The 57,671-nt window shown below is 55.9% G+C and carries 46 protein-coding genes (1 of these 46 cut by a window edge); 15 read left to right on the forward strand and 31 right to left on the reverse strand.

All coding sequences use genetic code 11. From position 1 onward, the window contains the following. The 7 genes from P1X16_RS23615 to P1X16_RS23645 form a co-directional block, all read right to left on the reverse strand. A protein-coding gene (locus P1X16_RS23615; RefSeq protein WP_277234425.1) for a TldD/PmbA family protein crosses the window boundary here: on the reverse strand, nt 1-1,569 show its 5' portion. 87 nt of this gene lie to the left of the window's left edge; only the first 1,569 of its 1,656 coding nucleotides appear in the window; its start codon is at nt 1,567-1,569; its stop codon lies off the left edge, out of view. Between the two features lie 66 nt (nt 1,570-1,635). Beyond that, on the reverse strand, nt 1,636-2,970 hold the full coding sequence (locus P1X16_RS23620; RefSeq protein ID WP_277234427.1) for a TldD/PmbA family protein: 1,335 nt from the start codon (nt 2,968-2,970) through the stop codon (nt 1,636-1,638). A gap of 162 nt (nt 2,971-3,132) precedes the next feature. Then, a complete protein-coding gene (locus P1X16_RS23625) occupies nt 3,133-4,782 on the reverse strand; it encodes a TldD/PmbA family protein (RefSeq protein ID WP_277234429.1) in 1,650 nt (549 codons plus the stop codon). Nucleotides 4,783-5,036: 254 nt separating this feature from the next. Then, the gene (locus tag P1X16_RS23630) at nt 5,037-6,575 is read right to left on the reverse strand and encodes a RagB/SusD family nutrient uptake outer membrane protein (RefSeq protein WP_277234430.1); all 1,539 of its coding nucleotides are present in this window, start codon (nt 6,573-6,575) and stop codon (nt 5,037-5,039) included. Nucleotides 6,576-6,588: 13 nt separating this feature from the next. After that, nucleotides 6,589-9,801: a TonB-dependent receptor gene (locus P1X16_RS23635; protein ID WP_277234431.1), complete on the reverse strand. Its 3,213-nt coding sequence runs from the start codon at nt 9,799-9,801 to the stop codon at nt 6,589-6,591. A gap of 324 nt (nt 9,802-10,125) precedes the next feature. Further along, entirely contained in the window at nt 10,126-11,157 is a 1,032-nt protein-coding gene (locus tag P1X16_RS23640; protein WP_277234433.1) for a hypothetical protein, read from the reverse strand. A 33-nt stretch (nt 11,158-11,190) separates the two neighbouring features. Further along, nucleotides 11,191-12,528, reverse strand: coding sequence for an AAA family ATPase (locus tag P1X16_RS23645; protein WP_277234435.1), 1,338 nt, complete (start codon nt 12,526-12,528; stop codon nt 11,191-11,193). A 418-nt stretch (nt 12,529-12,946) separates the two neighbouring features. On the opposite strand from P1X16_RS23645, the gene P1X16_RS23650 reads away from it, so the two are divergent. Next, on the forward strand, nt 12,947-14,344 hold the full coding sequence (locus P1X16_RS23650; RefSeq protein ID WP_277234437.1) for a hypothetical protein: 1,398 nt from the start codon (nt 12,947-12,949) through the stop codon (nt 14,342-14,344). A 9-nt stretch (nt 14,345-14,353) separates the two neighbouring features. Here the strand turns inward: P1X16_RS23650 and P1X16_RS23655 are convergent, their stop codons facing one another. After that, nucleotides 14,354-16,435 (reverse strand): sigma 54-interacting transcriptional regulator, encoded by a 2,082-nt coding sequence (locus P1X16_RS23655; protein WP_277234439.1) that lies wholly within the window; start codon nt 16,433-16,435, stop codon nt 14,354-14,356. A 314-nt stretch (nt 16,436-16,749) separates the two neighbouring features. Between P1X16_RS23655 and P1X16_RS23660 the strand changes: the two genes are divergently transcribed. From P1X16_RS23660 to P1X16_RS23670, 3 genes are all read left to right on the forward strand, one after another. After that, nucleotides 16,750-17,988, forward strand: coding sequence for a TolC family protein (locus P1X16_RS23660; protein WP_277234441.1), 1,239 nt, complete (start codon nt 16,750-16,752; stop codon nt 17,986-17,988). Between the two features lie 46 nt (nt 17,989-18,034). Next, on the forward strand, nt 18,035-18,469 hold the full coding sequence (locus tag P1X16_RS23665) for a universal stress protein (protein ID WP_277234442.1): 435 nt from the start codon (nt 18,035-18,037) through the stop codon (nt 18,467-18,469). A 102-nt stretch (nt 18,470-18,571) separates the two neighbouring features. Next, entirely contained in the window at nt 18,572-19,681 is a 1,110-nt protein-coding gene (locus P1X16_RS23670; RefSeq protein ID WP_277234443.1) for an HlyD family secretion protein, read from the forward strand. A 62-nt stretch (nt 19,682-19,743) separates the two neighbouring features. Here the strand turns inward: P1X16_RS23670 and P1X16_RS23675 are convergent, their stop codons facing one another. After that, nucleotides 19,744-20,148 carry a four helix bundle protein gene (locus tag P1X16_RS23675; protein WP_277234444.1) on the reverse strand — a complete coding sequence of 135 codons (405 nt, stop codon included), beginning with the start codon at nt 20,146-20,148 and terminating at the stop codon, nt 19,744-19,746. A gap of 87 nt (nt 20,149-20,235) precedes the next feature. Between P1X16_RS23675 and P1X16_RS23680 the strand changes: the two genes are divergently transcribed. Continuing rightward, nucleotides 20,236-21,807 (forward strand): DHA2 family efflux MFS transporter permease subunit, encoded by a 1,572-nt coding sequence (locus P1X16_RS23680; protein WP_277234446.1) that lies wholly within the window; start codon nt 20,236-20,238, stop codon nt 21,805-21,807. A 77-nt stretch (nt 21,808-21,884) separates the two neighbouring features. Here the strand turns inward: P1X16_RS23680 and P1X16_RS23685 are convergent, their stop codons facing one another. From P1X16_RS23685 to P1X16_RS23705, 5 genes are all read right to left on the reverse strand, one after another. Continuing rightward, nucleotides 21,885-22,907, reverse strand: coding sequence for a hypothetical protein (locus P1X16_RS23685; protein ID WP_277234448.1), 1,023 nt, complete (start codon nt 22,905-22,907; stop codon nt 21,885-21,887). 264 nt (nt 22,908-23,171) lie between these two features. Continuing rightward, nucleotides 23,172-24,155, reverse strand: coding sequence for a hypothetical protein (locus P1X16_RS23690; protein WP_277234450.1), 984 nt, complete (start codon nt 24,153-24,155; stop codon nt 23,172-23,174). Nucleotides 24,156-24,520: 365 nt separating this feature from the next. Further along, the gene (locus P1X16_RS23695; protein ID WP_277234452.1) at nt 24,521-25,345 is read right to left on the reverse strand and encodes an energy transducer TonB; all 825 of its coding nucleotides are present in this window, start codon (nt 25,343-25,345) and stop codon (nt 24,521-24,523) included. A 216-nt stretch (nt 25,346-25,561) separates the two neighbouring features. Further along, nucleotides 25,562-26,950, reverse strand: coding sequence for a M56 family metallopeptidase (locus tag P1X16_RS23700; RefSeq protein WP_277234454.1), 1,389 nt, complete (start codon nt 26,948-26,950; stop codon nt 25,562-25,564). Beyond that, the gene (locus P1X16_RS23705) at nt 26,889-27,299 is read right to left on the reverse strand and encodes a BlaI/MecI/CopY family transcriptional regulator (protein ID WP_277234456.1); all 411 of its coding nucleotides are present in this window, start codon (nt 27,297-27,299) and stop codon (nt 26,889-26,891) included. Before P1X16_RS23705 ends, P1X16_RS23700 begins: the two co-directional genes overlap by 62 nt. A gap of 238 nt (nt 27,300-27,537) precedes the next feature. Between P1X16_RS23705 and P1X16_RS23710 the strand changes: the two genes are divergently transcribed. Beyond that, nucleotides 27,538-28,746, forward strand: a complete 1,209-nt coding sequence (locus tag P1X16_RS23710) for an alpha/beta fold hydrolase (RefSeq protein WP_277234458.1) — start codon at nt 27,538-27,540, stop codon at nt 28,744-28,746. Nucleotides 28,747-28,971: 225 nt separating this feature from the next. On the opposite strand, the gene P1X16_RS23715 is transcribed toward P1X16_RS23710, so the two are convergent. The 4 genes from P1X16_RS23715 to P1X16_RS23730 all read right to left on the reverse strand — a co-directional run bounded on the left by P1X16_RS23715 (nt 28,972) and on the right by P1X16_RS23730 (nt 33,391). Next, nucleotides 28,972-29,334 carry a hypothetical protein gene (locus P1X16_RS23715; RefSeq protein WP_277234460.1) on the reverse strand — a complete coding sequence of 121 codons (363 nt, stop codon included), beginning with the start codon at nt 29,332-29,334 and terminating at the stop codon, nt 28,972-28,974. Between the two features lie 16 nt (nt 29,335-29,350). Beyond that, nucleotides 29,351-31,816, reverse strand: a complete 2,466-nt coding sequence (locus P1X16_RS23720) for a penicillin acylase family protein (protein ID WP_277234462.1) — start codon at nt 31,814-31,816, stop codon at nt 29,351-29,353. Nucleotides 31,817-31,920: 104 nt separating this feature from the next. Continuing rightward, nucleotides 31,921-32,529: an outer membrane beta-barrel protein gene (locus P1X16_RS23725; protein WP_277234464.1), complete on the reverse strand. Its 609-nt coding sequence runs from the start codon at nt 32,527-32,529 to the stop codon at nt 31,921-31,923. A gap of 124 nt (nt 32,530-32,653) precedes the next feature. Beyond that, nucleotides 32,654-33,391, reverse strand: a complete 738-nt coding sequence (locus P1X16_RS23730) for a septal ring lytic transglycosylase RlpA family protein (RefSeq protein ID WP_277234466.1) — start codon at nt 33,389-33,391, stop codon at nt 32,654-32,656. 603 nt (nt 33,392-33,994) lie between these two features. Here P1X16_RS23730 and P1X16_RS23735 point away from each other — a divergent pair. Then, nucleotides 33,995-34,906, forward strand: a complete 912-nt coding sequence (locus P1X16_RS23735; protein WP_277234468.1) for a DUF72 domain-containing protein — start codon at nt 33,995-33,997, stop codon at nt 34,904-34,906. Between the two features lie 378 nt (nt 34,907-35,284). On the opposite strand, the gene P1X16_RS23740 is transcribed toward P1X16_RS23735, so the two are convergent. Genes P1X16_RS23740 through P1X16_RS23755 form a run of 4 tightly spaced genes read right to left on the reverse strand, consistent with a single transcriptional unit; the run spans nt 35,285 to nt 38,234 of the window. Then, a complete protein-coding gene (locus P1X16_RS23740; protein ID WP_277234470.1) occupies nt 35,285-36,028 on the reverse strand; it encodes a hypothetical protein in 744 nt (247 codons plus the stop codon). A gap of 21 nt (nt 36,029-36,049) precedes the next feature. Further along, the gene (locus P1X16_RS23745) at nt 36,050-36,991 is read right to left on the reverse strand and encodes a hypothetical protein (RefSeq protein WP_277234472.1); all 942 of its coding nucleotides are present in this window, start codon (nt 36,989-36,991) and stop codon (nt 36,050-36,052) included. Further along, nucleotides 36,988-37,689 (reverse strand): hypothetical protein, encoded by a 702-nt coding sequence (locus P1X16_RS23750; RefSeq protein WP_277234474.1) that lies wholly within the window; start codon nt 37,687-37,689, stop codon nt 36,988-36,990. The genes P1X16_RS23745 and P1X16_RS23750 overlap by 4 nt, the downstream gene beginning before the upstream one ends. After that, nucleotides 37,686-38,234 carry a sigma-70 family RNA polymerase sigma factor gene (locus P1X16_RS23755; protein ID WP_277234476.1) on the reverse strand — a complete coding sequence of 183 codons (549 nt, stop codon included), beginning with the start codon at nt 38,232-38,234 and terminating at the stop codon, nt 37,686-37,688. The genes P1X16_RS23750 and P1X16_RS23755 overlap by 4 nt, the downstream gene beginning before the upstream one ends. 231 nt (nt 38,235-38,465) lie before the next feature. On the opposite strand from P1X16_RS23755, the gene P1X16_RS23760 reads away from it, so the two are divergent. Next, nucleotides 38,466-40,577 (forward strand): IPT/TIG domain-containing protein, encoded by a 2,112-nt coding sequence (locus P1X16_RS23760; protein ID WP_277234478.1) that lies wholly within the window; start codon nt 38,466-38,468, stop codon nt 40,575-40,577. Between the two features lie 49 nt (nt 40,578-40,626). Here P1X16_RS23760 and P1X16_RS23765 read toward each other — a convergent pair whose 3' ends face one another. Together P1X16_RS23765 and P1X16_RS23770 are read right to left on the reverse strand one after the other, a co-directional pair. After that, nucleotides 40,627-41,232, reverse strand: a complete 606-nt coding sequence (locus tag P1X16_RS23765) for a hypothetical protein (RefSeq protein WP_277234480.1) — start codon at nt 41,230-41,232, stop codon at nt 40,627-40,629. 95 nt (nt 41,233-41,327) lie between these two features. After that, nucleotides 41,328-42,272 (reverse strand): ketoacyl-ACP synthase III, encoded by a 945-nt coding sequence (locus P1X16_RS23770; RefSeq protein WP_277234897.1) that lies wholly within the window; start codon nt 42,270-42,272, stop codon nt 41,328-41,330. A 159-nt stretch (nt 42,273-42,431) separates the two neighbouring features. Between P1X16_RS23770 and P1X16_RS23775 the strand changes: the two genes are divergently transcribed. Together P1X16_RS23775 and P1X16_RS23780 are read left to right on the forward strand one after the other, a co-directional pair. Beyond that, complete coding sequence (locus P1X16_RS23775; RefSeq protein ID WP_277234482.1) at nt 42,432-43,004, forward strand: hypothetical protein; 573 nt, start codon at nt 42,432-42,434, stop codon at nt 43,002-43,004. Between the two features lie 383 nt (nt 43,005-43,387). Then, nucleotides 43,388-45,067, forward strand: a complete 1,680-nt coding sequence (locus P1X16_RS23780; protein WP_277234483.1) for a PA14 domain-containing protein — start codon at nt 43,388-43,390, stop codon at nt 45,065-45,067. Between the two features lie 100 nt (nt 45,068-45,167). Here P1X16_RS23780 and P1X16_RS23785 read toward each other — a convergent pair whose 3' ends face one another. Further along, the gene (locus P1X16_RS23785; RefSeq protein ID WP_277234485.1) at nt 45,168-45,884 is read right to left on the reverse strand and encodes a head GIN domain-containing protein; all 717 of its coding nucleotides are present in this window, start codon (nt 45,882-45,884) and stop codon (nt 45,168-45,170) included. 315 nt (nt 45,885-46,199) lie between these two features. Here P1X16_RS23785 and P1X16_RS23790 point away from each other — a divergent pair, with 315 nt between their 5' ends. Beyond that, the gene (locus P1X16_RS23790) at nt 46,200-46,682 is read left to right on the forward strand and encodes a nuclear transport factor 2 family protein (protein ID WP_277234486.1); all 483 of its coding nucleotides are present in this window, start codon (nt 46,200-46,202) and stop codon (nt 46,680-46,682) included. Nucleotides 46,683-46,699: 17 nt separating this feature from the next. Here P1X16_RS23790 and P1X16_RS23795 read toward each other — a convergent pair whose 3' ends face one another. From P1X16_RS23795 to P1X16_RS23810, 4 genes are all read right to left on the reverse strand, one after another. After that, entirely contained in the window at nt 46,700-48,040 is a 1,341-nt protein-coding gene (locus P1X16_RS23795) for a phosphatase PAP2 family protein (RefSeq protein ID WP_277234488.1), read from the reverse strand. 99 nt (nt 48,041-48,139) lie between these two features. Further along, nucleotides 48,140-49,906, reverse strand: a complete 1,767-nt coding sequence (locus tag P1X16_RS23800) for a hypothetical protein (RefSeq protein ID WP_277234490.1) — start codon at nt 49,904-49,906, stop codon at nt 48,140-48,142. A 171-nt stretch (nt 49,907-50,077) separates the two neighbouring features. Next, nucleotides 50,078-50,476, reverse strand: a complete 399-nt coding sequence (locus P1X16_RS23805) for an ACT domain-containing protein (protein ID WP_277234492.1) — start codon at nt 50,474-50,476, stop codon at nt 50,078-50,080. A gap of 4 nt (nt 50,477-50,480) precedes the next feature. Continuing rightward, the gene (locus tag P1X16_RS23810) at nt 50,481-52,535 is read right to left on the reverse strand and encodes a M13 family metallopeptidase (RefSeq protein WP_277234494.1); all 2,055 of its coding nucleotides are present in this window, start codon (nt 52,533-52,535) and stop codon (nt 50,481-50,483) included. 164 nt (nt 52,536-52,699) lie between these two features. Between P1X16_RS23810 and P1X16_RS23815 the strand changes: the two genes are divergently transcribed. The 3 genes from P1X16_RS23815 to arfB all read left to right on the forward strand — a co-directional run bounded on the left by P1X16_RS23815 (nt 52,700) and on the right by arfB (nt 54,647). Then, entirely contained in the window at nt 52,700-53,131 is a 432-nt protein-coding gene (locus P1X16_RS23815; protein ID WP_277234496.1) for a hypothetical protein, read from the forward strand. Nucleotides 53,132-53,205: 74 nt separating this feature from the next. Further along, nucleotides 53,206-53,946: a PA2169 family four-helix-bundle protein gene (locus P1X16_RS23820; RefSeq protein ID WP_277234498.1), complete on the forward strand. Its 741-nt coding sequence runs from the start codon at nt 53,206-53,208 to the stop codon at nt 53,944-53,946. 293 nt (nt 53,947-54,239) lie between these two features. Next, nucleotides 54,240-54,647, forward strand: a complete 408-nt coding sequence (gene arfB / locus P1X16_RS23825; RefSeq protein ID WP_277234500.1) for an alternative ribosome rescue aminoacyl-tRNA hydrolase ArfB — start codon at nt 54,240-54,242, stop codon at nt 54,645-54,647. A gap of 329 nt (nt 54,648-54,976) precedes the next feature. Here arfB and P1X16_RS23830 read toward each other — a convergent pair whose 3' ends face one another. Further along, nucleotides 54,977-55,717, reverse strand: coding sequence for a hypothetical protein (locus P1X16_RS23830; protein ID WP_277234502.1), 741 nt, complete (start codon nt 55,715-55,717; stop codon nt 54,977-54,979). 20 nt (nt 55,718-55,737) lie between these two features. Beyond that, nucleotides 55,738-56,655: a CorA family divalent cation transporter gene (locus P1X16_RS23835; RefSeq protein ID WP_277234504.1), complete on the reverse strand. Its 918-nt coding sequence runs from the start codon at nt 56,653-56,655 to the stop codon at nt 55,738-55,740. A 367-nt stretch (nt 56,656-57,022) separates the two neighbouring features. Between P1X16_RS23835 and P1X16_RS23840 the strand changes: the two genes are divergently transcribed. Continuing rightward, entirely contained in the window at nt 57,023-57,628 is a 606-nt protein-coding gene (locus P1X16_RS23840) for a DUF4142 domain-containing protein (RefSeq protein ID WP_277234506.1), read from the forward strand. Nucleotides 57,629-57,671: the final 43 nt, after the last annotated feature.

Below are 57,671 nucleotides of genomic sequence, written 5' to 3' on the forward strand. Positions count from 1 at the left end.
GGGCTGACCTTTGCCGTCGTTGAAGAAGCCCGCGAGGCGGTAGTCGGACTGGTCGCAGGAGCCGGCGCAGGAGTTCCAGAACTCCTGTGTGTTGGCCTGATAGGCCACGTCTTCTAGCATGCCGGTAATCTTGCCTTTCTCGATGGCGTAGAACACCTGACCACCGAACTGGAAGTTGTAGCGCTGCTGGTCGATGGAGAACGAGCCATTGCCGGCGATGTAGATGCCCTTATCCACGTTCTTCACCAGTTCATCTACGCTCAATTTGGCGGTGCCGGGGCGTAGGCTTACGTTGGGCATGCGCTGGAATTGCACATCCTGCCACGACTGTGAGTAGCAGCACCCATCCGATTCTTTCTGACCCACCATAGCGGCCTGGTCCCGAATCTTCTGGTAGTCGATCAGCTTCCCTTCTTTGATGAGGTCCCATTCTTTGGTTTTCACGCCTTCGTCGTCGTACCCCACCGCGCCCAACGAGTTCGGCTGGAGTTTATCGGCCACAATGTTGACTTGCTTGGAGCCATACGGAATGTTCTTGGCTTTCCACTCCAGCGTAGCGAAGCTCGTGCCGGCGTAGTTGGCCTCGTAGCCGAGCACCCGGTCCAGCTCCGTCGGGTGGCCTACTGATTCGTGGATGGTCAAACCCAAGTGGTGCGGGTCGAGCACTAGGTCGTACTTGCCCGGTACCACGCTCTTAGCCGTCAGCTTTTCCTTCACCTGCTTGGCGGCAGCGGCGGCATCTTCCAAAATGTCGTAGCTGTTTTTGTAGCCAATCACGTTGGAGCCAGCCGGTCCGGCAACCTTGTCGGCCGCCTTGGGCGTCAGGTATTCGTAGCCCATGCCCATGGGAGAACTCAACGACTGCCGGGAGCGAAACTTGCCCGACGCCCGGTCGATAGCCGTAACCCCGAAGGTCGGCCAGATGCGGTGAATGTCCTGGTCGATGTAGGAGCCGTCGGTGCTGGCAAAGTACTTTTGCTCGTTCACCTGAAACAGCACGGAGTTGACAAACGAGGCGCCATTTTCGAGGGCCTTGGCATTGGCAGCCAGCAGGATATCAACTTTGTCCTTGATGGGTACCTCGAAGGCATTCTGCTGAATTGGGGCTTTCCAGCTTACTTCGCCGTAGCCTTTTTGGGGCGCAAGCTGCACCTGAGCCTTCTGCACTTTCGAGTTGGCCTTGGCAATCTGCACGGCCAGCTGCGCGGCTTTGGCCAAGCCCGCTTCCGTTACCTGGTTGGTAGCGGCAAAGCCCCAAGTTCCGTTGGCAATAACCCGGATGCCCGCGCCGTAGCTTTCGGTGCTCAGGATGTTCTGCACCTGCTTTTCGCGGGTGAAAACGCCTTGGTTGAGGTAGCGCCCAATCCGCACGTCGGTGTACGTGGCGCCGGCTGCCTTAGCAGCATTGAGGGCCGCATCGGCTAGCTTTTTCTTAACGGCCGGGTCCACGGCGGCATCTAGCAGGCGCAGGGGGTCTACCTCGATGCCACTGCCAAAACCGGGAATGCTGGGTATAAACAGAGCTCCGGTAGCCAAGCCGGTAAGCCCTACAAAGTCACGTCTTTTCAAAACAGTAATGAATAGAGAAGTAGAAAGAGAGGATACGCAGCCCGAAGCCACGCTTCGGGCTACTGCTTACACAGCGTCCGAGAGGCTGGTGAACGTGAAGTCCCGAATTTTGAGCGGCGGCACGAGGTTGCCATTCACGCGCACGGGCTTGCCAATGGCTTCCAGGTTGTTGAGCATGATAATGGGCGACTCGTTGAAGCGGAAGTTCTTCACTGGGTGCTTGATCTTGCCGTTCTCGATATAGAAGGTTCCGTCGCGGGTGAGGCCCGTGTACAGCAGCGTCTGCGGATCAACAGGACGGATGTACCACAGGCGCGTTACGAGGATACCTTTGGCGGTACCCTTGATCATGTCTTGCACGCTCTGGGTGCCACCTTCCATAATCCAGCCACCAGGCCGTGGAATATCTGGAATACCCGCTTTCTGGGCCCAAAACCGCGACGTGTAGAGGTTTTTCACTACGCCCTTCTCAATCCAAGTCATCTTCTTCTGCGGACGACCGTCGCCGGCAAACGTGAGGCTGGCAATTTCGGCATTGGTGGGGTCCGAGTAGATGGTTACCCGCTCGTCGAACAGCTTTTCGCCTTTGCGGTTGCCGCCGCCTTTTTTGCTGAGGAAGCTGCGGCCTTCGTCGGCGTTGCGGGCATCCAGCGCGTTCATCAAAGCCGCCAGCAACGAGGCGTCGGTATTGGCTACCAAGGCGGCGGGCTCCAGAATAACGGTGTACTTGCCGGGCTCAATGGCCTTGGCATTGCGCGACATAGCCGCCTTGTCGGCCGCTACTTGGGTCAGGGCGCCAGCGTCGAATCCGGCGGCATCGTTGTAATCACCAGTGGCGTAGCCGGAGCCGGTTCCATCGGGGGTACGTACCGTGATGCTGAATGACAAGTTGGTGTACTGCTGATAGGCTTCCAGGCCTTTGTTGTTGCGCTTGGCCACAAAGCCGGCTTCGTCGTTGAGGAAAGCAGCTGAAGTGACTTTCTTCTCGTCGCAGATCTTCATGGTTTTGCCGATCTGCGTTGCGCGGAAGTCCGGCGTGATGCCGGCCGTAGACGCTGCAAACGACTTGGGAGCAGCGATATACGTCTGAGCTCCGAGCAGGGGCATGTACTCTGGGCTCTCGGGGGCCAGCTTGGCAATTTCTTCGGCCCGTTGCACGCAGCGGCGCAGCGTGGCATCGTCGAACTCGTTGCACGTGGCTACACCCGAGCGTTTGCCGAACCGCGCTTCCACCGCTAAGCTCACGTCATCAGCAGCACCGCTGGTACTGATGGCGTTGCGGGCCGAGCGGACGTTACCACCGTTGCTGCCGCTGAGTGTGGCCTCACACTCGTCGGCGGTACTGAAACTAAGGACCTTCTTCAGGATGGCCTGGGATTCGTCTTGGGAAAGAATTGCCATTAGGTAATTGTTGAGTTATTGCTTGCTGATTGTTGGTTGATTGGCTGATGTAAAGCAAACCGCTTCGTCTGTCATCCCGACGCAGGAGGAATCTGAGTGAAGTCGTTAGAACACCTAACTCAGATGCCTCGCTTCACTCGGAATGACAGTTCAGGTGCCTAACTAGCCAATTTTCCGTGCTGTATTGATGACGTTGACGCCGTTGAAGCGCGTAGTAGCCGAGCCGTGGCTTACCGCCGATACCTGGCTCGGCTGACCTTTGCCATCGAAGAACGATCCGAACAGACGATAGTCAGACTGGTCGCAGGAGCCGGCGCAGGAGTTCCAGAACTCCTGTGTGTTGGCCTGATACGCCACGTCTTCGAGCATGCCCGTAATCTTGCCCTTGTCGATGGCATAGAACACTTGGCCGCCGAACTGGAAGTTGTAGCGCTGCTGGTCAATCGAGTAGGAGCCGCGGCCAGCAATGAAGATGCCTTTATCTACCTTGCTCACCATGTCATCCACGCTCATTTTCTCTTTGCCGGGCTGCAAGCTCACATTGGGCATGCGCTGAAACTGCACCGAGCTCCACGAGTCCGCGTAGCAGCACCCATCCGATTCTTTCTGACCAACGATATGCGCCTGGTCGCGAATTTTCTGGTAGTCGACGAGCTTGCCTTCTTTGATAAGGTCCCACTGCTTGGTTTTCACGCCTTCGTCATCATAACCGACTGCGCCCAAAGAACCAGGCTGCAGCTTATCAGCCACAATATTCACTTGCTTCGAGCCGAACGGAATATTCTTGGCCTTCCATTCCTGAGTGGCGAAAGAAGTACCGGCGTAGTTGGCCTCGTAGCCGAGCACCCGATCCAGCTCGGTAGGGTGGCCCACCGACTCGTGAATGGTTAGGCCGAGGTGGTTGGGGTCGAGTACCAGGTCGTACTTGCCGGGCACCACGCTCTTGGCCGTTAGTTTGGTGCGGGCATGTTTGGCCGCAGCGGCGGCATCTTCCAGGATGTCGTAGCTGTTTTTGTAGCCAATAATATCGGAGCCGGCCGGTCCCGGAATCTTGTCGGCAGCTTTCGGGCTGAGATACTCATAGCCCAAGCCCATCGGGGCCGACATAGCATCCCGGGAGCGGAACTTGCCCGAGGCCTTGTCGATAGCTGTCACGCTGAAGGTTGGCCAGATGCGGTGCACGTCTTGGTCGATGTAAGAACCGTCGGTGCTGGCAAAGTACTTCTGCTCGTTGATTTGGAACAGCGAGGAGTTGACGAAAGAGGCCCCATTCTCCAACGCCTTGGCGTTGGCGGCCAACAATAGCTCTACTTTCTGCTTAACGGGTACCTCAAAGGCATTTTGCTGAATTGGTGTTTTCCAGCTTACCGTACCGTAGCCCTGCTGCGGGGCCAGCTTCACTTGCTCTTTTTGCACCTTGGAGTTGGCCTTGGCAATCTGCACTGCCAGTTGGGCGGCTTTCGCTAGGCCCGCTTCCGTCACGGTGTTGGTAGCGGCAAATCCCCAGGTACCGTTGGCAATAACCCGAACGCCCGCACCGAAGCTTTCGCCGCTGGCTATGTTCTGGACTTGCTTTTCGCGGGTGAAGATGCTTTGGTTGAGGTAGCGGCCAATTCGCACATCGGTATAAGTAGCGCCTGCCGCTTTGGCCGCATTCAGGGCTGCGTCGGCTAAGCGTTTGTTCACGGCCGGGTCCACTGCCTCCAGCAGCCGGGCCGGGTCGACGGGGTTGCCACCCAAGCCTGGAATCGTGGGCAGAAAAAGTGCCCCGGTAGCCAAGCCAGTGAGGCCCACAAAATCACGTCTTTTCAAATCAAGGAAAGGTTTGGTTGGAAAGGAAGGAGAATAAGCAGCAGTTTAGGACGAAGCCTTATTATATGCAACTGAAGGACGCTGACAGTAAAAGGAAGCTGCATGGTTTGGTGCAGTCCGGAACCGTTCTTCCTTGAGCAATTTACCTGTACTTACTGCCGTCAGCGAAGAAGTTCGTGCTATAGTGCTAGCTGTAAGTGGCACATAAAAAAAGCCTCTCAAACCAAGGAGAGGCTTTCTTATGTTTAGTTGTACTACTCGTTGCGCGTCATCAAGCGGTTGGTTGCCAGTTCCGTGCTTGGAATAGGCCAAATGTAATTGCGCGAAGCCGGATCGGTAGCTGAAACCGCACTAACGGTGCCTTTGGCTGGAATCGGCAGTAAATTCCGCATGAGGTCGATGTTGCGGATACCTTCTCCCAGAAACTCGATGCGACGTTCCAGCAACACAGCATCAACAGCTTGCGCCGTGGAAGTGAATACCGGATAGGCGACAGGAGGAGTTGGTGGATTTGTTGCAGGAGTTGGATTGGAGCGCAGAAGCACTGCATTCAATAATGCTACTGCCTGCGGGTCGGTGGGGCCAGCCGTGCGGAAGCGGGCTTCGGCCAAGCTCAACAGGACTTCTGCATAGCGAATAACTGGCGCCTTGTCCGTGTAAGGTGTGCCGTTCGGGTATTTGTTCAGGTAGTAAGTGGTGCCGGTAGTGCTGACCAACGGCGTGATTAGGCTAGTGCGGCGCACATCGGTCTGCCGGAAACCTGTGTTGGTCAGGATGCCACCAGTACCATTATTGAGGAAGTATTCCCCATTGCCTACTGGGGCAGGGCGGTAGTAGAACGCCAACTGATTCTGTGTGCCCGGTGCATTCTGAGCCGTAAATGGGAAGCTCAAGATACTTTCAGTGGTTTCCTGTGGAGCCGTGAATACCGCTACTATGGATGGATTTAGTTCGTGTTTGACGCCAGTAGGCGCAACAAAAGGAGCAGTAGCCGACACTATCTTGTTTGCCTCCCTGATTACGTCGGCATAGCGGCCCATGCTCAAATACACGCGTGTTTTTAAAGCAATAGCCGTGTTGCGGTGAGCCCGGGTCACGGCCGTTCCAACAGCCGGAATAAGCGGAAGCTTTGCCTCAGCCGAATCGAGGTCAGCGAGAATCTGAGTGTATACTTCTCCCACGGTGCTGCGAGCCAAGTCGTTGTTGGTGCCGTCTGTTTCGGCCTGTAGGCGCAGGGGAAGTCCTGGCTTTGTGCCGTTGGCATCGGTATAGGGCCGAGCATACAACTGCAGCAGCGAGTAGTAGCTCAGAGCGCGCAGCAGGCGCGCCTCCGCCCGGTATTGCACAACCGTGCTGTTGTAGTTAGCCGGAAAAGGAGTGGCTGCAAACTTGGCTTGGTTAGCATCAAGACCCGCTAAAAACAAGTTGATCTGATTGATAGCCGCGTAGCCAGCCGTCCACAGGTTCCACACGTCATTTTGCGAGTTCTCATTAAGGGTGTGATTCCATACCCCGAGAGCCGTTACGCCGTTGTTGGTGCGGTTGATAAAATCATTGGCCCGCACATCACTATATACCTGGTAGCGTCCGCCTAGGAAGTTGCCCACTTTCACGTAAGAATACAAGCTATTGACTTGCAGCAGCACGCGCGCTGGGGTGTCGAATACCACTTCCTGTGGGAACAGAGTGGTTGGTACGGGGTCCAGTAAATCGGACTGACAAGAGAACAAGCTGAGCGCCAGCGCAGAGGTACAAGCTCCGGCGGTAATTATTTTTTTAAATGATGACTTCATCAGACTGCCGTGTTTAGAAACCAATGTTGAAACCCACCGTGTATGTCCGGGCCTGACCAACCGAGTTGCGGTCGACGCCGGCGCCGGTATTGGCGTTGGAGCCCGAGGTGGCGTTGGTGGAAATTTCAGGGTCGATGCCTGAGTAATTGGTAATCAAGCCCGCATTCTGCACCTGCGCATACACCCGCACGCTGGCAATATTAAACCGGGTCAGGGCCGAAGGCTTCACGTTATAGCCTAGCGACACGTTGCGCAGACGCGCAAAGTCGCCTTTCTCGATGTTCGACGACATCACCAAGGCCGAGCCATTCGATACGTTGTCGCCATATACCACGCGTGGCCATTCAGCATTGGTGTTGGTTTCGGTCCAGCGGTTAAGAATGTCTACGTCGTTGTTCCAGAAGCGCTGGTCATGTAGGCCCGACTTTGTGCCGTTGTATAGGTAGTTGCCGCCAGAGAACTGAATGAACACTCCCAAGTCGAAATTCCGGTATTGGAAGGTGTTATCGAAGCCCCCGTACCACTTAGGCAGCGTTGGGCCATAGTATCGGCCGTCTACTAGTTGGTTGGGAGCTGCTGTAGCTAAGCCAGTTGCTACATCCGTCCAGCCTAGGCCCAGGTGGTTGTACTGTGCAACTACACCATTGGCTTTCTGAATCATCCGCTGGCCATTTGCTGGATTTACACCCAACGAAGGCACGGCCAATAACTCTCCAACTGAACGGCCCACTTCCGTATAGTTTACCGTTTCCAGCGAGGTAGGTGTACCAATGCGCTGGCCTTCGGTGGCCAAACTCAATACTCGGTTTTTGAGGGTGGTATAGTTGCCGCTCACCGTCCAGGTGAAGTTGGCTGTCTGAACCGCAATAGCTCTCAGGTTCAGTTCAATACCGGTGTTGCGCATCGAGCCTACGTTGGCCAGATACGTGTTGTTGTTGATGTTGGCCACATCGCCGGGCGCGGCGCCAGGAATACCTTTAGACGGGGCTTGTGGCACACGCAGAATCAGGCCATCCACGAGGTTGCGGTAGTAGGTAACGTCGCCAGTGAGCCGGTCGCTAAACGCCCCGAACGTAAGCCCCACATCAGTTTTCTTGCTGGTTTCCCAGGTCAGGAGAGGGCTGCCGGGATTGCTGAAATACAGGGTGGCATTGTCACCGTATAGGCTATTTTCGTAGGTGAACAGCGAGGCGTAATCGTCAACGCCTTGGCTGTTGCCAACCTCGCCGTAGCTCCCCGTAAGCTTTAGGAAGTTGAATTTTTCGGCAAAGGCAGAGTTCTTCCAGAAGTCTTCTTCTGACACAATGTAGCCGAGCGAAGCACCATAGAAATTGCCCCACTTTTCGGCCCAAGCCGAATAGCCGTCTCGCCGGAAGTTGAAGGAAGCCAGGTACTTCTTACCGAAGTCGTAGTTCAAGCGGCCGAAGTAAGAGAGTAGGTAGTTCTCACCTTGGAAGTTGCCAGCCGCCGAGATGTTGGTGAACGTGCCTTGGTAATTGGTTAGGAACGGATCGGCAATGTTGGTCCGGCTAGCACCCCAGCGTTCTGTTTCGGTGTGTTGTTGTTCGCCACCCACCAGCAACGAGAAGTTGTGCTTTTCACCGAACGTGCGGTCGTACTGCGCCGTGTTCTGCCAGTTCCACCGCTTGTTGACCCGGTTGTAGTTGGCGGCCGTGCCCCCCGTCGAGAAGCCGTCGCCCCCGATACGAGTATTGAAAGATTTGTCTTCGAACAGGATGTTGTTTATGCCAAACGTGGTACGCAGGTTCAGGCCCGTAACCACCTCCCAGTTGGCGTACACGCTCCCCTGAATTTCATTGCTTTCCGAAATGAAATAGTTGTTTTCCAAGTCTACCAGCGGGTTGTAGTAATTAACCCCCAACGGGTTACCGGTAGTCGGATCGATGTTGGCACCAGAGCCAATACCAGCGCCGCTGGTATTATATGTGCCGTCGGGGTTGCGCGGGGCCACGTTAGGCGGCAGCACCAAGGGCAAGCGACCAAGGCCGCCTGTTCCGAAAGCTCCGTCGGCTGTGGAGCCCGAGTTGGGCGACTGGTTGCGGCCGTTAGAGTACCCTACTCGGGTGCCGAGCGAAAAATTCTTGAAAACCTTGTGGTCGAGGTTGAGGCGGGCTGAAATACGGCGGAACTCGTTTTCCTCCAGCATGCCCTTCTGGTTGGTGTATCCTACCGACGTATAGTAGTTGGTCTTCTCGGTACCACCCGAAAAATTCAGAGTGTTAGAGGTAGAGAAACCCGTCCGGTAGATGTAGTCGTACCATTTTGTATCAATGTTGTTGCCGTTAGCGTCCTGTTGCAGTCGGAAGCCTTCGACGTTGGTGCCTGGCTGCCCTACCGAAATCCGGTTGGCGTTCAGATTGCGGACAGCCTCGTTCTTGATGTCAACATACTGCTCGGCATTAAGCACGTCGAAAAGCCGTACTGGCTCCGACCAGCCCGCCCACGAGTCCAAGGAAACGCGGCTCTGGCCTTTTCTACCCTTCTTGGTGGTTACGAGAATAACGCCGCCTGCCGCCCGCGAACCGTAAATAGCGGTGGCTGAGGCGTCTTTCAGTACTTCTATGCTTTCAATGTCACTAGGGTTGACGTTACTCAGCGGGTTGTTTGGCACACTGCCCACTGCCGACGTATTGCCGCTGAAAGCAGGAATACCATCAATAACAAACAGCGGCGACGAACTGAGGGTGATAGAGTTTACACCGCGAATCCGAATAACGGGAGCATTGTTGAGTACCCCGTTGGGCGTGGTGATATTGACGCCCGATGCCCGGCCTTGCAACGCTTGATCAAAGCTTTGCACAGGCTTAGCAGCAATTTCGGTGCCTTTGATAGTAGATACCGAACCAGTCAGGTCGCGCCGGGATTGAGTGCCGTAACCTACCACTACCACTTCATCGAGGCCAGTGGTGGCGGAACCAAGCGTCACATTCACAGCAGACTGTGTGCCCAGCGGTACTTCCTTAGTGTCAAACCCGACTGAAGAAAAGACAAGCGTGCGGGCTGATGTAGGAACGGCTAGGCTATAACGGCCTTCGCCATCAGTGGCAGTTCCTACGGAGGTTCCTTTTGCCACAACTGTGACGCCTGGAAGTCCTGCGCCATCAGTACCTAGTACTTGCCCGGTAACAGTGCGCGTCTGGGCCTGCACATCATGGCCGGCAAGCGCAACTACTGTAAGAGGCAATGAGAGTAATACTTTTCTCATGTGTCAATTAAGAGTGAAAAGAAGAGATGTTGCTAGGTGTTTCGACAATCAACTTTATTGGCAATTTTGACAAGTATATGTTATTGTTTCTTTAATAAAAACTACTAATCCCGAATAAATTATTAAAAATTTTTAATCCAAATATCCAGTAAGTACACACTTACTACATTTTTTAAAGGCTGCTTGAACTATGATTAGGTATATTCTTGCCAAATGGCAAGGATTGCCTTTTAGCCTAACTAAACGCTGTGCAGAACGGCAGCAACTCGTAGTCATGCTAGTGAGTACTACCCGTTATAATATTTTAAAAGAGTAGAAGCTAAACTAAGCAATCAACTCTAACAGAGCAGCGGCAATGCCTTGCCAGGGTTGGGCCAAGTTCAGCGTAACAATGCGGACAGGATATCCGCCTAAGGTGTAGCGCACGTCTAGTGCTTGGGAAGCGGCGGGATACAGCAAAACTCCTTCCAGCGCTTGGCCCGGAATGGTAGGTTGGTTTTGCAGGTAAGCATAAAGCTGGTAGAGGTGAGGAGAAATCAGCTTCTGCTGGTCGTAGCGCGGACGCAAAGCGGCTGCGTAGTATTTGGTATCAAGAATGATCTTCCGGTGAGGTGCTTCCAGCGTGGTATCCGTAATCATAGCTGGGAGCAGATTCAGTGCTTCGGGCGTAGCGGTGGTGGCTTGCCAGCGTATGGTTTCCGATAGTACCCGAAACTCGTGTTGCTCTAAGCGGTAGAAGTTGCGCACAAACTGCTCAAAGAGGCGTGCCATCAGCTGCTCGTCGCGGCGAAAGTCTCGGAACCGGAGGCGGCCATTTGCGTTTGGTTCGGGCAAAGCGCTGTGGTACACCAACTCACATACATTAAGTAAAAAGCTTTGCAGCCCGGTAGGACGCAGGCGGTGCACTGTGCGCAACAGCTCCGAAGAAAGCGGCAGCGGGAGCAAGCCTACCGGAAAGCGGCGCTGCGTAACCTTCAGCTCGTGGCGCAGCGCGGTAGGCAGCGCGCGGCTACGGCTAAGCTGCTGCAAGGTGCCTAGCAACAACTGGTTGAACGGCGTCTGGAACCCCAGCTCGTCATAGACGCAAAGGGCTCGGCCACGGCGCAGCAAATCACGGGAGAGGCTAGGCGCCAACTGCACACGTCCGCGTAGTTCTGTAAGCTCTTCTTCCCGCTCGGCATACGCCACCGCCAAGCCCTGCCGCAACAGCCGCCGCGTCCCCATCAGGAGCACATGCGCCAGCAGTTCCAGCGGCCGATGAAATGTATCTGCCTCTGCCGCCAGCAACTCCTGCTGCTCTGGTAGCCGATTCCAGGCATAACAGAGCAAATAGTACAGGTTCTGAATCGGAATCATGCAAGTCAGGCAGCAGTGTAGTGGTACTTTCGGTTACCCTAGCAGCCGTTTCTTCTGGGCGGTGGCTTTTGCGGGCTGGTCCAGCCAATAATCATCGAGAAGAGGCGCTATTTCCTGTTTCAATATCAAGCTCAACCAGGAGTCGGCAGCGGCGGGTTCGGCGGGAGGCTGGCAGAAGTAGCTGTGGCCGACACGAAAATCGGGTCCTAGCTCCGGGTCGTCGGCAATGGCAAGGTTGAGGTCGGTTAGGCGGTCAACGAGGCGCTGAATAACCGGCGCTGGCACCTGCTGCGCCGCTAAATACTCCTGAAATGGTGCCCCAAACTCAGGTGCTAGCTCCACGAAGGCAAAGCGACGACGCAAGGCATAATCCAGCGGCGCTAGGCTTCGGTCGGCTAGGTTCATAGTGCCTACTACGAATACGTTGGCGGGCATGTAAAAACGAGGCGCATCGGCAGGAGCATAGGGGAGGCGTACGGCGTGGGCAGGTCCACGCTTGTCGGCTTCCAGCAGCAACAGCAATTCCCCGAAAATGCGGCTCAAGTTGCCCCGGTTCAGTTCATCAATCAAAAGAAAGTACGGACGCTCCGGGTCCAAGGCTGCCCGTTCACAAAACGCAGGCAACACCCCATTCTGCAATCGAAACGTGCCTTGCGCATCGGGCCGGAAACCTTGCACAAAGTCTTCGTAGCTATAGCTCGGGTGAAATTGGATTAGCTCTATCCGGCTAGCATCGATAGCGCCAAGCTCCAGCCACGCCAGCCGACGGGCTAGAAACGTTTTGCCCGTACCGGGTGGGCCTTGCAAAATCAGGTTGCGGCGGCGGTGCAAAGCAGCTAGGGTGGCATCCAGCAACTCATCAGAAACAAACAACTCCTGCCTGGCCATAGCACGGTTGTAAGGCTGAGCGGGCGGCAGGTCGTAAGTGGCAGCCGGCTCATGGGCTACACTTGCCTCGGGGGCGGGTGCTGGCTCTTCTGGAGCAGGTGGCGATGCGCCTTTTTTGCGAGGAGGTTTCTCGCGGGTTATGCCCGTATGCAACTCCTGCATGGCATCTTGCGCGGCTACATCACCGTCCAGTAAAGACGAATTTTCCAGCGTTGGGCGCTTGGTGGCAATGGTAAAATCGAGCTGTTCCAGCACCCGGTTGGTGGGGGCGCCGGCGGGCAAGGGCCAAGCGGCTTCGGGCTGCTCTGTAGCCAGACGGTACGCCAGCTGCGCTACGGCCCGCGGCGCGTAGCGGCGGCCCCGGTATACAAGGTCGTACACGGTGCTCAGCGGCATCCGGGGGCCTTCGCGGTCCAGCTGGCGCAGGGCACGCAGTACTTGCTCGCGGGTAAGTAGACTAAGGTCGGGTTCTGGTCTGGGCATGCGTTTGAAAGTACGAGTAAAACCTATTTGCGCCACAGTTAGCTCCCACCGCCAGCTTTTTTTAAACGCAAAAAAGCCCGGTTGCGAGGTGCAAACCGGACTTCTATAGCTGGTTGAGCTACTTGCTCTGTGTGGTTTTCTTCTTGCCCTCGGGTTTGTCCTTCACAGTTTCCTCGTTCTTCTTTTCCTTGTTCTCAGTAGCAAGGCCGGTATGCTGCGGTAGAACGGTTGGCTGTGCTATGGAAGTGGCTGGTAATGCATGAGGTATAGCTTGTAGTACAGGACAAGCAAGGGGCAGCCGGGTTTTGTCGAGCTGTATCTGCCTCGCAGTGAAATGACTGAAAGTTAATATTCCGTATCTGTGAAGAGTTTGTACTTTCGAGCCATACTACTTCTATTGAATTATCCTTTTCGACAGATGAAAATAATGTTGTTCCGCCACTTGGCGGTATACCTCATGCTGCTAGCGGGCAGTTCCGTGTCGGCTCAGCAACTAAAATTTGAGAAAGATTCGCTGGGTGCAGTTTTGCAGCGTGCTCAGAAGCTCCAAAAGCCTGTGTGTTTGTTTTTCGTCTCTGTCCCGCCAACTTCCGAGCAGTCGAAGGAAAAGTTGGAGAGAATATATGGTACTGGGCTAGATGATGCTCCTGTGGCCGAGGTGCTAGAGCGAGATTTCTTGTTGGTGAAAGCACCTATCAGCACCCCGGAAGGTCAGCGGCTGGCGCGTCGCTACTCTGTTAGCACGTTTCCCACTTACCTCTACCTGCATCCTAATGGCACGGTACTGCACCGCAGCTTTGCCAACACGCGTGACCCGGAGCGCTACCTGCGCGATATTGCCACCTTCCGCCAAAAGCTCGCCAGTCCCGACAACCTAAGTGCTCTGGAGAAGCGCTATCGGCAGGGGGAGCGCAACGTGCAGTTTCTGCGTCTGTATCTGACCACTAAACGGAGCGTAGGCGGGCTTATCAGCCCCGAACTACTTGATACGTACGTGCAGGAGCTTCCAGCCAAAGCGTTCAATGATTATTCGGAGGTAGTATTCATTCACGAGTGCGGTCCGGTAGTGGAAAGCCGAGCATACAAGCTGGCGCGGCTAAATCAAAAACTGGTGGATAGTATGTACGCTACGCTGCCCTTAGCCCGGCGGACAGCGTTCAATAACCTCATTATCAGCAATACCATGCGGGCCGCTATAACTCGCCGCGACCAGACTCTGGCTATGCAAGGAGCTGGTTTTGCTAGAGGATCATGGGCGTCGTCGCGCGACTACAACCGAGGGGCACGGGCTTACGAGCAGAACATGCTGCATTACTATCAATCCCTGCGCGACACCGCTCATTACCTGCCGATGCTGACTCGTTTCTATGAGCGCTACTACATGGCCGTCGTGCCGGATACGATACGCCGTCAGCAGGCGGCGCAACAAGTTATAAGGGGGCCTTTCCAAAACACGCAGCCTTATCCCAACTTAGCGCAGCCGGATTCGGCAGCGAAAATGGTTTGGGTGAATCCGAAAGCCCGGGTGCCGGATACCTATGCGTTAGACCTCAACAATGGGGCATGGGCTGTTTATATCTCTGGCACTCGGCGCAGCGAATACCTCACCCAAGCCATGCGCTGGAGCCTGCGCACCATCGGCCTTGACCCCCGGGCCCCGTACTACGATACGCTCGCTCACTTACTTTATGCGCTGCGCCTAACCACCGAAGCCGAGGTAACGCAGCAGAAAGCCATAGCGCAAGCCAAGCGCGAGGGCCAGTCTACTGACCAGTACCAGGAGGTACTTCGCAAAATCAAGAGCCGTACCCTCTAGCACTCAGGTTCATTCGGCTACACCTACCATACGCTGAATGCCCAGCTTTTTCATGCGCGCCTCCAAAGTTTTGGGGTTGATGTCGAGGAGCAGGGCCGCGCCGGTAGGGCCGCTTACTCGGCCCCCCGTGCGGCGCAAGGCTGCGAGAATATGGTCACGCTCTAGTTCCCTGAGGGTCTTGAGTGAGCCGCTGGTGTCGGGCGTAGCAACCGGAGTACGGGTAGCTGAAAAGCCCGCAAATTCCAGGAAAGGTCCTTCGCTTACTATTACGGCTTGTTCGAGCACGTGCTCTAACTCGCGCACGTTGCCGGGCCAGTTGTATTGCCGAAGGGCGCGCAAATCCCGCTCGCGCAGGCCCCGTACGGGTTTGCCCATCTGCTTGGTGAAGCGCTCCAGAAAGTGCCGCATCAGCGGCTCAATATCCTCGGGCCGCTCACGCAAGGCAGGCAGGCGGATCGGAAACACGTCGAGGCGGTAGTACAAGTCGGCGCGGAAACGGCCCGCGGCTACTTCGTCTTCCAGTATTCGGTTGGAGGCGGCTACCACCCGGGCGTCGGTCTTGATGACGCGCCGGCCGCCAATGCGCTCAAACTCTTTTTCCTGCAACACTCGTAGGAGTTTGGCTTGCAAATCGAGGGGTAGCTCGCCTACCTCATCGAGAAAAATGGTACCGCCATCGGCTAGCTCAAACTTGCCTATGCGCCGGTCGAAAGCGCCCGTGAAGGCGCCTTTTTCGTGGCCGAAAAGCTCGCTCTCAATAAGCTGAGCAGGTAGAGCCGCGCAGTTGATCTTGATGAGGGCCCGGCCTTTTCGGGGTGAAAGGTTGTGCAGCGCGCGGGCCACCAATTCCTTGCCCGTACCCGTTTCGCCCTGAACCAGCACGGTGGTATCGGTGGGGGCTACTTGCCGAATTCGGTTCTGTACCTGCTGCATCACGGTACTGGTGCCTACAAAATCCTCGAATTTGGCGGTGGTGTTGATTTCGTCGATGAGGTAGGTTTTCTCTTGTTCGAGCTGCGCCCGCAAGGCTTCAATCTGCTCGAAAGCGAACAGGTTTTGCATAGCCAGCGTGATTTGCGGCACCAAGCTCTTCATTAGCTCCAAGTGCGCCGTGGTGAAGTTTTCGGGGCTACGGCTGGCCAGTACCAGCACCGCCTTTTGATCGTGCTCCACCCAAAGCGGAACGCCTAGCATCGAGCGGGTGCCGTGCTGTTCGGCGGCGTGGCGCAACATGCGGTATTGGGTGGTAAGACTCAGAAAGTCGGTGCCAATATGAATAGCGGGTTCCGAAAACAAGCCAAAGGTTTCGGCTTGCATAGCTTCTCTGCCTTGCAGCCCTTCCCAACGGTCTTCACCCAGAAAATCGAAGGTGCCGTCGGGGGCCTTAGCGAATTCAGCAAAGCTTTCGGTAGCAGCATCGGGCCGTTGAATGCGAAGCCCGAAGTAGTCGCAGGGTATAATGCGGTCTAGCTCAGTGGCTACTGTGCGGAAGAGCTGCTCCCGGTTTTTGCTGCTTAGCAAGGCATTGTTAATGGTGAGCTGGACCGACTTCTCTTGCTCTCGCCGAGCAACTTCCTCGAAAGCCAGCGTATTGCTCACGGCTACCGCTATCAGGCTCCCGATTTTGCCCAACAACGTGAGGTCGTCAGCTGAAAAGGTTGGCCGGCGACGCGCGGCCATCACTAGCAAGCCTACTAGTTGCCCACTCGTGCGCAGCGGTGCCACGGTAAGGTTGGGCATCTGGCGCTTCTGCATTTTCTGAAACGGCTCGTAGTTCGGGTAATCAGCCAGCAGCTTCATAATGTCGACTTGCTGCACGCGTGTATCCCGCAAAAAAACTTCGATGGGCGTCCCGGCTACCGGCGTTACGTCGGGTTCGTTGGGCATGAGGGGCGGAGCGCCGTCCAGCAAGTCGCGCAAGAAGATGCGCTTGCGCTGTAAAGTGCTATCGAAGGTGACGATGGCAATGCTGTCGAAAGGGAAAATTAGCCGCAGCTTTTCCGTTACGATCTTGAATAAAGCCTCTTTGTTGCGGGTAGTGGCAATGGCTTCGTTAAGATAAAGGAGCAAGGATTCGTCCTGATTATTCATGGTTCAGGTAAAAACAGACGCGTGTTTATATTCCCTAAATATCAGGAAAAAGTATGAGAAATTCCTCAAATATCAGGATAAATAAGGCCGTGCTTTAAGCTCGAGAGTAAGAAAAATAAAAAAATAATATGCGTTTAAACGTAGCCAAAGCCCTTTTCAGTGCGTATTAAACAGTTTTTAATCCTTTGGCACATCGTTGGGTAAGAGGATGACAACAACAAGCTGAATTCACGATGCTTTCCCGATCAACTCTTACCGTACCGCTTTTAACAGTTGGCTTGCTTGCAGGGGCTTCTACGGCTCACGCACAAGTAGTGGCCGACTCCCTATCGTTAAGCGGCACTATTCAAGCCGTACTAGATGCTAACCCGGCCATCACTTCCTTGGAAGAAGAAGTGAATGCCGCTACTAGCCGTGTAACCCAAAGCCGTGGTGGCTTCTTGCCCCAGGTAACGGGCACGGCCACGTATACCCGCATCGACCCAGTGGTAAAGCTCCAGCTTACCCCCGATGCGCCCGTGTTTCAATTAGCGCCCAATAACAACTACGACGCCCACATCACGCTGCAATATGGCCTGTTGGACTTCGGCAAAAAGGAAGCAACCACTAACCTAGCCGAAAGCCGCCGCCTCACCGCCACCGACAACATTGTTGTAACTCGCCGCGACCTAGCTTACTCGGCGGTGCAAGCCTACTACAACATCCTTTTCGTGCGCGAAAGCATTAAGGTGCAAGACGAGCAGATTGCTTCGTTGCTACAGCACCAGCGCGAAATGGAGAAGCGGGTGCAGGGAGGGGTGAGCACCAAGTTCGACGTGACAACCACGCAAGTGCGTATCACGCAGGCGCAGAACACCAAAATCGACCTTGAAAACCAGTTGCGCAACCAGCAGGTGCAGTTGGCTCGGCTGCTGCACAAGCCCGAGTATCTGAACGTGCCCGTGCGTGGCGCCCTCACCTATCAACCCCAGCCCGTTGATTTGAACTCCGCCTTAGCGCAGGCTATCGACAAGCGTCCGGAAGTGAAGCTCGCACGCGACGCTGAAAACACGGCCAACCTCAACCTGAAGGTGATTGAGCGGGCCAACACGCCTACGCTCGGCATCGGGGCTCAACTTGGTGGCAAAAACGGTTACCTGCCAAACCTCGACAAGATCCGGCCGAATTCAGTAGGGGTAGTACAGCTTTCGGTGCCCATCTACGACGGCAACAAAAACAAAAACCAGCGGGTGGAAGCCTTGGCTAACATTCGGGGCACGCAGGCTCGCACGCAGGATACGCAAGAGCAAATCCGCTCCGATGTGCGCCAGGCGGCCAACAACATACAGTCCAGCACTTCGCGCTACGACAACTCCCTGGTGCAGATTGCGCAGGCTACCGACGCCCTTACGCGCGCCAAAGCTCGCTACCGCTACGACGTAGGTACCAACCTCGACGTGCTCGATGCAGAAACCTCGTTAGCTCAGGCCCGCTTGGCCCGCTTGCAAGCCATCTACAACTACACCCTCGGGCAGTACCAGCTTAAGCGCGCAGTTGGCGAGCAGATATGGTAAGAGCAAGGCTGCTCAGTTGCTTCCTTGCTCACTTACTTTCTACATCATGACCCTTTCCACCATTCTTTGTCCGATAGATTTTTCGGAGGCGACGGGACCGTTGGTGGCATATGCAGCAACCCTAGCAGCCGGCACTGGCGCTGCCCTGCGGCTGCTGCATGTGTTGGAGCCGCAGCCCATGCTAGCAGGCCCTTCCGACCTCGACCTCGCCCAGCAACTAGCGCGCTACCACGCCAGTGCCGAGGCAGCGGGTGCGCAGGTTAGCACGGCCATTGTGCCGGGCACCGATGCGGCCCTTGAAATAGTAGAAGAAGCGCGTCGCCACTCGGCCGATATAATTGTTATCGGGGCGCACGGCCGCACCGGCCTCAGCCGATTCTTGATGGGCAGCACGGCCGAGGTAGTCGTACGGACGGCTCCCTGCGTGACGCTGCTGTTGAAGTCGCCGGTCGAGACTGGCGCGTACCGCAAAACAGCATAAGAGTAGAAGTTTTTGTTGCTATCGAATTGTTAATCAAAACGAAATCAGCAACAAGCCCCGTAAAATCTAGTACCCAGAAACAAGAAACCAGCAACCCTTTATATGGCAACCATCATCCAACAAAATCCGGCCGTAGCTCCTAACTCTCACGCAGCTCCAACACCCGAGCCAGTAGAAGAGCAGCCGGAGGGTCGCTCTAAGCGCCCGATTATCTTTATTGTGCTGGCGCTGGTACTGCTGATTGGCGGCTACTTCGGCTGGCAGCAATATCAGTTTGCCCAAACCCACGAAGACACCGACGATGCCCAGGTTGAAGGCGACGTATACCCCATTCTGCCGCGCGTAGGTGGACCCGTGTTGGAAGTGAAGGTAGAAGACAACCAGCAGGTAAAGAAAGGCGACGTGCTCGTGACCATTGACCCTGCCGACTACCAGCAGCGCGTAAATGCCGCTGAGGCTGCTTTGGTTGCTGCTCAAGCCAACGTAGTGGCTGCCCGTGCGGCCGTACGGACTGCGCAAGCTGGCGTAGGTAGCTCGCAAGCCACTATTGGCGTAAGCGAAGCTTCGCGTACCCGCTTGGAGAGAGACCTGAAGCGTAGCGAGTTCTTGCGCAAAGAAGACATCATTCCGCAAAGCGAGTACGATGCGGTGCAAGCCAACCTACGCGCTACTAACGCGCAGCGCGCCACTGCCCAGCAGCAGGTGCAAGTAGCCCGGCAGCAAGTAGCCGCCGCCGAGCAGCAGGTAGCCGTAGCGCAGGCCGTTGTGAAGCAGCGCCAAGCCGACCTCGACAATGCCAAATTGCAGTTGAGCTACACCACCATCACGGCTCCCGGCAACGGCGTAGTGAGCCGCAAGAACGTGCAGCCCGGCCAAGTGGTAGGCCCAGGTCAGCAGCTTATGGGCCTTGTGGCCAGCGAGCGGACGTGGGTGATTGCCAACTTCAAGGAAACGCAGCTCGGTGAGATGCGCGAAGGTCAGCCCGTGCAGATTGAAGTGGATGCTTACCCCGGCCGCGAGTTCGAAGGTAAAATTCAGTCGCTTTCGGCTGCCACCGGCGCCCGTTTCGCCCTACTGCCCCCCGACAACGCTTCCGGCAACTTCGTGAAAGTAACGCAGCGTGTACCTGTCAAGATTGTGCTCAACGAAGTAGATCCTCAGCACCCACTCCGCGCCGGTATGAGCGTGGTAGCAACTGTGAAGGTGAAGTAAAGGTGAAGTGGTGAAAGGTGAAATTGTGAGTTGAGAGGCAGTCTGTTTTCCGGTTCACTGTTTCACTTTTCACCACTGTGCCTACTTAGTTTCGCCTTTGTCTTCTTGCGAATAGAGGCTAGAAGAGAAACGATTTCTAGATACTCTTTTTCTAATTCACTTAGACGAGCTTTAGGTAAGATTGCTGCATCGCCTAGCAACTCTAGCCAAAACAAAGTTTCATCGGCTTCCTCTACGCAGATGCAGAGCTTGGCATACCACTCAGCTGCTGAACGCCCACGGCAAGCGGCCCGAAAATTGGCGGCTACTGAGGTCGAACACCGTAATAACTGTTTGCCTAATACAGTTGCCTCACCAGTATGTGGCAACTGCTGATACAGGCGAATTACACGCAAAGAAGCCTGCTTGGTTCGTGTCCGGATATTATCATTAAACGACGGCGAATCATTTAGTAATTCATTACTCATAATACGAAATGTGATAAGTGAAACTAGGCTGTTTCAAGATAAGAATAGCCCCTTCACCATTTCACAACTTCACAATTTCACTTACGAATGGAAACCGGATTCACCAAGTGGATTATCGTCGTTACAGTGGTGCTTTGCTGCCTGCTGGAACTGATTGATACCAGTATTGTAAACGTGGCCCTAACCCAGATGATGGGTAACCTCTCGGCCACGCAACAGGAAGTAAGCTGGGTGGTGGCCTCGTATGGCATTGCCAACGTTATCGTTATCCCAATGACCGGCTTTTTGGCCGAGCAGTTCGGACGGCGCAACTACTACTTTGTGTCGGTGGTTATTTTCACGCTGGCTTCTATTGCCTGCGGACAAAGCACCAACATCTGGGAACTGGTAGCCTTCCGCTTCATTCAGGGTATTGGCGGCGGTGCGCTCATGGCTACGTCGCAGGCCATCCTTATTGATACTTTCCCTCCCAAGCAGTTGCCCTTGGGGCAGGCCTTGTTCGGCATGGGCGTGATTATTGGCCCTACTATCGGCCCTACGCTCGGTGGCTATATCGTGGATAACTACGACTGGCCCTGGATTTTCTACGTGAACGTACCCGTTGGTATTCTGGCGTCTATCTTCACCATACTCTTCATTCGGGACCCCGAGCGGATACGGAATGCTATTCCAAGACCTCTGCGCGAAATCGACTGGGCCGGTATTTTTCTGCTGATCCTGGGGGTGGGCTCGTTGCAGCTCGTACTCGAGCAAGGCGAAACCGAGGACTGGTTTGAGAGCCTCTACATCAACATTTTCACGGCGCTGGCTGCTATTGGTATTCTCGGCTTTATTTGGCGCGAGCTAACGGCCAAGCAACCCATTGTGGACCTGCGGGTGCTTGGCAAGAGCCGCAACCTAGCTGTTGGGGCGTTCCTGTCGTTTATTCTAGGCTTCGGGCTGTTTGCTTCGGTGTTTGTCTTCCCGATCTTCACTCAGCGCATACTTGGCTTCACGGCCGCCCAAACCGGGTTGCTGCTGCTGCCAGGGGCATTGGCTTCGGGCTTCATGATGCCGCTTATCGGGCGGATGCTGCAAGCGGGGGTACCGCAGAAGTATATGATTCCGACGGGCTTCACCATCTTCTTTTTCTTTACCTTCTGGATGAGCAAGGTGATTTCGCCCACCGCTGGCGAAAGTGACTTCTTCTGGCCCCTGATGGTAAGGGGGGTGGGCCTTGGGTTGATTTTCTTGCCTATCACCACCATGTCACTGGCTGGTTTGCAAGGCAAAGATGCCGGACAGGCGGCTGGCCTCACCGGTATGATTCGCCAGCTGGGGGGCTCGTTTGGTGTAGCTATTGTGGGTACTATTCTGGAGCGTAGCATTCAGAGCAACCGCGTGAACATGTTGCCCAACATTTCGCTCTACAATCCCGAGACCGTACAGCGGATTCAGGCTTTCACGCAGAACTTTATATCGCGAGGTTTCTCGGCCGAGCAAGCTCGCCAGCAAGCTTATGCGGCGCTTGAAGGCATCCTGATGAAGCAGGTTTCCATCATCACCTACGGGCAGATATTCTCGATGCTCGGATTCTTCTTCCTGGCATGTCTGCCACTGGTACTGCTGATCAAGCGGGCCCGCGGCGGCGAGAAAATTGATCTTAACGCCGCGCACTAACCTCCATACTTAACTAATTGAAAAGGCCACTCGCAGCTGCGGGTGGCCTTTTTGTTGTCGCTAAATAATTTCTGCTGCTACTGATACTGGATGTAGAGCGGCTTGGGCGTAAGCTCGGCCAGCACCTCCGAAGGCGTCATCATGTGGTGAGGAGCCGGGCGGGGGTCATACTCGTAAAACAGCTTGAAGCCGGTGTACTGCACGGGCTGCGTCTGGATGTAGTCGTGGTACGAATCCTTCTTGAGCGTGGGGTTGCCCCAGCCATCCATGTGCATTACTACCTGCACGCGCGGGTCGAGCTTGATGTTTTTGTAGTTGGTAATCATGCCCTGCGTGAAGCGGTGCACGGTCAGGACCTTAGGCGGTAGCTTGTTTTCGCTTACAATGCGGGCCAGGAAGTTGATGGTGTAGTTAACGTCTTTGGCGTCGTAGGTTCCGATTTTCTTGCCGGGCCGCACACCTTTGGTTTGCATGGCAAACTCGGGGTCGATGCCGAGGTGCACGATGGGGTCCTTGAGGTAAGGCTCTAGTTTGTAGAGCTCGTGCTCTAAGTCGCTGAGGCCTACTTGCACATCCAGGAAGATGATGCACTTATGCTCTTTGGCCCAGGAAATAACTTCCTCGATGGTAGCCTTCGAGTTCATGAGGCGGTACTTACCATCTGCCCCTGCTGCGCCTTGCGCCGTGATGGTTACGTTGTGCAGCGCCGGCTGAATAGGTAGGGAAGGGTCAGCATCTTGCCACTCCTTAAGCACCTTCTCAAACTTGCGGAACATCTGCTCTTTCGGCTCGCGGCCCAGAATACCCATGCCCTTCGCCCGAATGTTGCCATAGAAGGCCACAATGCGGTGGCCAGGCAAAATGGCGCCGGGCAATTGCCCGCCCGCTCTCGTAATGGAATCGGCTTTGAGCGAGTCGCGGCGCATAGCGGCCCGCTTCAGCGCTATGGTATCAACAACGGCCGTTTTGGCGGAGTCGGCAGTGGCTTTCGAGCCGGTAGTTTCGGGTCCGGAGCCCGAGCCGCAGCCTGATAATGTAGTGAGGGTAAGGGCCAGGCCGAAGCCCGACAGTAGCACGCTGAGAGGAGAGATATATCGCACCGAAAACAGAAAAGTGAGAAGGGAAACTGACGGAAAGTTACACTTTTATTCACTCGGCTGTAGTGATATGCAGACTAGTTGCGCGCACTTAGGTTGCCGGAAAGGCAGAATGAAGTTGCTTTCCTGCTCGCAATGGTTTTCACTTGCTCTGGGTTTTTACAGCCGCAATTATGGGCCTGCTAAACCAAACAACCGAGTTGGCCATGTGCGCTGGCAGGGTTGCTTTTAGGCTGCCGCTAGGCCGGGATGCGTAGCCTAAGCCTGTTATTGGTACTGAATATAGAGGGGAGAAGGCGTGAGGGTACTTACCTCGCGCGAGGTCATCAGGCGGGAGTTGGAACGACGGTCGTTTTTAAAGAAAATCTTGAAGCCAGTGTACTCTACGGGCTCTTGCTTGATGAACTTGCGGTACGAGCTGCGCTTGATGTTGGGGGTGCCCCAGCCATCCATGTGCATCACAATCTGCACGCGCGGGTCGAGCTTGATGTTCTGGTAGTTGGTTACCATGTCTTGCCGGAAGCGGTGCACCACCAGCACTTTCGGCGGCAATTGATATTCGCTCACGAGCCGCGCCAGAAACCACCGGGCATAGTTGATGTCCTGGGCATCAAACTCGCCTACTTCCGTACCCGGCCGCCGACCCGATTTCATGGAAAACTCGGGGTCGATGCCGAGGTGTACATACGGCAGGCGCAGATACTTTTCTAGCTTGGGTAGCTCGTGCTGCAAGTCGCTTAGGCCTACTTGCACATCCAGGAAGACGAGCGTATTCTGCTCTTGCCCCCATTTTATCACTCTCTGAATAGTGGTATCGGGTAAGGCCATACGGTACTTGCCGTCGTCGCCGGAGTCGCGTTGCGCAATAACGGCAATCAGGTGTAAGGCGGGCCGTACGGGTAAGGAGTCGGCTTTTTGCCAATCTGCTACTTGCAGCCGCAAGCGGCGCAGCATCTCGTCCTTGGGATATTGCCCCAAAACACCCATGGCTTTGTGCAGTGGGTTGCCATAAAACGCCACAATGCGCTCGGCCGGTAGTATAGCACCCGATAGCCGCCCGCCAGCTCGCGCCACCGAGTCGGCACGCAGCGAATCTCGGCGGATGGCGTCTTGCTTACTTATGGCTATTAGTGCCGCACTGGCTTGAGGCCGGGTGGCTTCGCAACTTGTGAAGCCAAGAACAAGCAGCGTAGAGCTTACTACCAGCACCAAGGCTGCGAAGCGGAAGGCAAGGCGAATAGGGTACAGCAAACGGAAGCCGGTTGAGAGACGAGATATCTAAACAGATGATGGGAATTTTAGGTCGGAAAAAGGGCTGAATATTTCAAAGATACAGCAGTATACCTCCTGCGCCGCAAAAAAACAGTCCGGCTCCACCCTTATCGGCCTATCGTCAGCTATAAGTAAGCAATTGACGATGAGCCGATAAGGGTGGAGCCGGACTAGCACGGCTCTGGCAACCGGGAAAGATTACATAACAACGGTACAGAGTACGGCCGAACTCCCTTGTACAAGTAATTGCCACTACACGTGTGCAACAGGGGAGCAAACCAAATCTATATTTAGCAACTGAAAACGAATTATAGCCCCGTAGGTAGAGCTTTTATGCTATTTGCTTATTCCAAAAGGAAGGTGATAGGAACGTCATAATACACGGCTACCTCCTTGCCTCTTTGAATGCCGGGTGTCCATTTTCGTGGCAGGTTGTGTAAGGTAGCTAGAGCCGCTTGGTTCATTTCTTCTGCTACTGCTTCCAGTCCTTTAGGAGCAAGGACGCCTTTTTGTAAGGCAACATCCTTTACGCTGCCGTCTTCGGCCACAACAAACTTGACGAAGGCTACACCATCTAGTTTAGCAGCTTTAGCCGCCGCCGGATACCGTAGCCGTTGTATGAGGTCAGCTAAAAGTTGCCCTTGTCCACCCGCATACTCTGGCATTTCCTCTACTTGGGCATACACGTTGCGGCTATCAGGGGAGAAGCGTACAGGTTTAAAGTCTTTGAAAATAGGACCTTCACTAAAAGCAGTAGCCGAGGAATCAGGAGATTTAACTCGATAATTTTGTACAGGTTCTAACTCCATCGGACCACCTACTTGTCTACGTCTGCGTAGTTTGCCACTTGAAAACTCAAAGGGGACTGTATAGCTTACAGCTACTGGCTTGCCGTTTTGGCTGCCGGGTGTCCACTGGCCTGGTAATTCTTTGACGGCTTTCATTGCCAACGCCTCCAACGCGTGTGCAGCTGCTTGCTGCTGGGGCCAAATGGTGGTAATTCCCTTGTGTACTTGCACGTCTTTCACCGTACCATCAGCGGCCACTGTGAATTTGACCAATACCTTCCCTTCCAGACTCGCTACCTTCGCTATAGCGGGATACTCGTAGTGCAAGCCCCAACTGAGATCTTTTACTAACCGTAACATTCCCCCTTTGTACTTGGGCATTTGTTCGGCTTGGGTGTAGACCTGGTCGGCCGCTACTGTGGACGTGGATAGTTCAGGTGCTTTCTCGCAGGCAGAAGCAAAAACCAATAAAGCGCTTACTGGTAGCAGCCAGAACTTTCCGAAGCGCACAAAACGAGGGGACTGTAGCATGGCAGCGTACGTAAGCGTTTTAGGTTAAGTGAAACAGCAGGTTGCCAGAACTAGCAGGCAGTCAGGCTATTTCAACGCAAACGTGATGGGAACAGTATAGGAAACGGCTACTTTCTTTCCGTCTTGGCTTCCCGGTGTCCACTTGCCGGGCAGGTTGCGCACCGCAGTTAAAGCAGCTTCATTTAGCGCCTTGGCTTCTGCTGTTAGTTTTTGAGGAGCGTTTATGCCTTTTTTTAGCTCAACAGCCTGTACGCTCCCATCCTCAGCCACAATAAAACCAACGAAGGCCTTGCCTTGTAGCTTAGCGTCTTTAGCAGCTTCAGGATACTGTATGCCTTTACCCAAATCAATCATGAGCTGATTTAACCCACCTGCGTACTCGGGCATTTTCTCTACATACTGATATACTGCTGGCGGCGGTGGCGGTGGCGCTGGTAAGGCTTTCTCAGTTAAGACCGGCGGTTCTGGTGCTGCCTCACTGTCGGAGGTGGCAGTTGCGGATGCGGGAGCGGTGGAATCTGGAGCCTGCTCGCAAGCAAAAGTGAAGAGCAGCAGGCCACTTACAGGCAGTAACAGCCACTGCTTCCAGCGGCGGGTGGAACGAGGAGATTGTAGCATGGCAATACGGGTAAGGGTTTGAGATTGAGTGAATGATTGGGTAAGCGGCAAATGAGGATGCAGCCGGCGCAACGTGAGGCGAGCCAGCAAGGCGGCGTAGATAGTAGGTGCCTCCGGGGTGGGCATGGTCTGCAGCACTGTCGAATCGGCAATGTATTCGTGGGTCAGGTCTAGGGCCCGCGGGTAGCAGTGCACAAAAGGATTAAACCAGAGCACCGCGCGCACTAGCTCCAGGAGCAGCCGTTCGTGGGTATGGCCCTGCCGCACGTGTACCAGTTCGTGCTGGAGCACTTGGTTGGCTTCGGCTAGCGTGAGGTTGGCGGTATCGTCCCAGAAAACCAACCGCCCAAAAGAACTGACGGGCAGCTTACCACTGCTTGAAACCAACGTATAGTCTTCTTGAGTGTCGCGGGGAAGCTGGCGGGTTTGCTGCCACAGGGCCACTAGCTGCCAGCCTAGGCGCCCCAACCACACAAGCACCCCAGCTCCGTACACCAGCGGCAGCCACGTCCACCAGAGAGTAGAAGCTGCCTGGCTGCTTACGACTACAGTTGGGAGAGTAACCGACGGGGTAAGCAGGGGCGTAGGAGTAGCGTCGGGAGGAAGCCACCCGCTTAGCAGGGGAGCCGTACCTGCTAGCAGCAACGGCAGCAGTAGCGCCAGCCAGGGCGTGAACAGCAGGAACCGGCGGTTGTAGTGGAAGAAAGACTCCCGGCGCAGGAGCTGATAGAGCAGCCAGCAGGCGCCTAGGCAAAGCGTGCTTTGCCACATCCAGTTAAGCAGGGCGGCCGTCGTTGGGAAGAGCATCGTCGTCGGGGTTACGGTCTTGCTGCGCATGGCGGAGCAACTCTTCGAGCTGCTTGGCATCGAGGTCTTCTTCCTTGGCGAAAAAAGACACCAGTCGGCTAAACGAGCCCCCAAAATGACCGCCGAGCAGCTTGCGCAACGAGAAGCGCCGGTAGTCGTCTTGGGCGACCAAGGAGTGGTAGCAGTGCGTGCGCCCAAAAGCCTCGTGCCCGACGAAGCCTTTTTGCTCTAGAATGCGGATGATGGTTGACACCGTGTTGTAGGCCGGTTGCGGAGCGGGCATTTCGGCTAGCACGTCCTTCACGAAAGAAGGACCGCGCTGCCAGAGTACCTGCATCACCTGCTCTTCGGCCCGGGTTAGTTCAGGGAAGTTTTGCATAAGCGAGGGGTTAGTGAATTGAATGTATAACTAAAATATTAGTTATACAACTAATTTTTTAGGTAAATCTGAAAGTAGTTGAAAATGAAGCGCTACGTTATAGTCGGGCATAGCAGAAGTAGCAGTATTCAGCTATCCATTGGTAGCAGGGCAAGAGAGTTGAATTTGCGGCCGGTTAGGGGAAATCTTTTGGCCTGGGTGGTGTTGTGAGAGTGATAGTTAACTCTAAGCTTCCACCGTGTTTTTGAAAAAATTTGATTTACGCCGGCTGCGCCTCACGCTGATGCTGTGGGCCGGTCTGGGCGTAGCAGCTGGCAGCAGTTGCTCGAAAGAGACGTCACCGCAGCCCGAAGCGCCGGCTGCCGTCGAAACGCACTTACTTAACAGCACTCTCATCGGGGAGTACAGCCCCGCCGCACTAGCCAGCCGAGTACCGGGCATGCCATTGGTTGGGGCACTGGTGCGCTACCCCATCCGCGTGTATAAACTGACCTACACCACTCAAAACACCGACGGCCAGAAGGTTACGGCTTCGGGTGCATTGCTGGTGCCCGTAACCACGCAAGCGTTGCCGCTGCTTAGCTACCAGCACGGCACCATCAGCCCCGAGGGCGAAGACCGGGCGCCATCGTACTACAGCGCTAGCAGCGAAGTGTACTCGGCCGTATCGCTGCTGGCTTCCACCGGCTACATCGTGTCGGCTCCCGACTATATTGGTTACGGAGCTGCCAAGAACTTGCCGCACCCCTACGAGCATGCCGCTTCCCTGGCCTCGACGTCGTTGGATATGATGCGCGCCGCCAAGGAGTTTTGCGAGAAGCAGAAGGTAGCCCTCAACAAGAAAAACTACTTGCTCGGGTATTCGGAGGGTGGCTACGCCACTATGGCGCTGCACAAGCTGATCGAAGAGAAGTATCCGACCGAATTTGCCGTAACGGCCAGTGCCCCAGGTGCCGGTGCATACCACAAAACCGCCTTTGCCAACTACATCCTGAGCTCCGACCAGAAGCTTAGTTTCCTGAGTTCGTATGTGTGGGTACTTGATACCTACAACCGGGTGTACAATATCAACCGGGCGCCGAACTATTATTTCAATCAGCCTTGGGCGACGCAGTTGCAAGCCAACCCCTTTGGCGACGTGCCCGAGAAGCCTGCTGAGCTATTCACCAGCACCTTCCGGACCAGCATCCTCAACAAAACGGATGCTCCCATGACCGCCGCTTTCCAGGACAACGACATCTACGATTGGAAGCCGAAAGCCCCGCTGGCCCTCTTCCACGGTACCGCCGACGACTACGTGCCGTACTTCAACTCCGAAGATGCCTACAAGGCCATGCGCGCCCGCGGCGCTACCCAAGTGTCGTTGCACCCCATCCAGGGCGGCAACCACTTCACTTCGGTCACGCAGTATACGCTTGAAGCCCTCGGCTTTATCTCGCAGTACTAAGCCAAGCGCAGTCGAAGTATCTTACTTGAAAGATTCTATAGAAGGGGTTTACCATTCGAGCGAGATGCTTCGGCTGCGTTCAGCATGGCCGTTCTTCTTGGTTACTTGCTCAGATAAACTTCTACTTCAGGCTAAGGCATCCATAAAAGTCATGACTAGTAACAGAAAGCAGCGCGAGGCTCCGGCTCCGCGCTGCTTTTTGTTTAGGCAAACTAAGCAACAGCTTTACCTAGCCGTTGCGGATGCCGTTGGGGCTACGGCCTGCCGGAGCCAGGTGCCAGCCAGTGCTGCCAAGCCACCTACTAGGCCGCCTATTACCGCCGTCAGGAGTACTAGCAGCCAGCTTTGACCACCAAGGGGTAGAAGCTGCGCTACCCGGTGGGCCAGCAGGCCTTCGTTGCGCACGCTCAGCCAGCTAGCCAGTAGCAGCCAGCCCAGCCCTATACCCAAGAAGCCAGCTACAAACGACCGGCCGCCTGACACGCCCCGCCAAGCGGCCAGCACCAAGCACAAGGGCGTTATCACCCAACAAGGCAGGAAAAGCTGCGCGACGAAAGCAAGCACCAAAATCAGCAGAAAGAGCAGCATAGAGGTAGATGAAAAGCTAGTTCGATAATGTCCAGGCGGCGCGTACACGTGGGTTCGGCTCCGCAGCACTGCGCAAAAACACCAGTTCATTGAGCTTACCTACGCGCCAGGTTTCCAGCATATCGTCGTAGGCCGTTGAGCCGGGGTTGCCGCTTTGGCCGCCCGGAAATATGCCGTAAGCATGCACTTGCGGCCCTAACGCCACCACCATGCGCCACGAGGGGCCGGTGCGCTCGGTCGTAGCATTCACGATACCCGCCCCGCCGCCGCAGTCCAAGTCCATGTGGCCGAAGCCGGGTATCTGAAGCATGTGCAGAATGTCGGTGCTCTTCTGGTTTTTCCAAGCCCACTTAGCGCCGATGGAGCCATACTTCCGGGTCAGCGAGTCGGTAGCGAAGCGCAGGCTCTGGCGCACGAGCTGCGGCAGGGTTTCGCGCTGCGGTGTGCGACGGTCATCGATCCAGCGGCTGTTCTCTTCCCGCAAGATGAGGATTTTGCTTCGGTCGCGGGCCGGAACGCGCATTTCCAAGCCGGTGGCTTTCAACCCGAAATCATCTGCCCAGATTCGCTTGATTAAGTTGGCGTACCACAATTCGTAGACGCTAGGGGCTAGCGCATCGGCCGCGTACTGATAGTTCCAGCGGCGCATTTCGGCTAGCACGCTGGCCTCGGGCGAGGAGGCCGTTACCAGCGTATCGCCGTTGGCGGGACCAGCTACCAGCTCCAGGAGCCGGGGTAGCAGTAGCTGGGCCGTTACGTTGAGGTTGTCGTTTTGCAGCATCCGCAAACTGTCCGGCGTGGCCTGGCTCATGCGGGTCAGGCGCTCGTTGATGCGGTGGGCCCGGTCGTAGCTGCCGTCGCCGTAGTTCCAGTTCAGGTAGTAGGGGTAGTCAGGGCCCGTAGAAAACTGGTTGGCCGAGGCCACAAACTGGCGCGGCGGGTTCTTGACGTGCGGGTTCTGGGCGGCCGGAATCCAACCCTGCCAGTCGTAGGCCGGGTCGGTGCCATCGAGAATAAACTTGCCTTGGTCGCGCCACTTCAGCGGAAAGCGGCCGTTGGGCCAAATGGCAATATCCTTGTCGGTACTGGCAAAAATAAAGTTCTGGGCGGGCGTGCCGTAGGTGCTCAGGGCCACGGTGTAGTCTTGGTAGTTCTGGGCGCGGTTGAGGCGGTAGAACGCCTGGAACTCGTTGGCCGCGTCGTGGGCGGTCCAACGCATGGCGTGGGCAATGGGCGTCTGGGCCAGAAAAGGCTTTTCCGGCTGGTCGTACACAATGGGGCCGTGGTGGGTGTACAGCACCGTATCGAGGCGGTCGGGCTGCCCGCGCACCTTGATGCGCTCTACTACCCGGCGCACCGGCTTCCAGCGGTTATCGTGCCAGTACTCGCGTTGGCTGCTATCCCGGAACTTGAGTTGGTACCAGTCCATCACATCGGCCCCCACGTTGGTGACGCCCCAGGCTACCTGCTCGTTGAAGCCGATAATGGTAAACGGCACTCCTGGAATACTTACGCCGTACACGTTTACGCCGGGCGCCGCCAGCTGCACCTGATACCAGATACTAGGCAAGTTGAGTTGCAAGTGCGGGTCGTTGGCCAGCAGCGGAAAGCCCGTAGCCGACTTCGCCCCGCTCACCGCAAAGTTGTTGGAGCCCAGTTCCGGGTCGGGCTCATTCTGCGGCACCTTCCCCGACATGGTTGCCGCGAAGCCAGGCGGTGTGGCCGGCACCGGCAGCGGTTTAAAATCGAGCGGCGTGCCCACCGGTACAATAGGTTCTTCCTGCACCGGGTAGTCCGGGAATAAGTCTTTAACGACAGCCGGACCGTACTTGGCCAACGCGTTGCTCATGCGCAAGTCGTCGGAGCGGCCGCTCAAATCAAAGGCCATGTACTTTAAAATCAACGCGCATTTCAGCGGCTCCCAAGGCTCGGGCGCGTAGTCGAGTAGCTTGTACTCGAAGGGCATGGTTTTCGGTGTCAGCGTGTTGATGTAGGCGTTCACCCCGTCGGAGTACGACGTTAGCACGAGGTGAGTTACCGGGTTGGCCATGGCTGAATCCAGCGACTTTTGCGCCCCGAACGGCAAACCCATACGCCGGAAAAACCGGTCGGTTTCCAAGCGGGCAGGGCCTACTATTTCGGCTAGCCGCCCGGCCGCTACGTGGGTAATGAAATCCATCTGCCAGAGCCGGTCCTGCGCCGTGAGGTAGCCCTGGGCGTAGTACAGGTCGTGGTCGTTCTGGGCGAAGATGTGCGGCACGCGCTGGTCGTCGAAGCGCACTTGCACGGGCTGTTGCAGGCCGGGCAGTTGCAGGGTCTGCTGAGTTGGCAGCGCATCGGCGGTTTCGCCGTTCTGCCAGAATCCCCGGAAAGGGCTTAAAAACTTGCCGAATGGCGGCACGTCGCCGTGCTTGGTATTGAGGGCCCAAGTCAGAACACCGGCAACAAGTAGGGCCAACAGCGCCCGAACGTAGCGTAGCATAGATTCAAGCAGAAATGATTGGTCCGCCCCACAACATCCGACAAAAAAACGCGGCACGCAAACCAGCTAAGGTTGCGTGCCGCGTCTAATGTGATTAGTGCTGCTTACTGACCTGTAGAAGTTGTGGACAGCTTGGAAGGCAGGAAGACGGAGAAGCCTGCTGATATGTCTAATGAGCCATTACTTTGCTGACGATTAGAATCATAACGGTTATAACCGGCTATTACTTCTAAAGCGGCACCGGGTGTTAAGAAATAATTGTAACCTAGAGCTCCGCCATAAGTGAAATAATGACCATTGTCGCGCTCGATAGTGGGCGACATTACAGAATTTTCTGACTTATAATAGTAGTTGACCCTTGAGACCCCACCACCTAATTGACCGAAAAAACGGTGTGCGTTAGAGCCTACGAAGTAGTAGCGAACATAAGGGACAAGGCCATAGCTTATATTGCGGTTGACAGTTTCTCCAGATCCTCTTTTTTCGTGACTTCGACCATAAATTAACGGTAAGCTACTCCCTATTAATAAATTATCTGCCACAAATATGCCTACTGACGGAGTTAGTGTTGCTCCTATATTAGTTACATCATTAATATCCTGGTAGGTAATATTGCCAATATTTGCGCCTAAGTATTTAGCGCCCTTTTCGGTTTGAGCCATAGCAGATGCAGATAGAGCACAGGCTATCCCTAACAGTAATAACTTTTTCATGTGATAGTAAAGTGGGTGAATTGTTGAACCGGGGCAGCCAACTCAACAATCAGGCCAGGGCTATATACAAAAAGCCGTCAGCACGAGGTGCTGACGGCTTTTATGCGAAGTAGCGTACGAGTTACTACAGATTTTCGCCCTGACGTACCATGCCCACTACGCCTACTTTAACGAGGCGTTGGCAAACGGCCTTAGCTTCTGCTGGCGTAGCAAAGCGCCCTACTACCACACGGTTCAGCGTCTTACCGTCCGGGGTGTTGGTGGCTACGGTTGTAACCAACAGTTTGGGGTCGAGACTTTGGATTCGGTTCATCATAGCCTGTGCGTTGCGGACATCACCAAAGGTGCCGGCCTGTACCACATAAGTAGCGGCAGGTTCGGGAAGAACAGCTATGTCGTCGGCCTCGGTAGCGCCGGTGCGGATGTCGGTGTGGTAGCCTGCTTCGGTTGCAATGGTAGGATCATCGACCAGTAGTGCCAAGTCGGCGGGTGCATCAGTAGGACCTAGGGGCGTGTCGTCGGGGACTATTTCCGCCAGCACCGATACAGCGCCGTGGTCTACTATGCCTAGGGGGCGAGCCGCAATTTCGGAAAGGTCGAGGATGCGCTGGTGCCGAAAGGGGCCCCGGTCGGAAACCCGAACTACCACCGAAGCCTGCGTTTCAGGGTTGGTAACGCGCAGCTTGGTGCCGAAGGGCAGCGTCTTGTGGGCACAAGTAAACTTGTTGCGGTCGAACCGCTCACCGCTGCTCGTGCGCATGCCCTGGTGGTCTCTTCCGTACCAGGAGGCGCGGCCCCGAAGCACTGCTGCACGCCGAGCGGCAAGGGTGGGATTCTTATCATCCTCGAAGCCGGGACGCATAGCATGTGCTTCCGGGGCGGAAAGGGATAGAACTAAAAAGTACAAAACCGCTAGTAAGCTCGAAGCACTCAGTCGTAAGGTCAAATTCATCGATACGCTGTGATGTGAACAAAACAAATCTAGCAGGGTCTTTCAAACTAGCACCATCCGGGATAGTAGAGTAGCCTTGGTGAGCCTATAATAATTGTGCATTTTTAATAAAATTTGCATTTAACTTATTAGATGGAACAACGGCTAATGTGGGTTTGTGTTTACCTAAGCCGTGTTTTGCACTATTGACGGAGACTAGGATTGCTTTCTAAGAAATAAGATTATCTGCCGGTGAAAAAAATTCTGACGGCCAATCAATTTCATGGTTTCAAGCTGTTTGCATAAGTCACGGAATTTTCATAAGGATAGTAGAAGCAGCCTTCGTGAGCCAACAGATGAGCTATCCAAAAACTGTTGGTCCTAGCTCGGCCGTTAGCAGGCAGGGGAGTAGCTTATCAGCTTGTTTGTTTTACTAGGGCACGACGCATCTTAGTGGGCTGTATAAGCCAGCATTCGTATAGCCTTTTGCGCGGCCTTGCTAGCCTGCCAGTTCATTTCGCCGTAATTTGCTGTATGGATTTTGGCCGCCTTTCCGACCTTCGCTACGTAGATTTTCGTCTGCCCTCTGATCATCCCGATACGGCTGGTGTGCTAGCCCGCGCTGCGGCCACGCCCGTTGTGCCCCAAGTGTTTGTTGGCTGCCCCATCTGGACAAACAAGGCATGGCTAGGCTCGTATTTTCCGGCCGGCATCCGCGACGCCGACTATCTGCACCACTACGCCCGGCAATTCAATAGCTTAGAGCTGAATACCACGCATTACCGCATTCCGGATGCGCCCACAGTGCGCAAGTGGCGCGATGCTGTGCCCACTACTTTCCGCTTTTGCCCCAAACTGCCCCAGGTCATTAGCCACGACCGGGCGCTCTACAACGTCGACGACCTAACCATCAGCTTTTGCCGTTCCATTCGCGAGCTACATGAGCGGTTGGGATGGTGCTTCCTGCAACTGCCCCCGACGTTCGGCCCCGAACACCTAAGCCGACTGGAGCGGTACCTACTCGATTTTCCGAGTGACATACCTCTGGCCGTGGAACTGCGCCATCCGGGTTGGTATACCGATAGAGTGGCCTTTGCAGCTGTAGCTGCTATGCTCGAAGCGCTCAACAAAACGTTGGTCTTGTCTGATGTGGCCGGCCGCCGTGATGTGCTGGCGATGCGCCTAACTACTCCCTCCGCTTTCATTCGCTTCAACGGCCACGGCCTTGTCAACTCCGACTATCAGCGGGCTGATATCTGGGCGGCGCGCATAGCTGAGTGGCTGCAACAAGGCTTGCACACGGTATACTTCTTCGTGCACCAGAAGGATATCATGCACACGCCGCTTTGGACGCAGTATTTCTTGGAGAAGCTGCACGCCTTATCAGGTATCACGGTGCCAGCGCCCCGTATCATCCCGCAGCCAGTACAAGGCAGCTTGTTCTAACGCTTTGAAAGCTAGTTCCCCTCTTCAGCTGATGTGGCGTATCTAGCAAGGAGAAGTTAAGGGTGGTTGAAGTGTCAGAACGACCATCTAAGAACGTCATGCTGAGCGCAGCCGAAGCATCTCGCGTGCTGACGTTGTGATACTATTGTCATGCTGAGCGGAGCCGCAGCATCTCGCTCGACTCGTTAAACCGACAAAAGAAATTACCACACTAGCGAGATGCTTCGGCTCCGCTCAGCATGACGTTCAGAGTGAAATGTTCAAGGATTGGCCAACTACTTAGCCTCTCCTTGCTAGATGCGCCACATCAGCTGAGAGGGACTAGTTACTGTCTAGTTTTCTAGCTCGAGGCTATTGGCGAAGTCTCACATATAAGCGTTACCGGCCTAGTGCCAAGCCGATGCGGAAGGAGCCACTGAGCGAGAAATCGTACACTCTAGGGAGTAACCTGGTTGAAAAGCCAAAGTTGAAATCAACGAATCCGTACTGGCCCAAGCGGCGCTGCAGACCATAAAAGGCTGATAAGTCGGCGCGCACGAGGGGTTTGCTGAAGGTGTAGAAATAGTACGTTGATTCGTGGGAGCGGCGGCCAAAGCCATTGCCTATGGCCACAGAGAGGTAGTTAGCAGAAAAGTTGCTGGCATTCTTGCCCTTGCGAATGCGCTGGTTGAGGTTGTAATAGTAGCGTCCGGCCACTTGCGACCGGACGCTGAAGCCGTGGCGAAATGCTAACCCACCAACCCGTCGGTAGCGGGTAAAATCTGGGCTGAGCTCTGCCATTATGGATATATCGTCGCGCAGCTTTCGCTCATAAATCAGGTACACACCGTAGCGGTAATAGCGCCGACCCGTGTCAAAGTTGTTGTCAGTTGCGTAGTTGTTGAGCCCAATTTTCCAAAGGACTTGTTCTTCTATTTGCAGGCGTGTTAGGGAGCTATACGTTTGCGCCAAAGCACTGGTGCGCGACGAATCGGACTCGGTAACGGTTTCCTCGCTGTACCGCACCCGCGTGGTATCGGGTGCGGTTTGGGCAACAACCAGCGGCGACGTGCCTATCAAAACCAACAAGCCAAGCAACAGCGCACGCAGAACAGTAAGGCCAGAAATAGAAGTTTGATGCATAGAGCGCGGCAATAGAGCAAATCAGCGTTGGATGAGGAGCGGTTGGGTCTGGAGCGTAATAGGCGCGTAGGAAGTACTGACGCGAATAAGCGGCAGCTTGGCATCATTGGTGACCTGCAAGGTGTTGCGGCCGGTGAGCGTACGCTTAGGGGTGTAGCTCGCCGGGATGACCAACTTGCCCTGGCTGGTGCCCAAATTGTAATTGTACTGCGACAACTTTGGTACGCCAATCGTCACTTCGGTGCGCGTGGCATCAACAAAGGCGCTTTTCAGCTCGTCGTTGGGCTCGAATACAATGCTGCCGTAGGCGTTGCTGATGGCATAGGTGCCCCCCGCCCCCGTTAGCTGCACCGCCGATTTGTCGGCGTGGCACACAAACGCGCTGTTGAGGTTGGTACCCGTTAGCTCGGTGTAGCGAATGGTAGCTTCCAGGCTGCCCTGCAAGTCTTGCAGCGTAATCTCGCCGAAGTCTTGCACCAGGGTTTGGCGGCCGGTCAGCTCGATTAACTCGGTGCGGCCGTAAGCATTTACTATTTCCAGGGAGTTTCCAGCGGGCATCATCACGATGTACTCGGCGCGCAAGTCGCTGCGGACGGGTGGTGCGCCCACGGGTACGGCAAAGTAGTTGACCAGGTCAATGGTGTTGCCTTTCTTGGCTATCTGATAGCGGACGGCGGGCAATTCTCGTTCGGCAATAGCGCGCTCAGGGTGGCGGGCGCTCAGGCGGAGCACCACTTGCACGCTCGGCTTGTCCCAGCCTTGCACTTTCAAGGTGGCTTTTTCGGCTCGGATGCGGACGAGCGTACCCGTCGGGCAAGGCAAGGTCTGCTCGATGGTGCGCGTGAGTACCTGCACCTTGCGCTGCGCTTGCACACCGCCAGCCAGCCCCAAGCAGAGCAACAGCACCAGCAGGCCCTCGCCCCAGCGGCGCGGCTTTCCTATATGTAAAAGCAAAGCACTCATGAGATGAGGAGTTGAATAAGCTCCCGGGTGACGGCCGCTTTGAGGGTAGTAACCCGCACTTGGTTGCGGACTAGCTCTGGCGTGGTGCCGAACCGCTGCGCGGCTTGTTGCAAGCGTAATTCTTCGGTTTCCAACTCCGTGAGTTGGGTGCGCAGCTCCTTGAACTCGCCCGACTGGCAAACCGTGGGCAACGAGGTGCAGTGCGCATCAATAAAGGCTACCCCTTCGCGGCCCAGCGGATCGACGGCGCTCTGCACGGGCAACGTAGCTACGGGGCTTTCCACAGTCTCTTCGGTGTAGGTAATGGTTTCGTGGGGGACAGAAGCGTCGTAAGAGGAAGTGGGAAATTGCCACCACGCCAGCACCAGCACCAGAATGGCAGCGGCCACGCTGGCTACGAGGCGCAGGCGCTTGGCTGGCCACAGCGGCCGAACTACGCCCGGCGCGGTAGGTGCGGCGGTTAAGGGCGTTGGCTCAGTGTCAAGTTGGTCGAGGCGGCCGGCAATGGCGGCCCATAGGGCATCATCGGGGGCATGCGTGGGCAGCTGGGGTAGGGTACGGTGTATGGCTTCGTCGGCCGCCAATTGGGCTTCGATTCGGGACCAAGTGGCGGGGGCAGGCTCGTGAGTGGGCAATTCGTTCAGCGCCCGCCGCAGGTGTTGGTGCCCTTCTTCGGGCAGGTCGGGGGTCTGGTTCATAGGTACAGGTGATGAAGTTTGATTTTGAGCAGCCGCTTGGCATGAAAGAGCTGCGACTTGGTCGTGCCCTCCGATATGCCAAGCATCTCGGCTACTTCGCGGTGCAAGTAGCCTTCTACCTCGATCAGGCAGAATACGGCGCGGTAGCCGGCCGGTAGCTCGTCAATAGCTTTTTCCAGCGCTTGGCCAGTTAGCTGGTCGTGCCAAGCCACCAGCGGCTCGGGGTGGCGTTCGGGGTCGTACACCTCCATGCGCTGTTCGCGCCGGAGCGTTGCCAAAGCCCGTCGCACCACAATGGTTTTAATCCAGGCGCCTAGCGTAGACTGTTGCCGGAAGCTGGCCAACTGCCGGAACACATCCACAAAGGCATCCTGCAACGCATCCTGTGCCAGATCATGGTCGCCGCCGAGAATGCGCAGCGCACACGAAAACATGGCCGTCTTATAACGCTGATACAACTGATACTGCGCCTGGCGGTCTTGCGCAAGACAGCCAGTCAGCAGTTGTTGTTCGTCAGAAGTATTGAACGCAGGAGGCGAAGTCACGGAGCAGTTATTTGACCTAAAGGGAATCCAAGCCCGGCAAAGGTTGGCGCAAGCAGAAAAAAAGCCGGCGAAGCACAAGGCCTCTGGTTGGAAGACTTTCGAGCCGTCTGCTTGTGCTGTAAGTCAACAGCCATGCCAGCCAAGCGCAACTTGTGCGAATTGCAAGCGAGAAGAGCCGTCCGCAACCAACCAAATCCCGTATCTTGAGCAGTCCCTCCCTTGTATTATTCTATGCGCTTTCGCTTCTCTGCCAGCTTCTTGTTCTCCCTGTTTCTCTTGGGAACTGCTACTGCCCAAAATCCTACCGCCACGCCCGAAACGCACTGCTTGCTAGTAGCCCTCGACCCGGCCCAGCGGGCCCAACAGGCAACACTGGTGGTTGAAGGCGAGGTAACATCTAGCCGCAGCTTCTGGGACAGCAAGCACCAGCGCATCTACACCGCCCATCAATTTCGGGTATTTAGCGCGCTCAAAGGCTCGGCTCCCGCTACCGTAACCGTGCTAACCGAGGGCGGCATCGTGGACCTAACCCGGCAAGACCTTACCAATACGCTCACCCTGCAGCCCGGCCAGCAAGGCGTTCTGTTCCTAACGCCTGCCTCTTTTCCGGGCACCGAAAGCGTGGGCACGGCCTGGTCCGCCTACGGTAGCCAGCAAGGGTTTATCGGCTATGACCTGAGCGACGCCACGGCCGCCGAGCCGTTTCGGGACTACGGCCTCATCACGGAAGAGTTCTACCAGACGCTAACCGATGCTACTGGCCAAGCCCGGCGCGTAGTGCAGCCCAACCCAGCACTAACTACGGCGGTGGCACGCCAATTGGCTCCTCCGGTATTGGCCCGTGGACAGGCGCCGGTTATTGTCTCCTTGAGCCCAACTACCCTACCTGCTGGCACGGGTGCCGAGCTGACCATTACGGGCTCGGGCTTTGGGCCAGCACGTGGCACCGGATTCGTGGAGTTCCGCAACGCCGACAATGGCGGTAGTTCGTACATAAAGCCCCGTGCTACCGACTATGTGAGCTGGTCGGATACTCGTATTCAAGTGCGAGTGCCTTCGGTGAGCCAGACCACTGGGGGCACCCGTAGCCCGGCGGGTAGCGGCACGGTGCGCGTGACCAGCGCCGATCGGCTTGTTACCACTAGCCTAATGGCCATCACCATTCCTTATGCCATCAGCAACGTGCTGGCCGCCAACGATTCCAGCCGGGTAATCCGCCCTAGTCACCTCAACCAAAACGGGCGCGGGGGGTATGCTTTTCGCTTTGAGGCCGGTTTCGGGGCCAACCCCCGCGCTGCAACGGCCTTCCGAAATGCCTTGGCTACGTGGCGCTGCCAGAGCGGCGTAAACTGGGACGTGGATGCTGCTACCCGCACTGACCGGGGCTCCAAAGAAGACAGCGAGAACAGTGTTGGGTTTGATGAGGGAACCGAACTGCCCGTCAATGTGCTCGGCCGCACAACCAGCTATTACCAAGGTTGCTTCCAGCCCGACGGTAGCATTGCTTTTGCCGTGAAAGAAATTGACATGCAATTTGATAGCGGCACCAACTGGCAGTATGGCCCCGCAGTGGCCGGCGTCACGCAGTTGGATTTCGAAACGGTGGTTGTGCACGAGCTAGGGCACGCGCAGCAACTTTCCCACGTGATTTTGCCGCGCCGTGCTGTGATGCACTATGCCGTAGCTCCCGGACAAACCAACCGTACCATCAGCACCGATGATATAACAGGCGGGCGCTTGGTGCTCCAGACCCGTAGCTTCGTGACGCAGAGCTGCGGCCCGTCCCCGATGCTGCCAGCCCCGCTTACCAGCCTCGCGGCTACCACGGGCACCGACGGTATTGCTTTGGCCTGGACCACCCAAGACGAGTGTTTCCTTCAAAACTTTGTTGTTGAGCGCTCCTTGTCGTTTGACACCACTGCTTGGCAAACTCTAGCCACCGTGCCGCGCACCGGCAACACTTACCGCTACGTCGATACCAACCCCCAGTCAGGCTTGCGATACTACCGCTTGCGCCTGCGTCGCCCCAACGGTAGTTTCGATACGGCAGCTCCTCTGGCCGCCTACGGCGACGCAGCTACGGCTGGGCGGCCCCAGCTGTTTCCTAACCCAGCCGGTGCAACCGGTCTCCGCTTGCAGTACCCGGCCACGGCCGCCGGGCGCCTCCGCGTTTCTATTGTCGATGCCATTGGTCGGCAGCACACTCTCATTGGGTTAGATTATCAGTCGGGCCTTAACTTCTTGGCCATACCGACCGAGCTTCTGCGCCCAGGCTGGTACGTGGTTCGTTTGCGCACGCCTGAAGGCAAAGAAGCAAACCTGCCGTTTCTGCGGGCCGAGTAAGCAGTTAGCTAGCGAGGTGGTGAGGCTGTACGCTGGGTAGTGCCCCAACTCACAGCCTTACCACCAAGGCTATGACATTTGGGCCGGCTTGTAGGTGGCTAAGCAGCGGATACAGCTTGCTTTTGCCGTGGGCGTGGTGGGCCACGAATAGCACGCCATCAAAAGCGAAAAGGAAGCTTCCTTGCAGGAGCAAAGAGCGGCCGTAGCCCGTTAGGCGGTCTTGCTGACGTTGGGTCGAGCGGCTGCGGGCGCGTTCTTTCAGGTAGAAACCGGTGGCTACGTAGGCTACGTCGAGGCCAGTGTTGAGGAGGTAGAGGTTTTCGGTGCGTAGCTGGGCTTTAACTGTGCTTGCCCTGTCGGCCGGCGGCGTAGCGTGCCGGGCGGAAAGCAGCGCCGAGCTGGCTAGCGCTAAGTTCACTACGCCCCAGCCTACATTCATCTGGTGGAAGTATTTCTCGGGGCCATCGGTGACAAAAGCCCGGGCCCCGCTTATGCCTACGTTGCCAACAGCCCACGCCCCAAGTACCCGCATGCCCCGTTGGTCGAGGAGAGTACGCTGGGTGTTGTATTCGGGTAGTGCAGCAGGTAACGTCTGCTGCGCCGCTGCGGGCAAGGCCAGAACGGTGAGCAGGAGCAAGCGGAGCAAGAAAGGCATAGCAGTCGGGTAGAAGGGCTATACCCTGAAAGCGCAGCTTCGCCGGGTTTGTTTGCTGTAAGACGCTCTGCTGGCCCCGCTAGATAGCGCCGAGGCTACCGTTCCAGTAACATAGCGCCGTAGGAATAGCCCCCACCAAATACCGTAATAACCACCCGGCTTCCTTCGTGCAGCTGGTTCCAGGTGTCGCCTAGGCCGATGGCGGCGCCGGCGCAACCGGTGTTGCCGAGCTGCTCGATGTTGGATACCGCCCGCTCGTCGGGCATGCCCAACTGCTTGAGCACGTTTTTGGTGATGCGCAGATTAGCTTGGTGCGGAATCAGGAACGCCACATCGTCGACGGTGAGCTGCTGCCGCTCCAGAAGCTGTGCGGTTACGCGGGCCATGTAGGTGCAGGCGTGCGTGAATACGTCGCGGCCATGGGGCATCACAATGCCTTTTTCCACTGGCTTCAACGTCACCGATTCGTCGGCTTTGCCTACTACGGCGGCGCCCCCGGTTACCACTTCCACAACGCGCAGGTCGGTGGGGCTGAGGCGTTCTTTGCTGATAAGTAGCGTAGCGGCCCCGTCGCCCCACAGGTGGCCCGCCATGGTATCTTGCTCGTTGTTGTAAGCCGTATTGTGCTCACTCACCACTACCACTGCCCGCGACGCTTTGCCGAGGGCAAAGTAGCCTTCCACTATTTCAATGGCATTCAGTAGCGACGAGCACGCCGAGGAAATGCTAACTACCGGAATTTCGTTGATGCCTAGTTCGCGCTGCACGGCGTGGGCGAGCGTGTAAATGGTATCGTGCGGCGTGTAGGTGGCCCCCACAATCAGGTCGATGGTGGCTGCGAAGTCGGGTGCTTGCGCCAGGGCCCGGCGAGTGGCCTCGATGGCCATGGTGTTGGTGTTTTCGCCAGGGCCAGCCTTGCGCCGCTCCCGAATGCCGGTGCGCTCAATGATCCACTCAGAGGCAAGACCGTTCAGACGGGTGAAATGCTCGTTGGTTACTACGTAGTCGGGCAGATAGGCTGCCACCTGATGAATATACACGGAGGGAAACGGTCGGGAGTTAGGCAAAAACAGCAGCAAGGTACGAGACTCTATCCGGACTAGTGAACCTCAAACAACGAAGCGGTCCGTACTTTGCATGGCGTTTTTGCGTTCAACGCCGAAATAGGAGGGGAGTTCCTGTACTCTCGTTACAAGATTATGATGTTTCGTTTTTCCTCGTTCCAACAGCGCCTGTTGCTAGTTGCATTGCTCACATTAGGCACTGCTTTTCCATCGTTCGCCCAAAAATATCGTACGGCCGCTGGCTTGCGGTTTAGCTCCGGCCTCTATGGTCTCACGGTGCAGCAAAAGATTTTGCCCAAAACCACCCTCGAAGGACTGTTGCTAGCGGGCACCCGTGAAGTAACGGGCACAGTGCTAGCCGAGCAGCACTTTGGCTTGCTCGGCCCGAGTCTCAACTACTATTTTGGGGCTGGTGGGCACGTCGGCAACAACAAGGATACGGGAGCCTTTGGCGGTATTGATGGCATTGCCGGATTGGAATATAAGATTGCGCTAACCCGTTTTGTTGTTTCCGCCGACTTCAAACCAACTATTGAGTTTGGCTCCGACGATTGGGCGCGTTTTGCTACCGGCATATCCGTGCGGTATATCCTCATCAAAGAGAAAAAGACGGGGATTTTCAACGGATTGTTTGACGGAGACAACGGCAAGAAAAAAGAGAAGCGGAAAACAGGGTCAGGCAAGGGCCGAGGCCTCTTTGACTGGTAGCTTTCGAGATATTTATAAAAAAATTATTTTGTATTTTACTAACACAGCAAGTCTGTAAAGAGACTTCGTTTGCTGTATAAATCCATTGTAAAATTTCAACACGTCATTAATTTATAAAGAGTTGTATATAGTGCTTAGGCATTGGGCTCGATAGTTGTTTTATAACTATTGGGCCTTCTGGTTTTATCTGCATATTGATTTATTATAAATAAGGTAAATATTGTGCAACAAAATGTCGGTTTCTCCAGTTTCTGGGCCTTGTCTGAAGTACCACACCCTTTGTTCACCCATTTATGTCAACACTTTTTACTTCTTATCTAAAACGTTCCAAAATATTATTGCTGTTTATTGGACTGCTAGGAGTATGGCCGAATCTAAAAGCTTTGGCTCAACCAACAGCCTGCACCGGCAATGATCCGGGCGGTAACCCCGCTACCAATGGGTTGTATGCGCAGTATTACCGGGGGTATTTTGCCAACGACCAGACTTACTTTGTAGGTAAGACAGCGGGCATTACCCGCATTGATGCGAACGTGCTCTTCGGTGACACGTCGCCTTTCGGCAACCTGGTACCAACAGCCGATGGCACCGCTGCCAACCCCGACAATTTTAGCTTGCGCCAACGGGGTAGCTTGCGCGTTGCCACCACCGGCGTTTACACCTTCTACCTGACTGCTGACGACGCTGCTTATTTGTGGCTCGACAACGCAGCGCTCAGCAACAATCCGGCCCCTGGCCAAGCCACTATCGACAACGGCGGCGACCACTCGGAGCGTACTATACAAGCATCGGTTTACCTTACGGCTGGTTTGCACAACGTGCTGATTCACTACGGCGACTTTATCAACGAGAATTCGCTGATACTGGAGTATGAAAGCGCCGCGGCGGGAATAGTTCGGCAGGTAGTACCCTCAACGGAATTCTGTACCTCCATTCAGCCAGCTATTGTTCAGCCCTCGGCCCTGACTTACGCGCCAGCTTTCCAAACGGTACTGGTCGGTAACAACGCTACTTCCGCGGTTCCAACGGTTACGAGTGCCAGCACGCCGCAATTTGTTCTGGCCAACACCAGCAGCTTGCCAGCCGGCATTACCATCAATGCGGCTACCGGGCAACTTAGCTCGGATGCTACGGTGCCAGTGGGCGTTTATCGCGTCGAGGTGGCGGTAGTCAACACGCAAGGAGCAGCCACGTTCCGCGATGCCTACATGTTTACGGTAGCTGCCGCGGCCCCAATGAACTGCACGGGCACTCGTCCGGATGGTGGCCCAGCTACTAGCGGCCTCTTTGCCGAGTATTACGCCGGATACTTCAACGACAGTCCTGCCTTCTTTACCGCCAATGCGCCGAAGCTGGTCCGGATAGATACGCAACTGAACTTCAGTGATGATGACCGTTGGGGCAACCTGGCGTTGACGTCCAACGGTTCATTCGACAACCCCGACATGTACAGCGCCCGGTACCGTGGCCGCATTCTTATCCCGACGGCTGGTACCTACACTTTCTATCTGACGGCCGATGACGGGGCCCGCCTCTGGCTCGATACCCCGGCCGTGCAATCCAGTCCCGTCAATGCAGATGCGCTGATCGACAACGGCGGCCAGCACAGTGCCCTCACAACGTCGGCTACAGTTACGCTGACGGCTGGCTACCACGATATTCAGGTACACTACGGCGAAGGAATTGGCAGCAACGTTCTGGTTTTGGAATACGCCAGCACTACCGCCAACATTGCTCGGCAAGTGGTTCCGGCTTCGGCCTTCTGCTCGGCGGTTAGCCCTATACCGCAATCAGTAAAGCCCGGCCAGAAAAATGTGCATTCGCTGTCGGCTGCTCCCAACCCAAACAACGGCACTTTCAAAGTGCACATCACGCAAAGCCAGCCTGATTCCGGTCAGCTCCAGGTGGTGGACGTACTCGGCCGGGTATTGTTTGAAAAGGCAGTGCCAGGCAGCTTAGAGCAGGATGTGCCCGTAGCTATGGAGTATTTGCCCGTGGGCATGTACATGCTGCGCCTGATAACCGCCAATGGTACTGGCACGCAAAAGATGGTTGTCGAGTAAGAAACTGGCTAGATTTTCCTAGCTAAAAAAGAGAGGAGGTTCTGGTAGCGCAAGTTGCGCCGCCAGAACCTCCTCTCTTTTTTAGCTTTATTTCAACTGCTTATTGCTGGCGTACCCGGCCGCTACCGGCGGTGGAACTGCTAACTTTGGCGCCGCCGGTTACATACACGTTGCCAGAGCCGGCAATGCTGGCTTCCAGTGTTTCGGTGGCATTTACGCGGCAATTGCCGGAGCCACTGATGCGCACATTGCACCGCTCGGTGCGCAGCTTGGCGGCTTGCATACCACCCGAGCCACTGATTCTAACGGCTTGGCGCGGTACCGAGCCGCCGTTGATCATGATGTTGCCGGAGCCTGATATAGCGGTTTCCAGCTCGTCGGCCTGCACTTGGCCCAATTCCATGTGCCCGGAGCCACTCACGGTCAAGTTCAGGTCTTTGGCTTTGACGCCTTCCTCCACCTTCATTTTGCCGGAGCCGCTCACCGTTAGGGCACTGATGGAAGGCACCGTTACGTACACCGTTACGGGGCCTTTGAAACGGTAGTTAGACCAGTTCATGCCGCTTTCTTGCTTGGTGCCAATGCGGAGCTTGTCGCCGCTGACGGTGGTTTCGAGATGGGTAAGATCCTCGGCTTCCGCATCTACTACTACCTTCTGAGGGCTACCCTGCACGACTATCACCGTGGACGAACCAGCTAGCGTTACTTGATTGAAATTGGCTACCTGACGCGTTTCGCGGGCCGCCGTGGCCACAAAGCCCGACAGCAACAGCGCGCCGGCAAGAACAGGAGAGAGAAGAGTGCGTAATGTCTTCATGGCAAATAGTTGTTAGAAGTGAGGTATATAAAGGTAAAGATGGAGGCTTGTCCGAAACCGTTGCCTGGCTACGGAAAGCATTGAGAATAAATCTGAAGCCACAACCGATACTACTCCACTGAGGTTACTGAGTGACCTCGTGCAGCCCACAGCGGGTGCTGCCTTCGTGCTGCCAATAACTGCGCCTCCGAGTGGTTGTAGTCTCTGCCAACTTTTATGCTTCGTTGCCTGCTGCATGTGCGGTGGGCATTGTTTTTTGTGCAGCTTTAGGTATCCAACAGCGGCCGAACTCCGGCTGCTTTTTCCGCCCTAGCCATGCACGCACACGACCAGCTTCTGCACCGCTTCTATCAAGCTTTTCAGCGCCGTGACCATGCCGGCATGGCTGCCTGCTACCATCCCGAAGCCACCTTTGAAGACGCTGTTTTCAAGTTGCAGGGCCCCGCTATAGGCAAGATGTGGCGTATGCTCTGCGAGCGGGGCAAGGACTTGCGCATCGCCTACAACGACATTCAGGCCAGCGAGCAGCAGGGCAGCGCCACTTGGGATGCGCACTACACGTTTTCTCAAACTGGCCGCTTTGTGCACAACCACGTTGTAGCCAGCTTCACCTTTCAAGACGGGCTTATTCGCACGCATCACGACAGGTTTGGGTTCTGGCGCTGGTCGCGGCAGGCGCTGGGGCCCGTGGGGTGGCTGCTCGGCTGGTCAGGCTGGCTGCAGAACAAAGTGCGCAAATCCGCAGCTGATAGCCTGGCAAAATACAGGGCTACGGCTGATCGAACGGCGGATAGCTGACAACAAGTAGCCTAAGCTTAGCGCTTGGCCAACTTCGCTGGCGCATCCGCCCCGTCTTGGCGGGCCCGCTTTACTACTTCAAGGCCAATTTTTTCGCCCATATCCAGCCCCACCGTGTTGTCGATGCGGAAGTGAATGCCGGCTTCAAAGCGCGATTCGGCGGCTTCCTTGGCTTTTTGCTGAAACAGCTTCCGGTCTTCGGGAAACACATAACTCAGTACCGTTGCGCGAGCGTTGGAAATAGTGGCGTGGCCGGAGGGGTAGCTCGGATGGGGCGGCGTGCCAGGCAGCGTAATTGCAAAAGTGGAGTCATACTGGTAAGGCCGGATGCACCAGTAGGTGTACTTGGCGTCCCAGCAGGCAATGCTGGCGTCGTAGGTGGCGATGCTGGTTAGGGCGTACACCCGAGCTGCCCGGGGCGTATTGAGGTACAGGTTGTTTTCGAACAGCTTTCGGTCGATTTCCTCGCCCCAATACGTATTGGCTGCCCAGTAGAAAGTGCGAAAAATAGCTTCGGGTGTGCGTTTGAAAGCCTTCAATTCTTTCATGCCCGCCGCTGGGTCAGGCGGTGGGCCCGGCCGAAACTGGCGGCCCGAGGTTAAGATAAATGGTCGCCGGTTGCCCCAAGTAGCGCCCATGGGTACTCGTTTGTCGTGCCAAAGGCCAGCTTGCGTAGGCATAGTGCCTTTCCAAACGGCGTCGCAACTGTCCGTTGTGGCATAGGCAATGACAGCGGCGGCCACACGCCGTCCAAGCACCATGCCCGCCTCTACGTCGCTAGGGTACGCTACGCCCGCCAATAGCCGTGAGCGGCCAGCATCCTCGGCCAGCTGCCGGAGCGAATCAGCTTTGGCGGGAAACAAATAAGCCAGCACTTCGGCCGCCGCATTAGCTGCCACCGCATGTTCCGAGGGGTACGAGGGACTGTCGGGGGTGGGCAAATAAGCGGCTATGTCGGCATGCTTGGTGGCCGGGCGTGGCCGGCGGTAGGCGTACTTGGTGTTCCAAGCCGCTACGGTAGCATCGTATATAGCAACGTTGACGAGCAGCTTGGTACGGATTTGTGTTCCCAAGTCGGGCGTTAGGTTGTCGACGATTGCTTGCCACCGGTAGCCCGGCGCGCCCGCACTCCAGTACCGAATCAGCTGGACGGCAGCTGAGTCCCGCTGCTGGGCCAAGGCCCGTAAGCTTTGGGCCTCGGCCCGGGTGGCTTTCGCCGACGGTGGCGGCGGCAGCCGATACGCTGTTCCCGACGGAATTATCCACGTTTTCCAGTCGCCCGCGCCGGATTCCTGCTGAGCAATGCCCTGCGTAGCTGTCAGCCAGCAGAGCACAAAAACGAATAGCTTGGCCTTCATGCGTCTCAGATGTTTGCTGTACCTGAAGGTAGCATGAGGCTGTAACTTGTTATCCCTGAAGTACATCACATAAATATGTGATGGGGCAGGGGCAAGGCCTTAATAATGCGTATGGTTGACGACGGTGCTTTTCAGATAGTCTCGGTTTTTCTTGGCGTCTTGGTTGCTGTGTTGGGCTTGGCGGCTGCCGTACACTTGCAGGCGCCCCCGGCTAAGGGTTACGACTTCTTCGGCGCCTTGACCCATAAAGTCAAACATGTGAAACACCGGGTCCGGAAAATACAGCTCGCCGGTACCAAGGTCGTTGATTCGGAATTTGTGCCAGAACAACTGCGTAGATCCGTCGCCGCGCCAGTTGCCGCGCACGAAATCGGGGTTGCCGTTGATGGGGTTGCCGGGCCACTTCTTGAGCAGGCTGCCTTGGTTGTCGAACCAGTAAAGCTGGCTGGACAGGTAAGGCTCGCCAATAGTCCGGTTGCCATAGGTGCGCCCGCCAATAACCACCTGCGGGCCGGGCACGTTTTTCAGAAAGTTGCCTACGGCCACCTGCTGGCTGTGCTCGGCCGTGTTCTGCCAAATAATCTTGCCCGTCATGGCTTCGTACACAAACACGCCCGTTTCGCTGTTGGCCGTCACGATGTCGAGTTTACCGTCGTTGTTTACGTCGCCGAATTTGTAGCTGTCGGCGTGGTCGTGGTTGTCGGGCAATAGGTCGAACCGGTCCCATATCTTCTGGCCCTTGCTGTCGAGCAGCAGGGTGCCGACCAACACCTCGTCGAGGCCATCGGCATTCAAATCAACGGGGTAGACGTAGTGGCCGAGGTTGTCTTTTTTGCGGGTTTCGGTGTGTTTCCAGAGCTGTTTGAGGTCGGGCGTGTACGCGCAGATGGTAATGGTGCCGCCCGTGTCGGTGAACACCACCACGTCGTTGGGACCGTCCTGGTGCAGCTTGCCAATGGCCAGCCGGAAGTTGTTGTAGACGTGGGGCAGGGGCTGCGTGGGCCACAGGGTTTTGCGCTTAATCTTGCCGGTGCGGCCATCGGCTATTACCAAATACTCCTGGCCCTCTAGCTGGCGCCAGTGCACCACTTCGGCCTTGCCATCCCGGTCGAAGTCCCATACGAGGCCGGGTGCTTCAAACTCCGAGCGCTCTTTGGTGTACTCGGTAGGTGCTTGGTAGTTCCACAATTCGCGGCCGTCGTTGTCGAAAACATGCGCTGAAAAGTTGGGCTCCAGCACCATAAAATCGGTTTTGCCGTCGCCGGTTACGTCCCCGAATTTCACGGCGTTGGAAGGCGGGATGCTGTAGTCTTTTAGCAGCTTCACTTCCTCCGGCAACTGATAGGGGCGCACGTCGTCTTCGCGCAGATTGGGGGTTTTGCTGAGTACCAGCAAGTCGAAGGCGGGACCGCTGTCGATGCGGGTTATCTTGATGTTGACGGTACCCGGCTGCAAGTCAAACGAGCCGCCCGCTTGCCAGCTTAGCGGCGCTTGCCCGAACGTAGCGGCCGTCACCTTGTCGTTTACGGCCACCTTAAAGCCCGTGCCTTTCTGGCCCTGACCGCGCACATACAAATAGTACGTGCCCGGTTCCGTTACCGTCACTTTGGTCATGAGGTTGGTTTCCGACTTCAGTACCAGCGCCGTGTTGTTGAACAGCCAAGGCACTTTCAGCGCGTCAGCATCGGCAATGATGTTGCCCTTGGGTATCTCCTGCAAAAAATCCGACGCCGGAAGCAGAATTGTGGCCGGCAGGGGCGCCGGGCGCACGGCTTGGATAGTTTGGCCACTTGGTGCTTGCTGCGCCCAAGCATTACTGAAACTAAATAATAGGCTGGGCGCAAGTAGAAGGAAACTTCTTTTCATGGCAGGAGCAGAAACCAGGGGGTGGAACTCAAGTCTATTGCATTGCCGGCAGCATAGCGTCCTGTACTTCCCTGTCGGTATTCCGCCCTGTTTCTTCCTGTAAAAGGCGTAGTACACAAAAAAGCCGCTTCCCTACCAGAGAAGCGGCTTTTCTAGCTAACACGAAGGGCGCTACCCGCGCAGTGTGCCCAGGAGCTGCATCACCTCCTCGGCGCGTTCGGCTGGCACAAACAGGTGGTCGTGGTAGTAGCCCGACACGAGGTTGACGCTGATGCCATGGGCGGCCAGCAGGCCGGTGATGCGCGCCAAAAATCCCACGGCTTCGAGGCTGGAATGCACGTTAAGCGTAATCCAGCGGCAAGGGTACACTGCCGTTAGCCCAGCCTGCGCCGCCTCGGTTGCCGACACAATAAGCGTCACGCCTTCCACTTCCCGAAACGTGGCCACGGGCGTAACCAACAGCGGGCTGCCAAGCGGCACAGTGCAGAACACGTACACTTCGGGGTGCAGCACGGGCTCCATTGTGCGGAGTAATGCATCCAGATTGGTTTCGCCGGGTGTTAGCTGCATGCGGTTACCAGATGGTGACGCGGGCGGAATCGGGGCGGTAGAGCTTGTCGCCAGGCTTCACGTTGAACGCCTCGTAGAAGGCGGGTACGTCGGCAAATGGTCCGTTCACGCGGTAGCTGGCCGGCGAGTGCACATCGGTGAGGATGCGTTGCGCCAATACTTCGTCGCGCTGGTGACCCTGCCAGCCTAGGGCGTAGCCCAGGAAGTAGCGCTGCGTGGGCGTGAGGCCGCCAATTTTCTCGCCTTTCTTGTACTGGTCGGTTTTCTTGAATGCATCGAAGGCAATGACGATGCCGCCCAAGTCGGCAATGTTTTCGCCGGCTGTGGCTTTGCCGTTGATGTGCAGCGAGTCCAGCACGGTGTAGCCGTTGAACTGGCGCACAATCTGGTTGACGCGCTGCTGGAAAGCGGCCCGGTCTTTCTTGCTCCACCAGTTGCGCAGGTTGCCCTTCTCATCAAACTGGCTGCCTTCGTCGTCAAAGCCGTGCGTCAGCTCGTGGCCGATGGTACTGGCCCCGGCATAGCCATAAATAATAGCGTCGTCGGCGTTAGCATCCTGCAAGCCCGGAATGGCGAAGATGGCAGCCGGCAACACGATTTCGTTGTTGCTGGGGTTGTAGTAGGCGTTGTAGGTCTGCGGCGTCATGCCCCATTCGGTGCGGTCGACGGGCTTGCCGAGCTTGTTGAGCTCGTAGCGGTATTTCCACTGGCTGGCGCGCATCATGTTGGCCGCGTACGAGTCACGGTTGATTTGCAGCGTCGAGTAGTCTTTCCACTTGTCGGGGTAGCCTACTTTAGGGGTGATTTTGGTGAGCTTCACCAGTGCTTTTTGCTTGGTGGAGTCGCTCATCCAGGTCAGGGCTTGGATATGCTCGCGGAAGGAGCCTACCACGTTTTCAGTTAGCTTGGCGTAGCGGGCTTTGGTTTCGGGCGAGAAATATTCTTTCACAAACAACTGGCCCAGCACTTCGCCCATGGCATCCTCTTCTTCGTCGAGCACGCGCTTCCAGCGGGCGCGCTGCTCTTTGCGGCCTTGCAGCACCGTGCCGTAGAAGCGGAAGTTTTCGTTGTCGATGGGCTTGCTGAGGTAGGTGGCGTAGGTGTGCAGCAACTGCCACTGCAAGTACGCTTTCCAGTCTTCGATGGGCGTGGTGCGCAGCAGGCGGCCAGCTTCGCGGTAGAACTCGGGCTGCCCCACAATAACCGAATCTACTTTGCCGAGCTCCATCTGGGCTAGCCACGGCTTCCAGTCGAGGCCAGGCGTGAGCTTGTTGAGGTCGGCTACGGCCATCTTGTTGTAGTTGGCATATGGGTCGCGCAGGGCTTCAAGCTTGCGCGACGAGCCCGCCAGAGCGGTTTCCAGCTTCACAAGCTGGGCGCTGTGGCGCTGAGCGGTGGCGGCATCTTCGCCCATCAGCTCCAGCATTTTGGCTACGTGCCCGCCATACTCCTTGCGAATGTTGGCCGTGCGCTTGTCTTTGTTGAAGTAATAGTCACGGTTTGGCAAGCCCAAGCCGGCCTGATACAAGTACAGCGCCATCTTTTCGCTGTTCTTGTTGTCCTGCGACACAAAGGGGCCAATTAGGGCATTCACGTTCAGCGGAATCAGGCGAGCAATGGCCGCTTGCACATCGGCGGGGGTGCGCAGGGCGGCCAGGCGGTCCAGCTCCGGCTTGAGCGGCGCAATACCTTGCTTATCGGCCGTTACCGAGTCCATGCCGGTGGCCCAAAAGTCCCCGATTTTCTGCTGGGTGGTGCCCGCGGCGGCCTTGGCTTTAGTAGCTTCCTCATTGAGGGCCCGCAGCCGAGCATACACCTCGTCTTGCACTTCCTGGCCGATGCTCCAGCTGCTTTCCGAGGCTGGAATCGGATGCTTCTTCAACCAGGTGCCATTAGCGTACTTGAAAAAGTCGTCGCCGGGGCGCACGGTGGTGTCAAGGTTGGCTTGAATCAGGTCGGGTTGACCGGAGTTGGATTTGTTGCCCGACTGGCAACTGGCCAACGCAAGGAGGAGCGCCGGGGCAGCCAGCAGCCAAGGGCGCAAAGGAGAAGTCTTCATAAAAGCGAAATTGAACTAAACATACCCGTAACCAAACAGGTCTTTGGCAGACCTGCTAGGTTTTCGCTGAATCACTTAAAACAGAACCGTACAAGCCCGCTAGTTTAGGTGAATCAGCCGCAAAACGCTAACAGGTACAGAAAACACCCGTTAGGTTGCATACTATGTCGCTCAAGCTGCTCTTACTTCTCAATTTCGGGCTGGCGGCCTACCTCACCGGGCTTATCTGGACGGTGCAGGTGGTGCATTACCCAGGCTTTGCGCAGGTCGCCCCCGAAAAATTCGTGGCCTTTCATCAGCAGCACTCCAACCGCATCAGTTGGGTGGTAATGGCGCCTATGGTGCTGGAACTGGGTTTAGCCGCGTGGCTTGCCTGGCAGGGGCGGACGCTGGGCGCAGCCGTATGGTGGGCCCTGGCGTTGGTGCTGCTGATTTGGGCGGCTACTTTCTTCGTGTCCGTGCCGTTCCACAACCGGCTCGCCCAGGGCTACGACTACGTGGCCATCGATGGGTTGGTGCGCACCAACTGGGTCCGTACCCTGGCCTGGACCGTCCGTGCCGGATTGCTGGGCTGGTTGCTATGGAAGCATGTGTAAGCTCAACCTAACTCACTGAAGTCGAATAGCGTAAGGCGCAAGACATTACATCACCCTATTCACGCTTCTCGATCATGAAACAACCTAAGCAACCAACTTCAGCCGGCAACGATTCTTTCAATGCGGGCCGATCGAACTCGGGTAACGCCTCGAACACCAACGGTGCCGCTGATCTTCTCAACCAGGCCAAACAGTGGCTAAACAAAGGCAGCATGGGCGATATGATAACTCAAATCCAGCTGCCCCAGTCTTTCAAGGATGCAGGTACCGGCGCTCTGTCGAAAGTCAACAAACTTAGCACCACGCAGAAAGTCGTTGGTGGGGCGCTGCTAGCAGCGGGCGTTGGCTACCTTGCTGTACGCAACCGGAAGCCCAAATCCACCGGGCAAGCGGCCACCTTGCACGAACTGTTGCTATTCGTCAACGACCGGATTGAAGGCTACCAGCGCGCCGTAGACGAAAGCCAGGACACCCAATTGCAAGGCTATTACAAGCAGCTCGTGAGCCAGAGCCAGAAGTTTGCTACCCGACTCAACACGTTCTTGCGTCAGCAGGAAGGCACCGAGGAAAGTGGCACTACTGTGAAAGGCAAGCTCTACCGCGCCTGGATGGACACGAAAGCCGCCGTAACGGGTGCCGACGAAAAAGCCATTCTCGGCTCCAATATCCATGGTGAGGAATGGGCCATCAAAGCCTACGAAGAAGCCCTGAGCGACAACACCCTAACCGGGCCTTTGCGCTTGGAAGTGGAGCGGCAGTATGCCCAGTCGCAGAAAACGTACAAAGAACTCCAGAAAATGGACGGTAAGCTGTAAGCAGCTCCACCTGATGCCTGCATAAAGCCTCGTTGGGAGTGACACGCTGTTGTCAAGCTCCTGACGAGGCTTTTTGGTGTTGCGCCAGTATTGTAATTGCCGCTTAACTTATCCGTGGCGGCTGAGGTACTTAGTCTTCAACCCTATTGTCATTCCGACGCAGGAGGAATCGGGGTAAGATTCGTTGATAGTCATACTCAGATTCCTCCTGCCTCGGAATGACAATCAGTTTGTATATCCTAAGCTTGGCGTTCTATTATCTTCCGATCTTGCGCACCTATCACCCGTATCGAATGCTACCTCCCGCCACCGATTTTCTGCCCGAACTAGAGTTTCAAACCAGCCGTAGTAGCGGACCTGGCGGCCAAAACGTGAACAAAGTAGAGTCGCGCGTGGAACTGCGCTTCCGCCTGGCTACCTCCGAACTGCTTTCCGACGAGCAGAAACAAACGCTGCAACAGAAGCTAGCCTCAAAACTCACAGCGGAAGGTGAACTGCTGGTAGTAGCTCAGGAAGACCGAAGCCAGTTGCGCAACCGCGAAATCGCGCTGCGTAAGTTTCACGACCTACTTACCAAGGCCCTGCATAAGCCCAAACCGCGCAAAGCCACTAAACCAAGCCAGGGTGCCGTTCGGCAGCGCTTAGAATCCAAGAAAAAGCACGGCGAGAAAAAAGCGAATCGGGGCAAGCTAAACTTTTGATTGCCGCGCCCAATAGTCGTCATACTGAGCAGAACAGCAGCCTTTAGCATATCGCCGTTGCCAACACTAGCAGAACGTCATGCTGAGCATAGGCGCATCAAGCCAGGGCCTGAAGTATCTCGCGTGCTGACGTTGCCAAAGTAACCGTCATGCTGAGCGCAGCCGAAGCATCTCGCGTGCTGACGTTGCAATGGCAGGGGTTTACCACACTAGCGAGATGCTTCGGCTGCGCTCAGCATGACAGTTACTTACTTTGGCGACGCCAATAGGCGGGCAAAACAGTAAAGAGTCTAAGAATTAATTATAAGCCTTTTAGCCAGCGACACAATCTAGTTCAAGTCTAGGCCAAATAGCACGCCAAACCATGGTTTGCGCTGATACACCCAATTAGGACCATCGGGCCCGAGTAGCTGATCGGCCCCGATAGCCAAGCCTAGGTTGAAGATGCGAGCATCGTAGATAGCCGCCGCCCCTACGTGCACCACGAAGCCCTCGTACTCGGCTACCTTGGTTTGCTGGTTGGTGACGTCGGGGTTGATGATGGTGGAGCCCAGGCCCGTGAACAACCCGTAGCCCAAACCTACTGTCCGTACCTGCGGTTGCTGCTGGCCGTTCAGCAAGAGCCGGCTATTGACGTGGTAGAAATCGAGGCGCCGGCCGAAATACAAGGCGGCATTGAAGTTGGTATTGAGCTGCACCGGCACTGGCCCCTGCGGCGGGCGCGCCTTAAAGGGAATCGTAAACACGTCGAGGTCGAACTTGCGGTCTAGCAGAATAACGTGCTGCCCCCGGTGCAACGGGTAGGTGAAGCGGCGCGGGGTGCTGTTTGGCGGCTCTATAAGAAACTCCAAAGAGTCGTGTTTCTGCTCCACATAAACGGTTCCTTCCTTGCCAATGGCGGCAGCCAGAGCCGGGTCATTAGTGCGGAAAAACTGGTAGTTGCCGGGCTCTAAGTTGGGTAAGCGCCCTACGGCCGCGCAGCCGCCTAGCAACCCGCCTGTTAGCACCAGACCCGCTAGCTGCAACCATCGGTTCGTAGGGTATCGACGAGGAAAGGGGAGAAGCACCATTGAAGGCTATATACTTGACGTTAAATCCAGCCTTTGCGCTTAAACCACACATAGATACCTATGGATATTACCACCATACTAATCATGGCTATTGGGTAGCCTAGCCGCCAGGTTAGCTCGGGCATGTGCTGGAAGTTCATGCCGTATATGCCCGCAATAAAGGTAAGCGGCAGGAAAAAAGCGGAAAATACGGTTAGTACCCGCATGGCCTCGTTGGTGCGTTGCGACGACAACGAGAGGTACAAGTTCATGAGGTTGGTAGCACCACCATCGAGCTGCTGATACATGGTTTCCACTTTCACTTGCAAATCCTGCGTATCCTGAAGCAGGTTGCTGTCGGTGGTGTTGGCTGCTGTTTGCCGCCGCAGCATAAGCAGAATGTCGCGGGTAAGCAACAGCAACTGCTTGGCGGCCGAGGCTTTGCGCTTTAGAAAGTACAGGCCCTGTAGCGCATTGGGTACTTCCTGCTTCAGAAATATCTCGGCCTCGTAGTCGTCGAGCTCTTTGGTAAGAGCCATGGCGGGCTGCACGTAGCTATTAAGTGCATAGCGCACGATGTGGATGGCTACTTCCACGGGCGAGTCGCACTCTTCGCCGGGGGCGCGGGCTACGTTTTTGAGGGTGCTTAGCACCGGGTGCGGCCGCCGGTGAACCGTGATTAAGTACTTAGAGGTGTAGAAGATGGCAATCTTGGTGCTCAGCTCCTGGATGGTATCGGCCTGGCTGTTTTCGGGCATACTGAACACGCGCAGAATAACGAAGTTCAGCCCATTATTGGCCTCAAACTTAGGTAGGTGCGTGGGCTCCAGACAGTCTCGCACCAAAGAATCGGGTAGGTCGTACTGTTCGGCCACGGCTTGTAGCTCGGCCCCGGTTGGGCTGGTGATGTCGAGCCAAGCGAAGTCGGCTTCTTGCCGCGTGAGAAGGTCTTCAGTCATATACAAAAAGTTGTCGGCGCACAGGGTGGCGTTGGTTCTGGCCGGCTTGCCGCTTCTACATACGGTTCGGCATGGTTCAAGAGTTGACCAACAGTGCAAACCGATGCGTTAATGCGCGCTAGAGCTGTTGCATTTAGCTCATAGTTCAGCTTCACTGCGGACCGCAAAATCCTATACTCGTACGGGAAGTTGTTAAGGAGCTTGCGTTTGGCAGCGCAAGCGTTGAGCTTGGAATGTCAAACGCAAGCTCGACCTTTAACCTTCTGTGTATGTTGACGTTATGATGAATGTTCAGGCGCATCTTTCCTCGATACTTATCGAAAGAAGGCGTGCCCCAAGCTTCTCTTAACCCTTTAAAAACACGTATATGCACAAATTGCACGAAACCATCCTGCGCCGAAATTTTCTGACCAATTCAGTGAAAGGCACGCTGGCGCTCGGCGTCGGAATGTCCACCATTGCTTCGCTGCTTCAATCCTTTACGTTCGCCGAAGACGAGGATTCGGGCTTGCTCCTGCAGGGCGCGGGCTCTATCACCACCGAAGCGCAGTTTCGGGCAGCCATAGCCGGACCCGTCAATACATCGATGCTAAGCAGCCAACTAGCCGCTACGCAAGCCACCAATCCCTATGCCAAGCAGTTTGCCGGCTTCGAGCTAGAAGAAACCAAAGGCATGCTGAGCATTTTGAATGACATGGGCACCACGCCTCCGCCCCCAGATGCCAAAGCGCAAGCCATGATGACGCAAATGAAGTCGGCCACCGGCGCCGCCTTCGACAAAGCCTATATCACAGCCCAGCTCCAGACTCACCAGTTGCTGCAAAGCCTCACCCAAGGCTACCTCGCCAGCCCCGCCCCCGCCAAAAGCAACATGATGGAGATGCACGGCCGCCACATTGCCACCCTGGCCCTAGCCACCATCAAGGAGCACGTAGCCATTACGCAGCGCCTCTCTACAGTAGTAGGAAGCTAGTTCCTCCTTCCCTAAAGAGCAGAAAACCAGCTATTACCAGAGC

It is taken from the genome of Hymenobacter sp. YC55 (assembly GCF_029433095.1).
In the GTDB taxonomy this organism is placed as follows: domain Bacteria; phylum Bacteroidota; class Bacteroidia; order Cytophagales; family Hymenobacteraceae; genus Hymenobacter.

Excerpts from the sequence above, each read along its gene's own strand:
- P1X16_RS23620 (WP_277234427.1), bottom strand. The coding sequence starts at position 2,970 with ATGGCAATTCTTTCCCAAGACGAATCCCAGGCCATCCTGAAGAAGGTC.
- P1X16_RS23630 (WP_277234430.1), bottom strand. The coding sequence starts at position 6,575 with ATGAAGTCATCATTTAAAAAAATAATTACCGCCGGAGCTTGTACCTCT.
- P1X16_RS23635 (WP_277234431.1), bottom strand. The coding sequence starts at position 9,801 with ATGAGAAAAGTATTACTCTCATTGCCTCTTACAGTAGTTGCGCTTGCC.
- P1X16_RS23640 (WP_277234433.1), bottom strand. The coding sequence starts at position 11,157 with ATGATTCCGATTCAGAACCTGTACTATTTGCTCTGTTATGCCTGGAAT.
- P1X16_RS23645 (WP_277234435.1), bottom strand. The coding sequence starts at position 12,528 with ATGCCCAGACCAGAACCCGACCTTAGTCTACTTACCCGCGAGCAAGTA.
- P1X16_RS23650 (WP_277234437.1), top strand. The coding sequence starts at position 12,947 with ATGAAAATAATGTTGTTCCGCCACTTGGCGGTATACCTCATGCTGCTA.
- P1X16_RS23655 (WP_277234439.1), bottom strand. The coding sequence starts at position 16,435 with ATGAATAATCAGGACGAATCCTTGCTCCTTTATCTTAACGAAGCCATT.
- P1X16_RS23665 (WP_277234442.1), top strand. The coding sequence starts at position 18,035 with ATGACCCTTTCCACCATTCTTTGTCCGATAGATTTTTCGGAGGCGACG.
- P1X16_RS23670 (WP_277234443.1), top strand. The coding sequence starts at position 18,572 with ATGGCAACCATCATCCAACAAAATCCGGCCGTAGCTCCTAACTCTCAC.
- P1X16_RS23675 (WP_277234444.1), bottom strand. The coding sequence starts at position 20,148 with ATGAGTAATGAATTACTAAATGATTCGCCGTCGTTTAATGATAATATC.
- P1X16_RS23680 (WP_277234446.1), top strand. The coding sequence starts at position 20,236 with ATGGAAACCGGATTCACCAAGTGGATTATCGTCGTTACAGTGGTGCTT.
- P1X16_RS23695 (WP_277234452.1), bottom strand. The coding sequence starts at position 25,345 with ATGCCCAAGTACAAAGGGGGAATGTTACGGTTAGTAAAAGATCTCAGT.
- P1X16_RS23700 (WP_277234454.1), bottom strand. The coding sequence starts at position 26,950 with ATGCGCAGCAAGACCGTAACCCCGACGACGATGCTCTTCCCAACGACG.
- P1X16_RS23705 (WP_277234456.1), bottom strand. The coding sequence starts at position 27,299 with ATGCAAAACTTCCCTGAACTAACCCGGGCCGAAGAGCAGGTGATGCAG.
- P1X16_RS23715 (WP_277234460.1), bottom strand. The coding sequence starts at position 29,334 with ATGCTGCTCTTTCTGCTGATTTTGGTGCTTGCTTTCGTCGCGCAGCTT.
- P1X16_RS23720 (WP_277234462.1), bottom strand. The coding sequence starts at position 31,816 with ATGCTACGCTACGTTCGGGCGCTGTTGGCCCTACTTGTTGCCGGTGTT.
- P1X16_RS23725 (WP_277234464.1), bottom strand. The coding sequence starts at position 32,529 with ATGAAAAAGTTATTACTGTTAGGGATAGCCTGTGCTCTATCTGCATCT.
- P1X16_RS23730 (WP_277234466.1), bottom strand. The coding sequence starts at position 33,391 with ATGCGTCCCGGCTTCGAGGATGATAAGAATCCCACCCTTGCCGCTCGG.
- P1X16_RS23735 (WP_277234468.1), top strand. The coding sequence starts at position 33,995 with ATGGATTTTGGCCGCCTTTCCGACCTTCGCTACGTAGATTTTCGTCTG.
- P1X16_RS23740 (WP_277234470.1), bottom strand. The coding sequence starts at position 36,028 with ATGCATCAAACTTCTATTTCTGGCCTTACTGTTCTGCGTGCGCTGTTG.
- P1X16_RS23745 (WP_277234472.1), bottom strand. The coding sequence starts at position 36,991 with ATGAGTGCTTTGCTTTTACATATAGGAAAGCCGCGCCGCTGGGGCGAG.
- P1X16_RS23750 (WP_277234474.1), bottom strand. The coding sequence starts at position 37,689 with ATGAACCAGACCCCCGACCTGCCCGAAGAAGGGCACCAACACCTGCGG.
- P1X16_RS23760 (WP_277234478.1), top strand. The coding sequence starts at position 38,466 with ATGCGCTTTCGCTTCTCTGCCAGCTTCTTGTTCTCCCTGTTTCTCTTG.
- P1X16_RS23765 (WP_277234480.1), bottom strand. The coding sequence starts at position 41,232 with ATGCCTTTCTTGCTCCGCTTGCTCCTGCTCACCGTTCTGGCCTTGCCC.
- P1X16_RS23775 (WP_277234482.1), top strand. The coding sequence starts at position 42,432 with ATGATGTTTCGTTTTTCCTCGTTCCAACAGCGCCTGTTGCTAGTTGCA.
- P1X16_RS23785 (WP_277234485.1), bottom strand. The coding sequence starts at position 45,884 with ATGAAGACATTACGCACTCTTCTCTCTCCTGTTCTTGCCGGCGCGCTG.
- P1X16_RS23790 (WP_277234486.1), top strand. The coding sequence starts at position 46,200 with ATGCACGCACACGACCAGCTTCTGCACCGCTTCTATCAAGCTTTTCAG.
- P1X16_RS23795 (WP_277234488.1), bottom strand. The coding sequence starts at position 48,040 with ATGAAGGCCAAGCTATTCGTTTTTGTGCTCTGCTGGCTGACAGCTACG.
- P1X16_RS23800 (WP_277234490.1), bottom strand. The coding sequence starts at position 49,906 with ATGAAAAGAAGTTTCCTTCTACTTGCGCCCAGCCTATTATTTAGTTTC.
- P1X16_RS23805 (WP_277234492.1), bottom strand. The coding sequence starts at position 50,476 with ATGCAGCTAACACCCGGCGAAACCAATCTGGATGCATTACTCCGCACA.
- P1X16_RS23810 (WP_277234494.1), bottom strand. The coding sequence starts at position 52,535 with ATGAAGACTTCTCCTTTGCGCCCTTGGCTGCTGGCTGCCCCGGCGCTC.
- P1X16_RS23815 (WP_277234496.1), top strand. The coding sequence starts at position 52,700 with ATGTCGCTCAAGCTGCTCTTACTTCTCAATTTCGGGCTGGCGGCCTAC.
- P1X16_RS23820 (WP_277234498.1), top strand. The coding sequence starts at position 53,206 with ATGAAACAACCTAAGCAACCAACTTCAGCCGGCAACGATTCTTTCAAT.
- arfB (WP_277234500.1), top strand. The coding sequence starts at position 54,240 with ATGCTACCTCCCGCCACCGATTTTCTGCCCGAACTAGAGTTTCAAACC.
- P1X16_RS23830 (WP_277234502.1), bottom strand. The coding sequence starts at position 55,717 with ATGGTGCTTCTCCCCTTTCCTCGTCGATACCCTACGAACCGATGGTTG.
- P1X16_RS23835 (WP_277234504.1), bottom strand. The coding sequence starts at position 56,655 with ATGACTGAAGACCTTCTCACGCGGCAAGAAGCCGACTTCGCTTGGCTC.
- P1X16_RS23840 (WP_277234506.1), top strand. The coding sequence starts at position 57,023 with ATGCACAAATTGCACGAAACCATCCTGCGCCGAAATTTTCTGACCAAT.